Raw genomic sequence first — 57,671 nt, forward strand, 5'->3', positions numbered from 1 at the left:
GGCCAGCTTCTTTCATTAAATCTGCTAAGGTCACTACCCTAACGGACACAGGAGACCTTATTCGGAACAAAATAAGGTAATTTCACAATTTAGCGGACAGGAGAGACGCTATTTTGCCAAACGAGTATGTTTTTTCAGCTCATTCAGGTAAATAAGGCTCTGGTGTCCGTTAGATGTTTGTCTCAACTATTATCTCAAATCGCAACCTGATTTTTTGCCATTAAAAAGGACTGACCACACATTTGTGATCAGTCCTTCATCATCTTTGTTTAGAGTTCTTCGGATTCTTGGAAAGTGTTCAACATTTCTTCGACCATATCCCATTCTTGATCTGTTTCAATTGGGAAAAGTTCGATATCGTCGTCTTTTTCGCCTTTATCTTCGTAACGGAAAGCGAAAACTTCAACGTCTTCTTCATCTTCTCCATTTTCAACAGGAACAAGTACCATGTACGAACGTTCAGTTGCATCTACATCGAACGTAAAGAGTACTTCAAATAAATGTTCCTCACCATTTTCATCAGGGATGATGATCCGTTCTTTTTCTTCCTCAGACATTTTAGCACCTCTTTTTTATTTAGCGGCTGGGCTGTCTAAATAGCTCTGTAAGATGAGCACAGCTGCCATTTTGTCAATGACCCCTTTGCGCTTCTTGCGGCTGACATCAGCTTCTATGAGCATGCGTTCTGCCGCGGCCGTGGTCAAGCGTTCATCCCACAGCACAGTGGATATTTTTAATGTGTCCTCAATATGCTTTGCAAATTCTTGACACATTTCTCCACTAGGGCCTATTGTTCCATTCATATTTTTCGGTAGACCGACCACGATTGTGTCGACTTCATGCTTATCAATCAGTTGCTTCAAATACTGCATTTCCTGGTCGATATCTCCCGTACGCCGGTATGTTTCTATCCCCTGTGCCGTCCATCCTAACGCATCGCTAAGTGCAATGCCAATTGTTTTTGTACCGACGTCTAACCCTAATTTTCGCATATGCAGAAATTATCTCTCACTTTCCTGATGCTGTACTAAATACGATTTTACGAGTTCCTCAATCAATTCATCACGTTCAAGCTTGCGCATCTTGCTTCTAGCATCATTATGACGAGGAATATAAGCTGGATCGCCAGACAGGAGGTAACCTACGATCTGGTTGATCGGGTTGTATCCTTTCTCTTGCAATGACTCGTATACTGACAACAATACACTCTTGACGTTGGCATCCATCGAGTCGTCTTGGAAATTGAACTTTACCGTCTTGTCAAATGAGCTCATCTTGACACCTCTCTTTAGCGTTAGATTGGGAAATCCCCGCTTTTTCTACCTTTATTGTACAATACACATACAGGTTTAGGAAATGGATTTGACGAATTCGTAAACATAATTTAATGCGTCATCCAGTTTTTCAGGTTGTTTTCCGCCAGCTTGAGCCATATCGGGGCGTCCACCTCCGCCGCCTCCACATCGGGTTGCGACTTCCTTTACAATTTTACCTGCATGAAAGCCTTCTTTCGTTAAATTATCCGTAACTCCTGCAACAATATTCACTTTTTCATTTTGTGCAGAACCAAGAACGACTACCCCGCTTCCGATCTTGTTCTTCAAATCATCTACGATTGAGCGTAAATTATTCATATCACTAGCAGAAACTTTTCTAGCTAATACTTTTACGCCATTGATTTCTTCAGCATGATCCACCAAGGAACCTGCTTCAATATTCGCAAGCTTACCTTTCAAGGATTCATTTTCACGTTGAAGCTCTTTGATTTGTGATTGCATAGTACCAACCTTTGCAGGTACATCATTCAGGTTAGACTTCAAAGCGTCTGCTGTATCTTTAAGGATTTGGACTTGTCCAGTGAGATGACGATAGGCTCCCTCACTTGTAACTGCTTCAATCCTGCGTGTTCCAGCCCCAATGCCGGATTCTGCTACGATCTTGAACAACCCGATTTCTGCAGTATTAACTACATGACAGCCTCCGCAAAGCTCAAGACTGTAATCTCCGACTTTTACGACACGAACTTCACTTCCGTATTTTTCACCGAATAATGCCATCGCTCCCATCGCTTTTGCTTCTTCAATCGGCTTGATCATCTTTTCAACAGGAATGGTGCTCCAAATCTTTTCGTTTACAATCGATTCAATCTTCTCCAATTCCTCCGGAGTGATCTGATTGAAGTGGGAGAAGTCGAAACGTAAGCGATCAGAAGTTACAAGAGAACCTGCTTGATTGACATGTTTTCCAAGTACATCTTTAAGTGCTTGATGAAGCAAGTGTGTTGCGGTATGGTTCTTGATTATACCAGCACGACTGATCTCGTTGACGGTTGCCGTAATGGGTTCATCGACTTTCAATGTTCCTTTTTCAACATAGACTGTATGGAGATTTTGACCATTCGGCGCTTTTTGGACGTCCTTTACGACAGCAAAAACATTGTCATTCTCAAGTGTCCCTTTGTCAGCAATCTGTCCGCCGCTTTCTGCATAAAAAGGTGTATGATCAAGGATGACAAGGACTTCTTCACCAGCATTTGCTTCATTGACCGTATCAGCACCCTTTACGATCACGCTAACCTTAGAAGACGTACGCAGTTGGTCATAACCGATGAATTCACTTGAGGTTTTGATATCACTCAGGACTCCAGTCTGAACCTGCATAGAACCTGTGTCCTGGCGTGCTGAACGTGCCCGCTCACGCTGTGCTTCCATTTCCACATCGAATTGTTCCCGATTCACCGTCAAGCCTTCTTCTTCGACATACTCTTCAGTCAATTCAAAAGGAAATCCATACGTATCATACAACTTGAAAGCATCCGAGCCAGAAAGTTCATTTATCCCATTTTCTTTCGCTTCCTTCATCATTTCAGATAAAATCGCAAGACCTTCGTTGATGGTTTCGTGGAATCGTTCTTCCTCATTCTTAACGACTTTTTGGATGAAATCGGTGTTTTCAAGAACATTTGGATAGAAGTCTTTCATGACATCTGCAACCACTGGCACAAGGTCAAACATAAAAGGTTTGCTGATGTTCAATTGTTTAGCAAAACGGATTGCTCTGCGGATAAGGCGGCGTAATACATAGCCTCGACCTTCATTGGATGGCAGCGCCCCGTCTGCAACCGCGAAAGTAACTGTCCGGATGTGATCGGCAATCACCTTGAAAGCAGTATCGATTTCCGGATTCTTCCCATATTCAGTACCAGAGATTTTTTCTGTTGCTTCGATCATTGGCATGAACAGGTCGGTTTCATAGTTTGTCGGAGCATCCTGTAACGCACAAACGACACGTTCAAGCCCCATCCCTGTATCAATATTCTTTTTCGGCAACGGAGTATACGAGCCATCAGGGTTATGATTGTATTGAGAAAACACAAGGTTCCAGATTTCAAGGTGACGCTCGTTTTCTCCCCCTGGGAACAACTCTGGATCGTTCGTGTCTTTTCCATACTTCTCCCCGCGATCAAAAAAGATTTCTGTGTTCGGTCCACTCGGGCCTTCTCCGATATCCCAGAAGTTTTCTTCGAGGCGGATGATCTTATCCTTTGGAAGGCCGATTTCATTATGCCAAATGTCATGCGCTTCATCGTCTTCAGGATGAATCGTGACCGCTAGTTTATCAGGGTCAATTCCCAACCATTTTTCATCAGTCAAGAATTCCCAAGCCCAAATAATCGCTTCTTTTTTAAAGTAGTCCCCGATTGAGAAGTTTCCCAGCATCTCGAAGAACGTATGATGGCGAGCAGTTTTACCGACATTTTCAATATCATTCGTACGGATGGATTTTTGAGCGTTTACGATACGAGGATTCTCTGGAACGACACGCCCATCAAAATACTTTTTCAAGGTTGCAACGCCACTATTGATCCACAGCAAGGACGGATCTTCGTGCGGAACAAGAGAGGCACTAGGTTCAACCTTATGTCCTTTTTCTTTGAAAAAATCCAAATACATCTGTCTTACTTCAGCTGAAGTGAGCGTTTTCATCATTAATTCCCTCCTATTTTTATGAGTTTGTTTTTTTTAGACAATAAAAAAACCCACGTCCTAAAACAGGGACGAGAGTTATCACGCGGTACCACCCTGGTTATGAACACATCTTATGTATTCATCACCTCGACACATTAACGGTGTGCGCCGGCAGGATTTGCCTGCATTCCGGATCAGCGTTCAGTCAAACTTCATCCAGAACCTCTTTCAGCCTGGGAGGTTCTTCTCTACAAGGAAGGGCTTTGACCTACTCATTCCATCATCATTTTACATATTCATGTTCTGCTGTCGTTAATTATAGACTTTACTTTTCCGCATTGTCAACATTTCTGAAATGCTCTTTCGCATGATGGAAAATAACTTTTCCAATTGCAAAGAAAGGTACAGCAAGGAGTAAGCCAACAACGCCACCGATTTCTCCGCCAATCAACAATGCTAATATGATTCCTATCGGATGGATATGCAATGTTTTCCCGACAATAAGCGGTCCGAGAATATTCCCCTCGATGAATTGAAGGATGATGACAATTCCAATTACGATCAACAGTTTATTTATCGATATCGTCGCTGCAATCAACGCAACTGGAACTGCCCCGAGGACCGGTCCGAAATAGGGAATGAAATCAGTAACACCAATGAGGATACCTAAAATCACGGGGTAAGGGACACCAGCTATCCAAAACGCGCCAATTGCTAGTACTGCAAGGGCACAAGCTACTGTCAATTGTCCGCGTATGTAATTACCAAGTGAAACATCGATATCATGGATGATTTTCTTTCCAGGCGCTCTCCACTTTTTCGGGGTCATGTTCCAAATCATCCGCGTGATAACCTTAAAGTCTTTCAGCATATAGAAAACGAGAAAAGGAATGACGATCCATGCAAAAAGATTTCGCCAAAATCCTTTGATTGCAGCAAGAACGCCGCTTATTAATATTGTTAAATATTGCTCAACAGCATTCACCGTTTTTTCAAATTCAGTATGGACCGTTTCCGGCAGATTATCAGTATGTTCATAAAATTCCCGAATCCAGGTCCGATAAGTTTCCGATAATACAGGTAATTGTTCACTCAGGTCTTTGAGCTGTGATATCAGATATGGAACACTTTTAAAAATCAAAAATCCTATGCCACCAAAAAAAGCAAGGTAAATCACAAGGATAGCGAGAGATCGTGGGATGCCCCGCCGATGAATCCATTCTACAATAGGATGTAATAGATAGGTGATGAAGATTGCGACGAAAAATGGCATGAAAACGGCCAATACCATATCAAGAATCGGATCCCAAAACGGTTTCAATTTCATGAAGACAAATGCACATAGTAAAGCTAATAAGACCATGCCGAGCCTTACCAGTGCTTCAATTGTAAACAGTTTTTTCATAAGCGCCACCGGATCTTTTCACATTATTCTTGTATCTTTAACGTGCGCTTAAAAAGTTCGGTTATTCATTTCATTTGAATAACGGTATAGGTTTTGCTTTCTGCGAAATTCATGCTTTTCCCGTAGGAGTGTCGTAAATTCGCTTACAGCAATCCTAAACAAAGTCTTGCAGCAAACTGTATAGTTTTTTAATAAGGCTCTTTTCTAAAAGATTGTTGCTTTTGAGTCTTTTTAAAAAAAACACCTTGTGTAAGTTGATTGGAGAGCAAGGTGCGAGACTCCTGCGGGATCAGCGGGACAGGTGAGACCATTCAATGTCGCAAGGCGACGAGTGGGCTCACCGCACGCCCCGCGGAAAGCGAGCATCCTGGAGCGGAAATAACGACTTTCTAGAGCAACAAAGTTTGCTCAAACAGCCTTAATAAAACCTACAAAAAAAACTGACATTCATCTGAACGTCAGCTCTTTTCAATAAATCGCTTTTGCAATCCTTTTACGGATCCGCTTCATTTTCTTCGTTGATAGCATGCGATTCATCTTCATATTTCTTCCATATAACGATTTGATCAGATACGCACCGGCACAGGTCGTTGCTATAGTCATGATTGTACGGTTCACATTAAACACCATCCCAGTATGAAGTTACATCGAAATTCTTAGATCGTCATCATCGAACAAATCATCCAAAGAAGTCAAACTGCCATCTTCCTCTACTTGATTAAGAATCAGTTTGCCATCAACGGCCGTCAGTTCGATGAAACATCCCCAGCAGTAATACTGGTCCACCCCGATTTTGCCAAGGTCCTTGCATTGGCAGTTGGGACATCTCATTGTTCGTTCCTCCTCTTGATAAATCAAAAAAGTGCTACGAATAGGATGTCCCGTATTTTTGGGATTTATACGCTTTCTCTTTTTGTCCTGCTATCGCTAGAGCTTTCGATTCTTTTTTTCAATTTCATACTCAAATGTGAGTTGCGAGTCCCAGAATCGTTTTGTTGTACCGCTCTTTCCAGTGCATCCATTTCACCACATAAGATCAGATATTCTTTACTGCGGGTGACCGCCGTATAAATCAGATTCCGCCGCAGCATCCGATAATAGCCTTTTACAATCGGTAAGACGACGATCGGAAACTCGCTTCCCTGTGATTTATGAATCGAACAACAATAGGCATGCGTAATTTGGTTCAGATCCGTCTTTTTGAACGTCACCTCAATACCATCAAATGATATGACAATCTGATCCTCTTTATCCGTTGTTTCTTTTGCGAAGATGATCGACACGATTTCTCCGATATCTCCATTAAAGATTTGCTCCTCGGGAACATTGACGAGTTGGAGAACCTTATCACCGACACGATAAATCGATTGGAAATAATCGATTTCCCTTTTTTGCTCAGTCGGCGGATTGAACATTTCTTGCAATTCTTTGTTCATCTCATCAATACCAGCTCGACCTCTATATATTGGTGCCAATACTTGTACATCTCGTGCAGTAAACCCTTTTGTCATTGCACTTTTACAAACCTGGAGTACTGCTGTTGTCACTTGTTCATGTGAACACGGGAAGAACCGCCTGTCATGTTGAGGAGAACCCAGGTCCTCTGGCAATCCCCCTTTTTTCATTTCATGAGCCAATTGTACAATAGTCGAACCCTTCGCTTGTCGATAAATCTCATCAAGCTTTACTGTTGGAATCACTTCAGATGAAATGAAATCCTTCAATACTTGTCCAGGACTTACGGATGGAAGCTGATCTTCATCTCCCACCATGATCACCTGTATTTCTTCAGGTAATGCGTCGAACAGCCTGTAGGCAAGACGGACATCAACCATCGACATTTCATCAATGATGAGTAGTCGGCCAGCAATCGGATTTTCACCGTGATGTTCAAATCCGCTGCCGCCCTTCCAACCAAGAAGACGATGAATCGTTACTGCTGGAATGCCTGTGGACTCACTCATGCGTTTAGCGGCACGGCCAGTCGGTGCTACGAGTAAAAATGGAAAATCCTCATCCTTATAATCTTGGAGATCGAGCGAAAGTCCATGGATTTCAGAGTATGTTTCAATGATTCCTTTAATGACGGTCGTCTTCCCGGTTCCAGGACCACCAGTCAAAATCATCATCGGGGAAGTCAGTGCTTTATAAATGGCTTCTTTCTGAGCTTCCGCATATTCGATTCCTTGTGATTCTTCCAGAGTACCTAGTGCATTGTAAAAGTCTGAAAGCTCGATACGATCATATTCTTCCTGTTTCAATAAGCGTTCAATTTTTTGAAGTAAACCATATTCAGCAAAATAGAGCGATGGAAGATACGCATTTTCATCCTCAATGAACACTTGCCCTTCACCATGTAAAGCAACAATGTCGCTGTAAAAATCCACATCAGAATCAACAGGCTTTGTAAAAAGCAGTTTTTTCGTTTCCTCTATCAATTCATCTACTGCAATGTATGTATGTCCTTGCTGATTGCAAAGCTCTTTCAAATTATAAAGAAGGCCGGCTTGCACACGTTCCGATGACGTTTCTTCGATTCCCAAAGCATTTCCGATTTCATCTGCTCTACGAAAACCGATTCCATCAATGTCATAAATCAACTGATAAGGATTACTCTGAATGACGGAAATCGCCTCATCTTTGTAAGATTGATAGATTTTCATCGCAATAGAGGGACCGATTCCGTAGCGGTGCAATGTACTAAGAAGCTGTTCTAAACCCTGGTGTTCCATTAAGGTTGCATATATGGTCTTTGCCCGTTCTTCGGATAAATCCTTAACCTCATTCAATACTTCCGGATCCTCGATGATTTTGGAAAATGCGGTATCCCCAAGTGTATGGATGACTTTTTCTGCGGTCTTCTTCCCGATTCCACTGAACAAATCACTTGAAAGATACTGGACCATCCCGTCTTCTGTTCTAGGAAGATCTTTTCTGTAAAATTCAACCACAAATTGTTTCCCGTACTTTGGATGGTCTTTCACATCCCCCCAGAAGATGTACGTCTCTTCTTCCAGCAACACAGGGAAAGTACCCACCACGATCATTTCTTTATCCATGTCGGCTAAATTGGATGCTTTCGCAGACACCTTCAGAACGGAATAAAAAGTCTCTTTATTTTGATAGATCACATGAAGGATCGAACCTTTCACATACCGTTTTTCGTCTGATCCTAAATCGAATTGGCTTTGTAACTCCATCGTTTATCCCCACTAATCATTGGTTTCAGTAGACTCTTGAATCTCATTGATTTTCTTGATACCGTTATGTGCCAACAGATGATCGTTCTGATTTTCGATTGCTTTTGTAAACATCTCTTTCGCTTTCTGGATGTTTTCTTTGTACAAATACGCTACGCCAAGGTTATAGTAAGCGTCTGCATGGTCTGGCGCGAGTTCGATCACGTTCTCTAAAGCGGTGATTGCTTGTTCAAACAAATTCAGCTTTCCGAGTGTCATTCCGTATTGGAACCATGCCTCGCCATCCTCGGAATTCTTTTCAGCAGCAGATTGGAAATGCGGAAGAGCCCGTGTGATATCGCCCAATTGTGAAAAACTCATCCCGAGCATGAAGTGTGAATCACCATCTGAGAGGCCGCGTTTGATCGCCTCTTGAAAAAGGTCAAGCGCATCATCATACTGCTCGAGTTTATAAAAGACAACGCCAGCACCATAATAGGCCGGCGCCATTGTTTCATCCATGGAAATGGCTTTATCGAAAAAGCCCATCGCTTTCTCATATTCGCCTACCAGTTCTAACAGGTTTCCAAAGTTCACATAAATGACTGGGTCGTCAGGATTTTCTTCAAGAGCACTATGAAATGCCTTCGCTGCTTCTTCGTATTTTCCTTCTTTCATCAATTCAATCCCACGTTTATTCTTATCAGACATCGTCGGCCTCCTTTTTGATAAAATAGGCTGTTTTTGTTTCTCTCCTCACCCGTACCTCACAACGAACTGTCAAGTTCGTGAGGAAGCTCACGGTTCGCCCGCGGAAAGGGAGTGAATTTCGAAGAAATCAACATCATTCTTTAACAAAGCCGATTTATAAAAAGAAATGGAAGTGGGGACTGTCCTAAAAGAAAAGTGTCAGACACCTCCAACACAACATTTTGAATCAAAACCATGATTTTTCTCAAAATGTTGATAAATTCGGAGAGACTCAGACACTTTTGGGACAGCCCCCACTCTGTTCCATGATCAATTTACAAATAAGATATTGCTTCCTCTTTTTTATAGACTTTATCTATCGTACCCCCGCCAAGACATACATCTCCATCATAAAAGACGACCGCTTGTCCTGGGGTGATCGCACGCTGCGGTTCATCAAAGATAACATCATATGTGCCATCTTCCGTTTTCCGGACCGTCACAGAGCGGTCTGGCTGGCGGTAACGGAACTTCGCCGTGCACTTGAATTCATCCGGCATTCCTTTCCCAGTCATCCAGCTGACTTTCGTGGCGTTAAGCTTATCTGAATAGAGCAGCTCATTATGAAATCCTTGTTCGACAAACAGGACATTCTTTTCTAAATCTTTTCCAACAACGAACCATGGATCCCCGTCGCCACCGATTCCTAGTCCATGACGTTGACCGATTGTATAATACATGAGTCCATCGTGGTGCCCTTTCACCTCACCGGACAAGCTCTGCATTTCACCAGGCTGTGCAGGAAGGTATTGGCTAAGGAATTCTTTGAAGTTCCGCTCCCCGATAAAACAAATACCTGTACTGTCTTTTTTCTTCGCAGTAGCCAGGTTCGCTTTTTCTGCCATTTCTCTGATTTCAGGCTTCTTATATTCCCCGATCGGGAACAACACTTTCGAAATTTGTTCTTGACTTAACTGGTTCAAGAAATAGGTCTGATCCTTGTTTTCATCGACACCGCGGAGCATGACCTTCTCGCCGTTCCGTTCACCGATTCGCGCATAGTGTCCAGTTGCTACATAATCTGCTCCAAGACTCATCGCATGATCAAGGAAAGCCTTGAATTTGATCTCTTTGTTACACATTACATCAGGGTTTGGCGTTCTTCCCGCTTTATATTCCTCTAGGAAATAGGAAAACACTTTGTCCCAGTATTGTTTTTCGAAATTCACTGCATAGTAGGGAATACCAAGTTGGTTGCAAACACGAATGACGTCTTCGTAGTCTTCTGTTGCTGTACAAACGCCGTTTTCGTCCGTGTCATCCCAGTTTTTCATAAAAATCCCGATCACATCATACCCTTGTTCTTTTAAAAGCAATGCAGCTACTGAAGAGTCGACCCCTCCAGACATTCCAACGACGACTCTTGTATCTTCAGGTCGTTTTTCCATATTCCTCACCTCCATTCACATTGATGTTAATCTATTGACGATACGGACGGTTTCGTTCGCTGCCCGTTCAATCTCCTCAACGGTGTTTCCAAAACCAAAGCTGAAACGGATTGCAGAAGTCATCCGTTCATGATCATCGAACATAGCAGCAAGCACATGGGACGGCTCAATCGATCCAGCCGTACAAGCTGATCCGCTGGATGCCGCGATGCCAGACAAATCTAGATTGACAAGCATTGATTCTACATTTGTTCCAGGAAAGCTGACATTCAAAACATGTGGCAGCGAATTGGTGATTGATCCATTCAACACATACTCAATACCGGCACCATCAAAAATTTCAAGCATTCTTTTTTTCATTTGAAGAAGCTCGCCATAGCGATTGATCTTTTCATCTTGAATCAATTCCACCGCTTTTTTCATGCCCATGATTCCAGGAACGTTCTCTGTCCCGGCTCTTCTTTTACGCTCTTGTTCACCGCCGAAGGCACGTGGTTCCAGCCAAATTCCTTCACGGACATACAAGAACCCATTCCCTTTCGGACCATTGATCTTATGTGCAGAGACAGACAATAAGTCGATACCCATATGCTTCACATCAATGATCACACTCCCGTATGCTTGAACCGCATCGGTATGGAAAAGGACTTCCTTTTCACTCGTAATTCTACCGATCTCTTGAATCGGTTGAAGCGTACCGACCTCATTATTCCCGTACATGATTGTCACAAGGATCGTATCTTCACGAATCGCATCTTCTACTTGCTGTGAATCGATGAGCCCTTCTTCATCAACAGGAAGGTATGTCACTTCAAATCCATTCTCTTCTAGATATTCAACAGCATGTAATACTGCATGATGCTCAACCTTCGTCGTGATGATATGCTTTCCTTTCTCCTGAAGCGCGAAAACAGTTCCGATAATTGCCATGTTATCCGATTCGGTACCGCCGCTAGTAAAAATGATCTCGTTGAAATTTGCATTGATGCTACCGGCGATCACTCTTCTGGCTTCATCGAGGGCTTGCCTCGTATTCCTTCCGAACTGATGGATGCTCGAAGGATTCCCGTATAGAGATGTAAAATAAGGAACCATCACCTCGACCACTTCCTCACGGGTAGGAGAAGTCGCAGCATGGTCCAAGTAAATCGCATTCATAAAATATCACCTATATTGAATTGTTCAACCCGAGTTGAACAAACTTTTATTTTGTTGGTTTTACGAAACATCACTTTAATTTAGGCTCATTTAGTTTTTGAAGAGCGTGGAAATACTCGCTTTCCGCGGGCCAACCCCGTCACTTCCTGTGCGTCGGAAATTTGCAGTTTATCATTTGGACTTATTAAATCTATCCTTAAATGTAGAACATGTAAGACTCTTGATCCTCATCCCCACCAGTATAAGAAGCCAACTCCTCGAGAGTGGTGCTGTCGAGCACTTCCTTTACCGCATCGCGGATTTTGATCCAAAGGTCTCTTTTTGCAGGTTCTTCGTCATCCATGATTTCAACTGGGGTTATCGGTCCTTCAAGTACGCGGATGATATCTCCTGCTGTTATGGTTTCCGGATCACGGGTCAAAGTATACCCGCCATATGCCCCCCGTACACTTTTGACTAATCCTGCATTACGGAGCGGACCTACTAATTGTTCAAGATAATGTTCTGATAGTTCGTGTTCTTTTGCGATTGATTTTAGTGAGATTGGTCCTTCACCATGTTTCTTCGCCAGTGCCATCATGATGGTCAATCCGTAACGTCCCTTTGTCGAGATTTTCATAGTATCCTCCTCAATTAACAACTCAAATACACCTGTAAAACTAGTTATTTCCCAAATCGTTATTCTTTAGGCTGCTTGTCTATAATTCAAGTTGTGGTGTGATTCTTCATATAGATTGTATCTGAATTTTTTTCCTATGACATTATAGCACGAAAAGGGTTCTTCTTGCATTGAATCGAGCCGTATAGTATCGTTCAGTTGAATTGATTCAAACCTAGTTATAATTGAAGGTTGTCCATGAAAGGACGTGAACATATGGATTTATTCGATATGCAGATGGAAGAGGGTCCGAAGGGTAAACCGCTGGCGGACCGGATGCGGCCTAGGAATTTGGATGAGTTCATCGGTCAGGAACATATTGTAGGTAAAGGAAAGCTTCTCCGTCGCGCGATTGAAGCAGATCAGCTCTCAGCCATGATATTCTTCGGACCTCCAGGAACGGGTAAAACGACTCTTTCAAAAATCATCGCGAATACGACAGCTGCGCATTTTGAACAAATCAACGCAGTCACTTCAGGTGTGGCAGATATTCGTACGATTACGACTCAGGCACGGGAACGTTTGAAGATGGATAATCAGAAGACACTTTTGTTTATTGATGAAATACATCGTTTTAACAAAAGTCAACAGGATGCCCTTTTACCGTATGTAGAAGATGGAACGATCATTTTGATTGGAGCGACTACAGAAAGTCCGATGTTCGAAATCAACAGAGCTCTTTTATCTAGATCAAGGCTGTTCCGATTCGAACCACTGACTGATCAACATACGAAAGAAGTGTTGCAATCAGCCATCAAGGATCCTGAAAGAGGGTTTGGAAATCATAACATCCATGCTGAGGAAAAAGCGCTTGAACATTTGGTGGATGTAGCCGGTGGAGATGCACGTACAGCCTTGAATGCACTCGAACTAGCTGTGCTCACCACTCCGCCTGACTCAGATGGTGTCATCCATATAACTATAGAAATCGCTGAAGAATCGATTCAACAGCGTGTACTGCAATACGATAAGCAAGGTGACAACCATTATGACACGATTTCCGCTTTCATCAAAAGCATCCGTGGTTCTGATCCTGATGCGACCCTTTATTGGCTTGCAAAAATGATCTATGCAGGAGAAGATCCGAAGTTCATCGCACGGAGGCTTTATGTCCATGCTGCTGAAGATGTGGGACTTGCTGATCCGAATGCATTGTTGATCGCTCAAGCTGCAGCTCAGGCTGTCGATTTCATTGGAATGCCAGAAGCACGTATTCCGCTTGCAGAAGCAGCTTTATATATTGCAACAGCCCCAAAGAGCAATGGAGTAATCACTGGTATCGATCGAGCTTTGAACACCGTCAAAAATGAAAAAACCGGTCAAGTTCCGACCCACTTAAGAGATGCCCACTACAGCGGCGCAAAGGAATTAGGTTCTGGAATCGGTTATAAATACCCACACGATTATAAGGATGGATATGTTCCACAACAATATCTTCCTGATCATCTGAAGCATAAATCCTTCTATCAGCCGAGTGAACGAGGTTATGAAAAAACGGTCACACGAAGGCTTGATTATTTTAAAGAGCGTAACGAAAAAGGAGAATAACCTATCAATCAATCTTTTAGTCGAAAAATAATATAGTAATCTTGTATAGTTTCTCTCATTTTTGTCCAAGATAAGGCTAAAAACCTTCTGGGATAAAAAGGAGAGAATTTTTCATGTCAAATCAGAGACAAGATGCATGGTCAGAAGAAGATGATCTATTATTAGCCGAAACAGTGCTAAGACACGTTCGTGAAGGGAGTACACAGCTTCAAGCTTTTGAAGAGGTTGGTGACAAATTGGATCGAACATCTGCAGCCGTCGGATTCAGATGGAATGCCATCGTACGCAAAAAATACGAGCAAGCCTTGAAGATTGCACGCCGACAACGAAAAGAACGCAAACGAGCTGTTGCATCAAACAAACCGAAGCAACCAGAGAAATCCAATGCTTATCAAACTCGCTTTGATGACACTATGGATTTTGAAAACTATCATCCTCTTTCTGAACCGAAGCACAGAACTTATACAGCCGAAGAAAAATCAGAAACAAATCAGGTACAAGTAGAAGAAAAACCTGTTCAAAGACAAGAGGTTGCAACGCAATCAATGGACTTGGATACAGTCATCCATTTTTTAAGTCAGTTAAAAAACGACAACACAGGTTCTCAATCTGTAAAAGAAAGAAACGAACGTCTTGAACAAGAATGCGATATGCTCAAAAAGCAAAATAAAGAGTATGAAGCAGAATTGAAAGAGCTGAAAGATAATTTCGCATCTTTAAAGGATGATTATCAAGCGTTACTTCAAATCATGGATCGGGCAAGACGTATGGTCCTGCTCCAAGACCAAGAAGAGCTTTCAGCTTCAAAGTTCAAAATGGACAAAAACGGTAATTTAGAAAAAGTAGCGAAATAAAGAAAACTTGGCAAAGCCAAGCCTTAGCGAAGGCTGAGCCTTAGTTGCACTTATATTGAAGAAAGTATTTATACTTTCTTTAAATGTAAAGAAAACTTGGGCTTTGTCAAGCCTTGGCGCAGGTTGAACTTTAGTTGCGCTTATATTGAAGAAGTATTTTATACTTTCTTTAAATGTAAATATCTGAACGGGCTGTCCCAAAAGTGTCTGACACTTTTGGGACAGCCCGTTTTTGTATGTGTGATTTTTCTCACAGCTTAAATCTTTCAAAGTCGTTATGATTTAAGTGAATAGAATCATATATATGAATATAAACCATCTATCCTGCGACATTCACTCCGTTTACAGCAAAGGTATCGTAAAATTTATAATGTTCAGTACAAGACCACGGATTTTTATTCCAGCCTTGCAGTTTTGCGCCGAGTAACCGCAGGCGCAGGACGTGGTGGCTTTTAGTCAGATCATTTAAAAGCTTGCGGGTTCTTGCTTAGCTTGCTTTTCCCGCTGGAGTCTCGCATATTTCCACTGTCAAAAGGTTTCAGCACCTTTCTTTAGAACATTCCATAAGCAACAAACTTTTAGGAAACAGCTTTTCTGTATGAATCAACATTAAACTTTAACAGGGTCAAAAAATATTTACGGGATGGGAGGAGAACAACTTGCAATTAGGCGATACAATTAGACGTCACCGTGAGGAAATGAACATATCCATTGAGCAGCTTGCTTTGAATTCCAGATTGTCGATCCATACTTTAAAGAGGATCGAAAACAATGAACTTATTCCTGATCGTGATATGTTGTTCAAACTATCTACTGCTCTCGACATTCCTATTTCTGAATATCGAGCCAATCCGGGAATGAAATAAAGGAAACTTGGCAAAGCCATGCCTTTGAAAAATAGGCTAACTCCTACATCCCGTTATGATAAGATGGAGAGTTAGCCTTTTCTTTTTAGGAGTATTAGTTTTAGTTGATTTAACGAAAATTTACTCCCTTTCCGCGGGCAATCTTTTAACAAAGCTTTTTTAAATAGGTTTATCTGATTCGGTCCACTTTTATGTTGTTGCTTTCCAACAGCTTGTTGATGACATGTCCTGCCATCATAAGCCCGGAAATCGATGGGACGAAGGCGTTTGATGAGGGTGGCATTTTCGCTTTACGAATCTTCGCATTGTCATCCGGTACGATGCTCTTACGAATCTCTTCTCGTATTTGGACAGGTTTTTCATCAGAAAATACGACGTTGACCCCTTTATGGACACCTTCTTTACGCAACCGCGTACGGATGACTTTTGCTATCGGGTCATAGCTAGTTTTCGAGATATCTTCAATACGGAGTCTTGTCGGATCCATTTTGTTGGCCACACCCATGCTTGAGATGATCGGAACATTCCTTCGCAAGCATTCCTTCATCAAATGGATTTTATAAGAAATCGTATCGGACGCATCCACAACAAAATCAAGTGGATAACTGAAGAACTCTTCATATGTTTCTTCTGTATAGAACATCTTCAACGCTTCGACTTTACATTCAGGATTAATGTCAGCGATCCGCTCTTTCATCAAATCCACCTTAGGCTGTCCGACCGTGGACAATAATGCATGCAGCTGTCGATTGACGTTTGTGATATCGACATCGTCTTTATCAACAAGGATAAGCCTGCCGACCCCAGAACGGGCAAGCGCTTCAGCAGAAAACGAACCTACACCTCCGATTCCCAACACTGCTACTGTTGAACCTTCGAGTGCTTCCAATCCTTCTTTTCCTATTGCTAATTCATTTCGTGAAAACTGATGTAACATCTTGTGAATTCCTCCCGTGCTCCAATCAAATGTCCATAATAGCATATATGAAGGAACGCCTTGAATGCAACAACTAACCAGAAGAACAACTAAACTAGAAATACGATAGGAAATAAATTGAAACGATCTCTTAACTTAAACAATCAAACCAAATTTAAAAGCAACCAGGTTAACCTGATTGCTTCGTGGTTGAACATGTAAGAGTCCCATATGTGCCGTCGAAATCCTTCTGTGTTGAACCTGCCTGAAAAGGTGGGTGTCCTGTTACAATTCTTATGCGTCCTTTCACTGAAGGCTTGCACGCAAATCATAAACTTAGACTCCCATTTGTAAAGTGTTGGCTCAAACGTTCGGCAGAAACGTACACCTCAGGACTCTTTGATATTGTATTTAAAGAATAGCATAAACTTTAACCGCTTTCAATGATTTGTCAGTGTTTTCATAAAAATCAGACTTCTTTACTAATCAGTTCTCTAATGTGTTAAAGTACTCTGTTATTCTAGAACGTCGAAACGCAAAACAGGAAGCCTTTTTAATGAGAACTAATGAATTTCTTCATCAAAAATGGCCACCCTCCAAATGGAAGGTGACCAATGGCTCATGATTTGTTATTTGCTGTCTTTTCTTGTACTTTAAGATGAAGTTCATCAAGTTGAGATCCACTAACTTCACTTGGTGCATTCGTCAATAAACAACTTGCACTAGCTGTTTTCGGGAACGCGATTGTATCTCTCAGATTACTGCGACCCGCAATCAACATGACGAGACGATCAAGTCCAAGCGCGATTCCACCATGTGGAGGGGTTCCGTATTCGAAGGCTTCTAACAAAAATCCGAACTCATCATAGGCTTGTTCTAATGAGAAGCCAAGCGCTTTGAACATCCGTTCTTGAACATCTTTTTGATAAATACGCTGTGATCCCCCGCCGATTTCGTAGCCGTTTAATACGAGGTCATACGCCTGGGCACGGACATTCACCGGATCCGTTTCAAGCTTGTCAAGGTCTTCCACTTTCGGCATTGTGAATGGATGATGTGCCGCCACATATCGGTTTGCATCTTCATCAAATTCCAACAGCGGGAAATCTACGACCCATAGGAAGTTGAACTTTTCTTTGTCGATCAAGTCCAATTCTTTCCCGAGCTTCAAACGTAATGCACCTAAGCTTTCTGCCACTACCTTTGGCTTGTCTGCCACAAACAATAGCAAGTCTCCGGCTTTAGCATCGAACGCGTCCGTCAATCCTCTTTGGATTGCTTCATCAAAGAATTTTGCGATCGGCCCATTGAGACCACCTTCTTCAACTTTCAACCATGCAAGTCCTTTTGCGCCATAAACTTTTACAAATTCAGTCAGTTGATCGATATCTTTTCTCGAAAATTGATCTGCTTGACCGCTAACGTTGATCCCTTTTACAGATCCGCCGCTCTGGACAGTTGATGCAAATACCTTGAAATCGGATCCTTCCACAAGAGATGAAACATTCACAAGCTCCATGCCGAAACGAGTATCAGGTTTATCAGAACCGTAACGATCCATCGCTTCCGCATATGTCATTCTTGGAATCGGCGTTTCTAAAGAAATAACCTTTGTTTCTTTCATGACCCTACTCATCATTTCCTCTGTCATCTTGAAGAGGTCTTCTTGATCCATGAACGAAGTCTCGATATCGATCTGTGTAAATTCTGGCTGACGATCTGACCGAAGGTCTTCGTCCCGGAAGCAGCGGACAATTTGATAGTACCGCTCGAAACCAGACACCATCAATAACTGCTTGAAGATCTGTGGCGATTGGGGCAATGCATAAAAGTGACCTGGATGAACACGGCTCGGCACTAGATAGTCACGTGCTCCCTCTGGTGTACTCTTTGTAAGCATCGGCGTTTCCATTTCAAGGAACTCATAACTATCAAGGAAGTTACGGATTTCTTTCGTCACTTTACTTCTCGTCTTGAAAGTCTCTTGCATGATCGGACGCCGGAGATCCAAGTAACGATACTTTAATCGAACGTCTTCTGTAATTTCCTCTTTATCTGAAATAACGAAAGGCGGTGTTTTCGCAGCATTCAAAATTTCAACTTGCTCTGCACGAACTTCGATCTTACCAGTTGCGATATTCTCATTGATTGTCGCTTCATCACGTGCAACCACCGTCCCTTTTACGTCAAGGACGTACTCGTTACGAACACGTTCTGCCAGCTCCGTTGCTTCCCTGGATGTTTCAGGATTGAATACAACCTGCACGATACCAGAACGATCACGTAAATCAATGAATATAAGACCTCCTAAGTCTCTACGTTTCTGGACCCATCCTTTCAATTGAACTGCTGAACCAATTTCTTTTTCTGTTAGTTTTCCGCAATGATGTGTTCTTCCGATCATGACAGTGATCCTCCCTCAAGTTGTTCAACTATATATTTTGTTGCTTCTCCAATCTGTACCTCTACCTGTTCACCTGTACCCATGTCCTTGACATTGATGATTCCTTTCTCTAACTCATCTTCCCCCAGGACAAGAACATATTTGGCATTCAAACGATCAGCTGCTTTAAATTGCGCCTTCATTTTCTTATCTAAGAAATCCCTGTCGGCCGTCAATCCAGCGCTGCGGAGATCGTGTAAAATGGACATACTACGTTTTTTTGGTTCTTCCCCTAACGAGACAAGGTAGCAATCAATTCCCTTTTGCACAGGCAATTCGATTTTTTCTGCCTCTAATGCGACGAGAAAACGTTCCAGGCTCATTGCAAAACCGATTCCAGGTGTTTCCGGACCACCAATTTCTTCGACCAGACCATTGTACCGGCCTCCACCGCTTAACGTGGTGATAGCGCCGAATCCAGGTGCTTCGCTCATGATTTCAAATGCCGTGTGGTTATAATAATCCAATCCTCTAACTAATGTCGGATCCACTTCATAAGAGACACCGAGTTCGTCTAGAAAAGCTTTCACATTTTCAAAATACGTCTTAGAGGAATCATTCAAATAATCAAGAATCGAAGGCGCAGACTGCATTTTCGGATGATTACGATCCTTCTTGCAATCAAGGATCCTTAACGGGTTTGTATTGATCCGGTTTTGGCAATCTTCGCAAAGCTCATTGACAACAGGTTTGAAGTGATCGACTAACGCTTCACGGTGAGCTGTTCGACTGTCGCTATCACCGAGTGAGTTGATGATCAGCTTCAAATGCTTCAGACCAAGTTCTTGATAGAGTTCCATCGATAGAGCCATCACCTCTGCGTCAATCGCTGGATCATTGCTTCCCAACGCCTCGATACCAAACTGAACGAATTGTCTCGTACGTCCCTTTTGCGGACGCTCATAACGGAACATCGGTCCAATGTAATAAAGCTTGGTTGGCTGTTGTGCTTCACCGAACAGTTTATGTTGTACAAATGAACGTACAACCGAAGCGGTGCCTTCTGGGCGAAGCGTCAAACTGCGATCGCCGCGGTCCTTGAACGTGTACATTTCCTTTTGTACAATATCTGTCGTATCACCCACACCACGTTGGAACAACTCGGTGTATTCAAAAATCGGCGTGCGAATTTCGTGATAATTGTATTTGCGGCAAAGTTCTTTCGCTTTTTCTTCTATCAACTGCCATTTCTCAACTTCCCCTGGTAAAATATCCTGGGTTCCTCTAGGAATTTGAAAACTCATCGTGCTTCACTCCTCACCTTTTTTCAAACGACCTTTAATTTTGGCTGTTTTCGCATGGATTGTTGTTTAAGTTAGTTTTTTCCCTATGCAAACAAACCTTCGTGTCGTGAATTTCGCTTAAAAAGAAAAAAATCACCAATGATGGTTAACCAAATAAAAAACTCCCGCCCCTATCAAAAGAAGGGACGAGAGTATTTACCCGTGGTACCACCCTAGTTGAAGCAATAAATGCTTCCACTCAAGCTGCAGTTAACGCCTGCCTACGTTTAATCCCTACTGCAAATAGGTATGGTTCGGGACAAAACCTTCGGAGTGTCTTTCTTCCAGGCTCTCTGTAGGAATGCTTCCAGCCATTGGCATCCCATCTCTGAACATGAGTTTCTGAAGTACTTTTCTCCATCACTGGTTGTTTACGTATCATTTGAATTGATTACTATCATACGGACCTTTACCCCTGATGTCAAGCCTATTTTTCATTCAAAATAATTACAAGACTGTTTTCACACGGATTGTTGTTTTTGGAAATATACTCGCTTTCCGTGGGCAATCTGCAAGCGATTTTATCGCATCAATCGTTGTTTTAATTTCTTCACCGCTTCAAGACTGACACCGAATTCTTCTGCTAATTCATAATTGCTCATCATATGTTCCTTTTCGATGAATTTATGGAAATCCATCCCGAACAAAGCATTGGATCGATGATTCATCGCATCGTGTTTTAGGCTTCTTCTCATTTTCACAACCACCTGGACTTTTCATATTACTACCTATCATTACCTTTTAATCGTATTTTTTTACATCTTTGAAAGGTTTTTTTATTAAATTGCAGAACCACATAAATAGAAAACTTGGCAAAGACAAGCCTTTGGTGCAGGCTGACCTCTAGTTGCGCTTATATTGAAGAAAGTATTTTATCCTTTCTTTAAATGTATAAATAAAACTTCGGGCTTTTCGCACCGATATAAGAGATACAAACAAGTTTTGGAGGTGTATAGGTGAGAAGGTTTTGGTATATCTTTTTCGTCAGCATGTTGGTTTTTGGTGCTATAGTACCCTTCTTAGGAAATACCGTGTCTGCAGCAAATCACGGAAAAGCGAGGATCACAGTGGATACATTGAATGTCCGGTCTGGCCCAGGACTCGGCAACTCGATTGTGACACAAGTACATAAGAATAAAGAATATGCAATCCTATCTGAAAGCGGAGAGTGGCTGCAAATCCAGATAGGAAGTAAAAAAGGCTGGATTGCCGGTTGGTTTGCGAAAAAAACCAACAAATCATCTTCTAGTCAAAGTGATGACGCCAATACACCATCAGGAAAATGGGTTTCTTCAAAAGTTGATGGGTTGAATGTACGCTCTGGTCCTGATACTTCGTTTACTGTACTAGGTCAAATCTATCCCCATGAAAAATTCCAAACCATTGAAACCAGGGGCTCATGGACAAAAATCAATTACAAGAATTCTATCGGTTGGTTGGCCTCTTGGCTGATCGAATCAAGCAGTCACCCAACTCGTACAGAAACCCCGACCACTACCGACCAATCGGTGGTTAATGTAGCAACTCTTAACGTACGTAATGGGCCTGGAACGACATCCAACGTGATTGGTTCAGTCCGCAAAGGCGAAGTTGTTGAAATATTGGATATTCAAAATGGCTGGTATAAGATCAAATTCAATAACAGCAATGGGTGGGTTGCAGGCAAATATGTAACCAAGTCGAAAGACACGGATACTTCTTCCGGTACGCCATCTACCCCAACTCCTTCAACTTCTTCTGCTAAGGCAAAAGTTACTGCTTCGATATTGAACGTAAGAGACAAAGGCTCTTTAAACGGAAAAATCATCGGTCAATTGAAGAAGAATTCAGAAGTTGAAATTTTGAAGGAAATGAACGACTGGGCATACATCGAGCATGGAAATATGAAGGGCTGGGCGGCCTCCTGGTATTTAGAAAAGATTAAAAGGTCGACTACTCCAAAAAAGGATGAAGATTTATCAAATGAACCTTCGATTTCATTGCTTTATAATGGAACAAATCTTAGAAACGGTCCTTCAACAAACCATACAGTCGTTGCAAGAGGAAACAAAGGTGATCAATTTCCGGTTCTATCCAAACAAGGTGACTGGTATAAAATAAAGCTTTCCAATCAACAAGAGGCTTATGTCGCTGGATGGATCGTATCTATAAGTGGGGCTTCACTTCCGGAAATTGCACATCCGACTGTGGGAGACCATTTGAAAGGAAAAACCATCGTTGTAGATTCGGGACATGGGGGGCATGACACCGGCGCGATAGGAACGACATATGGAACACTTGAAAAAGACTTGAATTTAAGTGTCGCCAAAACGGTATCGTCAAAATTAAAGGCTGCAGGGGCAAAAGTAGTCATGACAAGAGATGATAATCAATATATCAGTCTACCCTACAGGGTTTACTTAGCTCATTCGAATCAAGCAGATGCCTTTATCAGTCTGCATTTCAATTCATCAATTTTTCCAAGTGCAAAAGGAATTAATTCTTTTTACTATTCTAAATTGAAAGATGCTGCGCTTGCCAGCTCCTTACAGGATGAACTCGTAAGACAAACTGGATTATCAAATCGCGGCGTCGCATTTGGTAATTTCCAAGTATTACGGACCAACCATCAGCCTGCAGCATTGTTGGAACTAGGCTTTCTCTCAAACTCCCAGGAGGAACATTATATCCGATCAGCATCGTATAAAGATAAAGCCGGGCATGCCATCTACCGCGGGCTTGCAAAGTACTTTTCTACAAACTAAAAAATTTCGCTAAAATCAACAGCCGATCACACATTTTTCACAGACTATTCCACATACGAATCCATAAAGAAAACTTGGCACAGCCAAGCCTTAGCGTAGGACGAGCCTTAGTTGCCTTATATTGAAGAAGTATTTATACTTTCTTTAAATGCAAGAAAAAGAGCTCTGATTCTGAGCTCTTTTTTTACATTTACGGGTAAAGGCCATATTCCATGTTTGCGCCTTTTCTCGTAAGAAGATAGTTTTACTGAACTTCTATACTATTGCCTTTGCTTTAGTCTCTCTGGTGAAACGTTAAGTAATAAGGGGCTTGGTTCGCCTACTGTGTAAATCTGCAGTTCATGCATAGCCCGCGTGCAAGCCGTGTAAAACAATCTGAGTAGACTTACATCTCCGTACACATGTTTTGAGGCGTCATAAATGATGACAGCATCGAATTCGATGCCTTTAGCTAAATAAGCCGGTATGACAACGACACCTTGTTCATATTCAATCGACCCGCTTTTCACCAGTTTGAGACCTTTTATACCGCTTAGAGAATCAAAGGCTGTATTGCATTCTGAAGCTGACTTGCCTATAATCGCAATCGTATTGTAATGTCGCTTCTGCAAGTCGTCTACTTTTGAAACAATACTATGGTGTAACTCAAAGTGATTGGGCAGTCTGGTCAACTGGGGCTTCTCACCATTACGTTCAAAAGCATGAATCTGTTCACCATTCGGGATGAGTTCTCTTGTTAATTCTACGATCTGCTTTGTGGATCGGTAACTGCGATTCAAGTTGATCGATTCCGTTTCTTCTTGACCATATAAACTGGTGAGCGTGTTGAAATCGACTCTTTCACTGGCATGTGCGAATATCGCCTGATTAAAGTCTCCGAGCACTGTCATCCTTGCAAAAGGAAACAAACGTTTCAAAAATTCGAATTGAAACGGGGAATAGTCTTGTGCTTCATCTACCAGTACATGTTTGATCGAACTGTTCGTCTGAAACCCTTGAATCAGTTCTTTCAAAAGCAAAAATGGTGTTGCATCTTCATAAAACAATTTACGTTCATCCAGCATTTTTACAGTCAAAGAACAAATATCCGCCCATTCGTCAGGTATGTTCCCATGAATCCACAGTTTGCTGCTTGTATGCTCGATAAAAAGCTGTTTATATATTTCTATTATGTTGATATAACGCAGACTTCGGATCCGTTTCCGCAGAGGCTTGAATTTCTTTCTGACAATCATCCTGCCTAGTGCTTTCCTCTCCATCTCATAGTCATCAAACTGCCCTTCTTCAAAACCGGTTTTTTTCCGTAACTGATTATAAATCTTTTGGTATTCATCCTTACTGAGCAACTCGATTTCATCTTCCACCCACGGCTTTTTTCGTTCAAGCTTTTCGGCTTGCTCCACTCTCTTCATCAGCCACTCTGTCAACTTTTCGACTCTATTGTGAAACCGGAGCGAGGTATCTACGCTATAAAACCGTTCTGTTATTTCTTTGGCAGAGATCAGTTTTTTCCCTCTAAAATTAATCCCTTTGAAAACCATTCCGGATGATTCAAGAGACTGCCTGTATGCCTTGAGCATATCAAAAAAATGAGTCGATGCCTTAAAGCGGATGCTTTCCATCCTAGTTTGATAAGAAGGAGCACCTGTCTTCGTCAATACATATTCAAGCTGTTCGTAAGGATCCTCGACTTGAAATGTGCGGCTTAACCTGTGATCCAGGTATTCCTGGAAAGTGACCTGCTGCATATTTTCCTCGCCAAGTTCCGGCAAGACTGTGGAGACATAGGCGTTAAACATCGCATTAGGAGAAAACAGGACGATTTGATCAGGTTTCAGCCACTCACGATATTTATAAAGCAAATAGGCGATTCGCTGCAAAGCGGCTGATGTCTTGCCACTCCCCGCTGCGCCTTGAACGATCAGAAGCCTCCCGTGATCATGCCGGATGATTCTGTTTTGTTCCTGTTGAATGGTAGCCACTATGCTATGCATATATTTGTCAGTTCCTTTGCCAAGGACTTGCTGTAAAATCTCATCTCCAATCGTGAGACTGGTATCAAACATAGAATCAATGACTCCACTCTGGATGATATATTGCCATTTCTTCTCCAGTATACCCTTGATTTTACCTTCAGGTGTATCGTATACCGCAGGACCAGGCGGGTAATCATAGTACACACTTGAAATCGGGGCTCTCCAGTCGTAAACCAGGAAGTTTTCACCACTTTTATCCGTAAGGGTGGAGACACCGATGTAAATATGTTCTGTATCGGAAATGCCTTCTTCAGTGAAATCAATCCTGCCGAAGTATGGCGTCTTCTTCATACGGCGCAATGCCGACAATCGCTTTACTGATTGTTTATGAGTGCTTTGCCTAACAGACAGGTTCTGGGCTTGCTGCCTTAAGCTGATGATCGTTTCGAGATAATCATCAAACGTATCAGTATTAACCTTTACGTCTTCCCAAAAGTGCTTCCGAATATCGATCACTTCTTCCTGACGCTGGACTTTTTCATCTTCCAGCTCACCGATCTGTTCCGTAATCGTCTCCAAGACACTGTCCAATCTTTTTTGTTCCTTCTGAAGTCCTTTGTTCATATAAGCACTCCTTTTACATTAGCTTTGTTAAAGAATGATGTTGATTTCTTCGAAATTCACTCCCTTTCCGCCGGCGAAAGAAAAGCGGAAGCGACCCGTTGTCACTGGAAAACTGACGAGGAGGCTCGAACCAAACAATACTTGGTTCTGAGTGGGCTCACTCATAAGGATGTCAATCAATGTGTTGACTGTTGAATTGCGGTCAATTCACTTTAAACCAAAAAATTTAGTAATCGGGGTTGACGGGGGATCTTTTATGGTGTAAAATTATAATAGGGATTTTTCTGCACATATGCAATATATGAATGTGCATCTATATTAAATTACCATACTTTTCCCCTCTTATCAAGTCCTTCAACAATTCTCTTCGTAACTTACCGAAAAAATAGCAAGGAAAATTAGAGCTTCCCTACTGCCTTCTCCTTCAATTAATACGTATTTTACCAAAGAAAAATGTTTACATAACAAAGGAAAAGGGACTGTTCTAAAAGAAAAGAGTCAGACACCTCCACCACAACAATACCACTGTTTTCTCAAAATGTTGTTAAGTTTGGAGAGACTCAGATACTTCTAGGACAGTCCCTTGTCATTTATTAAGTTATGGAGCAAAAAATTTACTTTTTCATGTCATCTGTATCCAGGATCAAGGTAACTGGTCCATCATTGTGGATCCGAACGTCCATCATTGCACCAAATTCTCCTGTTTCAACCCGAATCCCTTTTCCACGTACTTTTGAATTGAATTTTTCGTACAAATCTTCAGCTATGTCCGGTTTAGCGGCATTCATGAAATTCGGACGTCTCCCTTTCCTGCAATCCCCATACAATGTAAATTGCGATACGGAGAGTATCGCACCCTCAATATCCAATAGTGATCGGTTCATCTTGCCATCTCCATCTTCAAAGATCCGAAGATTCGGTATTTTTTCAGCTAGAAATTCGACATCCTCTATCGTATCTTCATGGGTTATACCAACCAACAGGACAAGACCTTGACCAATTTTTCCGACTGTTTGGTCTTTCACAAGCACCTCACCACTGGACACTCGTTGTACGACAACCCTCATTACATTTCCCTCCTACTGCATGACTCTGCGGACGGCATACACGTCTGGAATACGTTTGATCCGCTCGACCACTTTCTGAAGATGACTTACATTATGAATAGAAATCGTCATATTGATGGTCGCCATCTTATTTTTATCGGAACGTCCGGAAACTGCACTGATGTTTGTTTTCGTTTCAGCAACTGCTTGAAGGACTTCGTTCAATAAACCTCTTCTATCGAAGCCATTGATCTCGATATCCACACTATAATTTTTCGATTGGTTCGTGCTTCCTTCCCATTCAACCGGTAAGAATCGGCTCTCATCTTCTTCAATCCGGATGTTCGGACAATCCTTCCGATGGATCGAAACACCGCGGCCTTTTGTGATATAACCGACAATGTCATCACCTGGGACGGGGTTGCAGCACTTGGAAAGCCTGATCAACAGGTTGTCGATTCCTTTTACCTGGACTCCAATTTCTGTTTTTTTCCTAGGTTGCGGACTCTTCGTTTCATTGATTGATTGAAGAAGACTTTCGGTCTCTTGATCTCTCTTCTTCCTGACTTTGTCTGCAAGACGTGTCGCAATCTGTGAAGCAGTGATTCCGCTATATCCGACTGCGGCATACATATCTTCAATATTAGAAAAATTGTATTTCTGCGCTACTCTGTTCAGATTTTCTTGGGTAAGGACATCTTTCAATTCGTAGCCATCGTTTTTGACCTCTTTTTCGACCAATTCTTTTCCTTTAGCTACGTTTTCATCTCTTTTTTCCTTCTTAAACCATTGACGGATCTTGTTTTTCGCATGGGAACTTTGTGTCAACTTCAGCCAGTCCTGACTTGGACCATAAGAATGTTTGGAGGTTAACACTTCAACGATATCACCTGTTTTCAACTTATAATCTAGCGGAACCATCTTTCCATTGATTTTTGCGCCGATACATTTATTTCCAATCTCGGTATGGATTCTAAAAGCGAAATCAAGTGGGACCGATCCAGATGGAAGTTCTATGACATCTCCTTTAGGCGTGAAGACGAATACCATATCAGAAAATAGATCGACTTTCAGAGATTCCATGAATTCTTCTGCATCTGTCGCATCATTCTGCCATTCAAGTATTTCTCGGAACCATGTCAACTTTTCTTCAAAAGTGTTGTTTCTATTGTTCATTCCTTCTTTATAAGCCCAGTGCGCAGCAATCCCGTATTCTGCGACACGGTGCATTTCCTCGGTCCGGATCTGCACTTCCAAAGGATCACCTTTAGGACCGATCACCGTCGTATGCAAAGATTGGTACATATTTGCTTTAGGCATGGCTATATAGTCCTTGAATCGTCCAGGCATCGGTTTCCAGCACGTATGGATGATGCCAAGGACGGCATAACAATCACGGATGCTATCGACAATGACACGCACAGCAAGTAAGTCATAGATTTCGTTGAACTGCTTATTCTGTTTCGTCATTTTACGATAAATGCTGTAAATATGCTTCGGTCTTCCCCATATATCTGCTTCTATATTCACTTCACTCAATTTTGATTGGATATCATCAATGACTTCTTGTACATACTGCTCACGTTCGTTCCGCTTCTGTTTCATCAAGTTTACAATTCGATAATATTGCTGCGGATTCAAATAACGTAAGGCAACATCTTCAAGCTCCCATTTAATTGTAGATATACCAAGCCGGTGAGCCAGCGGTGCGAATATTTCAAGCGTTTCATTCGCCTTTTGAATTTGTTTTTCTTTGGGCATATGTTTAAGCGTGCGCATATTATGAAGACGATCAGCAAGTTTGATGAGGATACAACGGATATCCTGCGCCATCGCCACAAACATCTTGCGGTGATTCTCTGCTTGTTGTTCTTCTTTTGATTTGAATTTGATTTTCTTCAGCTTAGTGACTCCATCGACCAACATGGTGACTTCTTCAGTAAAAGCTTCAGTCAGTTCATCCAATGTGACGTCCGTATCTTCGACGACATCATGAAGAAACCCTGCTGCAATCGTAGGTGCATCCATTTCAAGATTGACGAGGATGTCTGCTACTTCAACAGGATGATCAATATAAGGGTCACCCGATTTGCGAAATTGCCCTTCATGGGCATCTCTGGCAAATTCGTACGCCCTTTGTAGAAAATCTATATCTTCTTTCGGCAAATAAGTTGCCGCTTTGTTCATTACATCTTGTATGGCCATGCAATCACCTATCATATGTTGATTGGTATATAAATTCTATTATCGTTAAAATTTAACTTCCTGTAAAGCGAAAAGAGAAATTTGTCGAATCATTTCTTATGTCAATTTCTTCTATCCGTCTCCATCTGTTTTTATCACACCTCGCCTTTCTCTTGTGTCAGTGTGAAATCCCCTGTCACAAGTTGGCGCTTTCTTCGAGTATGCAAAAAATTAAATGAGGCGATTTTCGCAGTAAAATCGTGCCAAGTGCTCAATCAAGCACAATAGTTGCACGATTTTTAGTTTATTTACAAAGGCTGTTTTCGCAAACTTTGTTGCTCTTGCACTTAAAGAAAGTATAAAATACTTTCTTCAGTATAAGGGCAACTAAGGCTCGACCTACAAAAGGCTTGGTCTCGCCAAGTTTTCTTTAAAAGTCGTTGATTTCCGCTTCAGGTGCTCGCTTTCCGCGGGGCGTACGGTGAGCCCCCTCGTCGCCTTGCGACATTGGATGGTCTCACCTGCCCCGCTAGGACAAGGAAAGCTTCGGCAGCGTTACATCGCACGAAGAAAATGCGATTTTCATTTTCGAGGAGTCTCGCACCTTGCTCTCCAATCAACTTGCACAAGGTGAGTTTTTAAAAATGACCCAAAAGAAACAATCTTTAAGAAAAGAGCTTTTACAAAAAAATGTACAAAAAACGAGCCCGATAACGAGCCCGTTCCATATTCTTCATCTTAATATTGCATCAGTGTAAAAATGTCATACCCGTCCAATTTATCCCGACCGTTCAGATATGTCAGTTCAATCATGAATGCGATTCCAACGACTTTTCCTCCTAGCTTTTCCACCAACTGGATCGTCGCTTCGATCGTTCCGCCAGTTGCAAGGAGATCATCCGTAATCAAAACACGTTGGCCAGGTTGGATCGCATCCTTATGAATGGTCAATACATCTTTTCCATATTCTTTACCGTAGTCTACTTTTACCACTTCACGTGGGAGTTTTCCTTCTTTACGAATCGGTACGAAACCGACTTCCATTGCATAGGCAACGGGACATCCGACAATGAATCCACGTGCCTCAGGTCCTACGACAACATCGATCTGCTTTTCTTTTGCATATGTAACGATATCGTCCATCGCTTTTTTATAGATTTCACCTTCTTGCATCAGGGTCGTGATATCTTTAAAACGGATGCCCTGCTGCGGGAAATCTTCTACAACTTCAATATATTGTTTATAATCCATCTTTCTAGTAAGCCTCCTCAAATCGAACAACATCTTTTTCCTTTTCAAAAAACCATCGCTTTAAATCCCGATAGGAGGAGTAACATAAGTCGTTCTCCAGACTTGCCTGCTCTTGTTTTCTCCTATACGTCATCGAATCTGTAAGCGGTCGTTTCATAGGTTGGTCTGATACTGTAATAACACCATTGTCTATTGTAACAAATTCGAGTTCAAAAAACACCTCTGACATAAAATAGACAGACTCTATCGTCCAGCCTTTATGGGCTGCTAATTCCTTTGCACGCTTTTTATAGTCGAATCTCCCTTGTTTCTTTAAAAAGGCATAATACCATTTGAAAGATTCTCTTGTCGGGATCGGATTGAAATAATGATCCTCCTCATTATGAAAAACGGTATAGATGCGTTCTGCTGAAGAACCAAGGGACATCAATTGATCCAATTGTTCTTTATTTGAAGGCAGATCGAGAATGATGAGATATTTTCCATTCAGTTCAACGTTTTCAAGAGTAATACTCTCGGAAATTCGGACAATATGATCCTTCCAATCATCTAAACGCAATGATTCTATCGTGCTATCTTTAAAAGAAAGAAGCTGGATCTTGGTACGGTCAAGCATTTTCAATCGATTCGTAAGATTCTTTATCCCACGATAATCGAATAGCTGCTTTTCTTTGACCGCAATATCCTGAAGCATCAATTGCGGCTTACGGAAGCCATTCCATTCATTGATTGAAAGTTCACCTACAACTGAAATCGAAGCATTCGGCGTTATTTCCTCGAAAACATTCCCGAAATTAAACCCAATCACATCCAGATTTATATGATTTCCTTTGAGTGCTAGCTTCAAGTGCTTTGAATCACTGCCTATTCTACGAATTTCTTTAAGTTGACATTGATTGATGAGGAACTTCGGTTTAGGATTTTCCACACCAAACGGCTCTAATGCTTCCAGTTCTTCGATAACATCAATGGAAATCTCATCCACTGAACATTGAAGGTCGATCGGTGTTATCGGTGAAAAATCTTCTTCTGTAAGCTGTTCTTTCGCCTGTCGATCCAAGCGTTCCCGCAACTCGTTTAGGTATTCCAGCTGAAGTGTCATCCCTGCTGCCATAGGATGTCCACCAAAGTGTGGTAGAATATCACGGCATTCTGATAGATTTTCAAACATATCAAAGCCGACGATACTTCGTGCCGATCCTTTTGCAACCCCTTTTTCCGGATCAATACTCAATATGATAGTGGGCCGATAAAATTTCTCCACAATACGAGAAGCAACGATGCCAATCACACCAGGGTTCCAACCTTCTTTTGCGATGACCAGAACCGAATTATCTTCAGGTGGATATTGGGTTTCAACGATTTCGACTGCTTCTTTAGTAATACCATTGACAAGACTTTGTCTTTCCTTATTCATTGCATCGATTTCCTTAGCGATCATTTCGGCTTGTTCAATATCGGAAGTCGTGAACAGGTCAACAGCAGGATCAGCAGAGTCCAAGCGGCCAGCTGCATTGACTCGTGGACCAACGCCGAAACCAATGTGTTCGGATGTAAGTTGCTTACCTTCTAATCCACAAACCTTCAATAAAGCCTGCAGCCCTGGCTTGGGAGATGTTTCAAGCTTCTTGATCCCGATTTTGACAAGCAGCCGATTTTCATCCACGAGGGGGACAAGATCGGCTATTGTCCCGATACAAGCAATATCAAGCAAATGTGTTGGCGTTTCACCTAGAAGGGCATGGGAAACTTTGATCGCAACACCGACCCCTGCCAATCCTTTGAATGGATATGGACATCCTGGTTTCTTCGGATTGATCGTCGCAAAGGCATCAGGAAGCTCTGGCTGGGGTTCATGATGATCCGTTATGATGAGATCAAGTCCTATTTCCTTTGCAACCTCAGCTTCATGGATCGCTGAAATACCTGTATCTACTGTCACAATTACCGAATATCCTTGCTCTTTCGCCCATCTGAATGCAGCTTCATTCGGACCATAGCCTTCTGTGAACCGATTGGGGATATAATAGTCGAAATCTGCACCAAGTTCACGTAATGTATAGATCATGACTGAGGTACTGCTGACTCCATCAGCGTCATAATCCCCAAATATCAAGATTTTCTCTTCTCCTTCGATCGCTTTTTTGATTCGACCGACAGCAGAATCCATTCCATCCAGCAGGAAAGGGTCATGGAAATCAACATTTTCAGTATGTAAAAATTTCGTAACTTCATCTATTTCTTTCTTACCTCTATTAACCAGCAAACCCGCTACGAGCGGTGATAGACCTAGGACGTTCACTAATTCATCCCTTTTTGATTGGTCTACTTCCGTGACACTCCATCGTGTCCTCGAATTCAACATAAAACCACCTCTTAACTCACTCATTATACAAGAGTGTTTCAAGAGGTGGCAAATTGTAATTTACATTATGAAGTAGAGCGATCGGCAGCATTTGTTGAATTTGTAGTATTCTTATTTGACACATGATCATTTTCAGCATTTTCGATTGAACTTTTAGGATTGCCTTTCAACTGGCGAGTCTCTTTACGTAATGCCCGTAATTCTTTTTTCATAGAGAAGAACCTGGCTGAACCTGCAACACCAACAGCAAGTGCTCCTAACATTGTTGAGCCTAGTATGACAAGAACAAGTGGCCATTGTGCCGTTCCGAATAAATAATCCACTTCAACTGTCTCTACATTAATGACAGCGAAAACAGCGATAATGATTGCAAACAGCAACCCGATGATGAAGCTCCATTCTCTTCTCAAATTTACTCACCATCCTTCTCTTCGTTGTAAGGATTAATGTGAACAAAAACGTCTCGCACCAACGATTGTTCAATTAACCGCCTCTTCACTTCTTTTCCAATGTCATGGCCGCGTTGGACAGAAATCTCTGGATCCACCGCAATTTTTATATCAATGATGACATAATAGCCATGTTCCCTGGCAAAGAACTCATCAAGGTTTATGACACCTTCAACGCTTTCAACGATTTCTTTCATTTCCACTGTGTCTTCCTCATGAAGAACATGATCCATCGTATTATGGATGGACTCTGCTCCTAGCTTCCATGAAATCCTTAAAACAAGTAGGGAGACAGCTAATCCTGCAATTGGATCCGCATACTTAAGCCAATCAATTCCTAGCTTTCCACCAATGACAGCCGCACCTATACCAATCAGTGCTGCTATTGAGGAATAGACATCGGATCGATGCTCATATGCGTTTGTTATAACCGCATCACTTTTAATTCTTTTACCCAAACGGTACTTATATTGAAACATCAGCTCTTTTGCAATGATGGAGAAAACGACAGCATAAACAGCCCAGATCTTTGGCGCTTCTATCGGATGAAAGAATGACTCTACGGATGAATAACCAATCTCAAGTCCAACAATGAATAAAAGTACTGCCACGATGATCGCAGCAATTGATTCTGCCTTTCCATGACCATAGGGATGATCTCGGTCAGGAGGAAGCTTTGCAGCCCTTAAGCCTAACAATACTGCAAATGAGCCAGCCACATCAGAAGCGGAATGTACAGCATCAGCAATCAAAGCCCGGCTGTTTGAAATGAACCCGACCACGCCTTTAATAATAGCAAGTACGAGATTTCCAATGATGCCTACCCATGCTGCGAATTCCCCTTGTTTGAACCGTTCTTCGTTCTGGTTATCCAACAAAACCACTCCAAACTAACAATCTCCATAATAACTTACGCTACAGTCTTTGTTTTTAATCATTAGACTCTGTTCGTTTTCATTGTTTGTTTCTACGAAATTCACTCCCTTTCCGCGCGGACAAACGAAAAGCGGAAGCGACCCGGTTTTACACACAAGTTGTCGATCAATGTGTCGACCACCGCAGGAAATTGAAGTGATCCCAGTGACTGGTCGCTGAGCTGGACATCACTTCCTGCTATTACTTACTTTCGCACTCTATCCTCGCTGAAACCATGTTGGACGCACCCATTAATGGACACAGGGGACCTTATTTGACCAAAATATTGGAATTCCTCAAATTTAGCGGACACCAGGGACCTTATTTCGCAAATATCATTGGAAATCAGCTGCTCTGTTCACAAATAACGGCTCTGGTGTCCGTTAATTTAAATCATGGCTTCTTGGTCCCGCTTGGCTCGCTTTTCCCGAAGAAGTGTGGCGAATTTCACTTGAAATCAATAACAGAACTTAAGAGTAGACTCTTTTCTAAAAGATTGTTGCTTTTGAGTCCTTTTTAAAAACTCACCTTGTGCAAGTGGATTGGAGAGCAAGGTGCGAGACTCCTCGAAAATGAAAATCGCATTTTCTTCGTGCGATGTAACGCTGCCGAAGCTTTCCTTGTCCTGCGGGATCAGCGTGCCTACTACCTGAATAATCTCCTCGCAAGGCATGCGACGAGGAAGCTCGCTTCGACAGGACTTTCCTGTAGACGCAGGAGCACAAATGCTTCCTTGATAAGGAGACTCCTGAGGTCGTAAGGCGACGATTGAGCTCACCGCACGCCCCGCGGAAAGCGAGCATCCTGGAGCGGAAATCAACGACTTTTAAAGAAAACTTAGCGAGACCAAGCCTTTTGTAGGTCGAGCCTTAGTTGCCCTTATACTGAAGAAAGTATTTTATACTTTCTTTAAGTGCAAGAGCAACAACGTTTACGATAACAGCCTAAAAGTAAGAAAAGGTTGACCGGCGATGGGTCAACCTTTTATCCAATTAATCTGCTGATTGAGCAGGTTTTACACGTTTTTTTTGTAGTTGTTTTCCTTTCAAGACCAACCATATCTGCGCTGCGATGAAGAGAGAAGAATACGTACCTGCCACCAATCCGATCAGCAATGCAAATGAGAAGTTCGTAATTGCAGGGCTACCAAAGATCATCAGTGCTAAAGCTGCAAAGACCGTACTTAGTACTGTATTGATCGAACGTCCGAAGGTTTGGACAAGACTGACATTTACGATCCTTGACAAATCATCGAATGTCTTCACTTTGCCATACTTCATGTTTTCTCTGATCCTATCAAACGTGACGATTGTATCATTGATCGAGTACCCGACAATCGTCAGTACAGCTGCTATGAATGGCAGGTCCACCTCAAGCCGTAACAGACTGAATAAAGCTATGATGAAGAACGCATCATGTAACAAAGCGATAATGGATGACAGGGCCATCAACCACTCGAAACGGATCGTTACATAGATGATGATTCCGATTGATGCGATCGCAATAGCATACAAGGCATTCTTTGCAAGCTCGCGTCCTACAGTAGGATCGACGGTGCTTACATTCGGCTCACTTCCGTATTTTTCATCATAGAAGGATTTCAACTCAGCGATTTCTTTTTGGTCGAGAACCCCTACATAACGAGCAACGGCAATGTTTTGGTTTTCACCAGAAATGATGACTTCTTCTGCTTCCATACCTAAAGATTCAAGTTCATCTTCAACTGTTGCCTGGTCAAGTTTTTCATCAGCGGTGATTTCAACACGGCTCCCACTCTCAAAATCGATACCCAAGTTCAATTGGAATATTACTAGCGACAAGAGTCCGAGGCCGATTAGTACACTAGACAATGTGAAAAACTTCTTGCGATGTTTTACGAAGTCGATGTTTTTGAACTTGTTCTTGGAGATATCAAGGCGATCCGTATCATCCAAATCACTGATTTGATCTTTTTTGACACCGAACAACCCAAACTTCTTGTTCAGGATTCGGCTGTTCACCCATAATCCGAGTAATAACCTTGATCCATACACAGCTGTCAAAAAGCTGGTCAAAATACTTATGATCAATACAAGGGCGAATCCTTTAACTGCACTAGTACCGAATATGAACAAGACCGTTGCAGCAAGTATAGTCGTGATGTTCGCATCAAGAATCGTCGATAAAGAGCGTTTATTTCCTGCTTTAAAAGCAGACATGACCGACTTCCCTGCACGAAGCTCTTCTTTGATCCGTTCATAGGTGATGATGTTGGCATCGACTGCCATACCAACCCCTAGAATTAGAGCTGCAATCCCTGGGAGTGTCAACACACCTTCCATCCACTCGAAAATGAGCAGGATTAGATAAATGTATGTTGTTAAAGTGACAACTGCGATGATTCCAGGAACACGATAATAAAAGATCATGAACAAGAAGATGAACGCAATCCCGATTAATCCAGCGGTAACCGTTTTATCAAGGGAATCCTGTCCAAACTTAGCACCTACTGAAGTCGAATAGACCTCTTTCAATTTCACTGGAAGGGATCCAGCGTTCAAAAGATCCACCAAATTCTGTGCTTCATCAACCGAGTCTATTCCTGTAATGGTTGCTTGTTTTGAATTGATGACGTTCGTTACCTGTGGAGCTGAGATATACTTCGGTTCACCAGGAGCGTTTCCTTCTTTTTTCACTTCTTCCTTGAAGGAATCCTTCCCCTCTTCAAAATCAAGCCAAATTGCAAGGCGATTGTCCGGCGGTCCCTTCTGCATGATTTCCCTAGTAACTTGTCCGAATTTATCCCCGTCTTTTAGTCCTAACGCTACGATTGGCTGATTCGACTGTTGAGCAAACTCTACCTTTGCTCCGCCTTCCTTAAGATCTGAGCCATTCAACATGACTTTATCATCCACGTCTCGGAAGGTTAACTCCGCTTGTGTAGATAATAGTTCACGTGCTTTATTTTGATCATCGACCCCAGCTAGCTGGACCCTGATTCGTTCGCCTTCAATCTGGATATTAGGCTCAGAGACACCGAGTACGTTTACCCTTTCATTGAGGGCACTAACTGTATTATTCAATAATTCCTTATCTACCTTTTGACCTTCATTTGTAGGTTCAACATCATACAGAACCTCGAATCCACCTTGCAGGTCAAGACCGAGTTTAATGTCCTGGACGATGTCCTTTGTCGTCCCCCCGAGTGTTCCAGCTATCAGAATGATAAGCAAGAAAAAGGCGACGATCCGTCCTCTTTTTACCATATGTAAGTTCCTCCCCTTATGCCGTCAATTCTGGATGTCCGTCCTTATGTTATGTAATGACAATACATCCTATTATATCCATCGGATGAATTGTGTGTCAATTTTCCTTCAGCGTGTCTAATTCGTACCAGTTATCATCAGTAACCGCTTGTACAGTTAACCAATTCATGAAATCATTTGTCGATAGGGTTAGTATTTTATTGACGACTTGGTGGATCATCCATTCTTCATCTTTCGTCTTTTTTGCACGTGAGAGGATGCATTTCCAGATTTCTTCTTCTGTCACACTCTCATACCCCATGAAGTGCATTTCTTCCTTTTTACTGACCAATGCAGGCAGTACTTTGGGAAACCAATCTTCAAGCACCATCGTTTCACTACTTGCTTCACACATGGATCATCTTCCTCCTTTTAAAGAAATGGTACGTTCAACAATCTACTTTTTAGAAAATTGAATACATCGCGATTCCCACCCCGAAGCCAGCAATTAAAACGCCTGTTACTATAGCAAGGAAAGCATAATGGAAACGGATGTTGAATAATGCCGCCGCTACACAGGCACTGTAGGCACCCGTTGTAGGAAGTGGTACGGCTGTAAACAAGATCAAGCCGATTGCACCGAACCGCTCAACGTTTTTACTGTTCTTTAAAGTACGTTCATATAACCAGTCATAAAAACGCTTATACCAGCGATACCGCATTAGAAATGTACTCAATGGCCGAAACAGGATCAACAACGGAATAATCGGCAGTAAATTGCCAAGAATCGCAAGGCCTACTGCCGGCCAAAAATCATATCCAAAACCATATGCAAGCGGGATCCCTCCACGTAATTCTAAAATCGGCATTGCAGAAACAATTACAATGATTAATTCATTCGGTAGAAAACTGAGATTTTCTACCAGGAACTGCTTAATATCTTCTTTCAATGTCTACACCTCAAAAATTTATACTTGTCATGCTTGGCCCACTTTTCTGCATATACATGAAAAAGAAAGCACGTATCTCTCCACAAAAACCGTCATGTACAAAGTATGCAATAAAAGAAGGCAGGGGCGAATTCATGTCAAAACAAACGTTCATACAAGGCACAATGATTTTGATTGTTGCTGGATTGATCACAAAAGTGTTAGGGTTCATCAATCGAATCGTCATTGCCCGGATCATGGGTCCTGAAGGTGTAGGATTATATATGATGGCTGTCCCGACCTTATTACTTACGATTGCATTGACGCGTCTAGGTCTTCCTGTAGCGATCTCCAAATTGGTAGCAGAGGCAGACGCCCAAAACAATCCGAGAAAAATCAAACAAATCCTTGTCGTTTCGTTAACAATAACAGGAATTCTAAGTATTATTTTTACAATCGCACTGATTGCACTTGCACCTATTTTATCACGAACATTATTAACTGACCACAGAACTTATTACCCGCTCATTGCGATTGCGCCAGTCGTTCCGATTGTTGCACTGTCTTCAGTTATACGGGGATACTTCCAGGGGAGACAGAACATGAAGCCCTCTGCCTATTCCCAGGTAATCGAGCAAGTTGTACGTATTACACTTGTAGCAGTGTTGACAAGTGCACTTCTTCCTTATGGTGTTGAATATGCGGCTGCAGGAGCGATGATTTCAGTTGTAATCGGTGAACTTGCATCCCTCCTTTATATGTTTTCGGCGTTCAAACTCCAAAAACGTATCAGAATTCGAAGAGGATTTTTCAATTATGTGACAAAAGGAAAAGAAACGTTCAATCAATTGATGCGAATATCATTACCGACCACAGCCAGTCAATTGGTCGGATCGGTTTCATATTTTTTCGAACCGATCGTTGTTGCTAGAAGCCTTTATCTAGCGGGTGTCACGACTGTTATTGCAACTCAACAATATGGGTCCTTAGCAGGTTATGTCATTCCTTTCTTGACGCTTCCAATGTTCATAACCTACTCTTTATCGGTCTCACTCGTACCAGCCATCAGTGAAGCAGCTGCACAAAAAAAGCATCATGTCGTGGAATACAGGCTGAATCAAGCTCTTAGGATTTCCATGCTTTCCGGAGGGGTCTCGGTGGTCATCACCTATGTCCTGGCAGCACCTTTAATGGATTTGATGTATAACACACCGGAAGTTGCGGTTTATGTAAAATTGATGGCGCCATTTTTCTTCTTCCTCTATTTCCAGGGACCTCTTCAAGCTGTGCTGCAGGCTCTTGATCTGGCTAAGGCAGCAATGATCAACAGTATCATCGGGGCTATCGTCAAAATCATCGCCATCTTTTTGCTCGCTTCAAGACCAGATCTCGGGATCATGGGAGTAGCCCTTGCAATCGTCATCAATGTCGTACTCGTCACTATGCTCCATTTTGCCACGATCGTAAAAGCAATCAGTTACACGATCGTCGTCAAAGATTATTTAAAAGGCATCCTGGCAATCGCAATGACTGCAGTAGCAGTTACAGGCTTCCATCATATAGTGGAGCTGCAACTCCTCCCTCGGACATTGTTTTCTATCGGGTTTACGCTGCTATTGTATTTGCTCCTGGTCATTGGTCTAAAATTAATTAAGAAAGAAGACGTCCAGTACATCCCATTCTTGAAAAAGATTGTACGGTGAGATCTTGCGAATACATTCGGAAAGCGCCTATCTATATTTCCAAACTTAATAAAGAAAAACTTGTAAAGCCAAGCCTTAGCGCATGCTAGGCCTTAGTTGCCCCTTATATTGGAGAAAGTATTTATACTTTCTTTATATGAAACAAAGCCAATAAAAAAATCAACCCGCACTTTTTAGTGGGTTGATTTAATCGTCTTCTGTCAGATCGATGAAGAAGATTCCATCTGACTCTAAAGAACAAAAAGATATCTTTTTCAGGTCTCGAAAGCCCAGCTTCTTCAATTCCTGTCGTAACCACAACTCGGTTTTACCCAACCGTTTCAGATGCTGTTCCTGGATTTTTCCGTCCAAAACCAATGGCAAGGGAAAGAGATTACTCCCAGGGTCATCCTCATTTTGCTCCTCTTCCTTTTTAATCACAGAAAGTCTGCCTGTCGGTTCAAGGATCGCAAACTCGACATCCGAGATTTTATTTACTCCATTCTCACGTAATTGAATCAATAAATCGTCGAAGTTATATCGTTGTTTTTTCATTTGGGTTTCATCTATTTGACCTCGATCAATGATGACCGAAGGCTTACCGTCAATAATATGTCTCATTTTTTCGCTCTTTAAAGAGACATAGGCAAAAAACACCTGTAGGATCAGTAGAACACCGATACCGACCAACGATTGCATCATCGGTTTTTCAGGACTTTCAATCGATATGACTGCCATTTCTGCAATCATGATCGACACAACAAAATCTACAATCGATAATTGACCGATTTCCCGCTTCCCCATAAATCTGAACACGATGATGATGATAAAATATATGAAAAGGGTCCGAAACAGTATTATACCGATTTCCATGGAAGTCTTCTCCTTTCATTACATAGTCTCACCGACTAAGGAGAAGATATGAAAAGATCTGGATGGTAAAATTTTAGTAGTACGCTAATAAATAGCGTAAAACCAGATAAATTGTTGAAATGATCAATGAAACGATGACAACCGGGAATCCGATTAATAAGTATTGTATAAAACTGAAGGTTTGTTTTGATTTTGACGCTAATCCAGCCACGATGACATTTGCTGAAGCACCAATCAATGTTGCATTTCCTCCTAAACAAGAACCTAAAGCAAGAGCCCACCAGAGCGGATCGAGGTTTTGAATCCCGTATTCCTCGAACTCCATGATGACCGGAATCATGGCGGCTACAAACGGGATATTATCTACAAACCCAGACAATAACCCTGATCCCCATAAGATGATAACCGTAGTCTTAGGAATATCCCCTTCTGTCCATGACAATATCCCTCTAGCCATTTCGTCAATGATTCCCACTTCAATCAATCCACCGACCAAAATGAACAAACCAACGAAGAAAAATAGCGTCACCCATTCGATTGAGCGAAAAACTTCTTCAATCTCCTGTTCCTTCGTCGTCAACAATAATAACAACAAAGCCCCACTCATTGCGACAGTGGTCAAATCCAAATGAAGGATTGGATGAAGCAGGAACCCACAAATCGTCATGAGAAGAACTGTAACGGACTTATAAAGCATCGGACCTTTTTTCAAATATTCTTTTGGATCAAGCTGCATCAACTGCAACCTTTTTTCACTTGAAATGAATAAACTGCGCCGGTAAAAGAGAGATAAGCCTCCAATGACTACAAGATAGATGATCAAAACAACTGGTCCAAGATTTAGGATGAAATCATTGAAATCCAGGTGATCAACGGCCTGACCGATCATGATGTTTGGAGGATCACCAATCAACGTTGCAGTCCCCCCGATATTTGCAAAAATAATCGCACTTATTAAGAATGGTGTGCTAGTTACCCTCAACATATTCGTCAGGGTGATGATGATCGGAACCAATAACAGAACTGTTGTGACATTATCCAATAAAGCTGATCCGATCGCTGTAATCGTGGACATGACGACCAATAACGGTATTGGTTTTCCTTTGACTTGTTGAGCCAAAAAAATCGCTATGTATTCAAATACCCCATTTTGACTCGTAATCGAAACGAGCACCATCATTGAAAATAACAAAGCAATCGTATTCCAATCGACATGCTCGAAGAAAGCTTGTTCGACCTCCAATATGCCAAAAATGAGCATTATTACTCCACCGCAACATGCAACAAGGGCACGATTGATTTTTTCAGTCATGATTCCGATGTAACTGGCTAAAAAAATGATAAACGCTAAGGTTACGTTCACATTTCCCATCCTCTACTTGTCCGTAATAGTACATCGTATGTTAGAGAATAGGCAAACATGTTCGACTTCTAATTTATCTTTGTCCTGAATAAGTTGTACTAAAGAATATACATGCCTATAAGGGGTGAGAGAATATGTCTAGACGTATGATGTCAGCAATGGGGTTCGGACTAGTTGTCGTAGTGGCGATCATCATGACCAGCAGTTTCTTACTATCGCTTATCCTTCGATTCTCAAATCTGACTGAGCAATCTTTAACATGGGTCATCCTTGGTTTGTCAGTCATAGCGCTCTTCATTGGAGGAATCGTATCAGGGAGAAAAGGAAAGGAAAAAGGATGGTTGCTTGGGGCGGGTACGGGATTGTTGTTCACACTGGTGGTCTTTCTTGTTCAATACCTTGGTTATCAAGTAAAATTCGATCCGCAGCAGTATATCTATCACCTTGGTTATTTGCTTGCCTCAGCATTAGGAGGGATGATGGGGGTCAACTTCTCTTCACATAAACACTAGGAATGACATGCCCTCAACATATACAAACCAGAACGCTTAATAACGAGGCTCCTGTTAAAGTACTTTGTGGATTTTAGACTTGAAGAAAGTATAAGTGCATAAGCTGGCGGTTTCAGAAGCAATACTCTTGGCTTTACCGAGTTACTTTAACTGAAATTTGAGGCACTCCTGCCGGAAAAGCGAGCCAGGCGAGACCAAGAAGCCATGATATAAATTAACGGACATCAGAGCCGTTATTTGTGACAAAACCGCTGTTTCTGAAACTTTAACGGACACCACAGCCGTTATTTGTGAACAAAGCCGCTGATTTCTTATGATATTTACGAAATAAGGTCCCTGGTGTCCGTTAAGTTTGAAAAATTCCATTATTTTGGTCAAATAAGGTCTCCTGTGTCCGTTAACGGGTTCGTACAACTTGGTTTCAGAGAGTATACAGTGCGAAAGTAGATTATAGTAGGAAGTGATGTCCAGCTCAACGACCATTCACTTGGATCTCTTCAAACTTCCAGCGGCTGCCCACCCTCCTCGTCAGTTTCCCAGTGATCTACGTGACAAGGCAGATCGCTTCTGCTTTTCTAACAAAGCCTAACGAAAAAGAGACTGATCCACCGTGTAATCTGCATGCAGATGCACGAACTGTTTCAGCCTCTTTTTTTGCGGTTATTATTGATTGTAATCGACCACTTCACGAATTGCAGAGCGATCGTATGTAAGTTTCGATCCATCTCCTGCACGAAGGACGACTGAGTTGTTTTCCTCATCGATCGCTTCAATCGTTGCGTGAAAACCGCCAATCGTAATTACGCGATTTCCTTTTTCTAGACTAGCCTGCATTTGAGACGTCTTTTTCTGACGCTTCTGTTGAGGTCTGATCAAGATGAAGTAGAAAATCACGAACATAAGGATAATTGGTATTAATCCACCTAAACCTTCCATTTGTTGTTCACCCCTTTCAAGTCATAATGTATGTTAAAAGTTTTTTGCATTCGGTTTATTGAAACCGTACTGTTCAAAAAACTCTTCCCGGAAATCAAGCAATCGATCCTCTCGTATCGCCTGTCTGACCCGCTCCATCAATTTTAACAGAAAATAAAGATTATGATAAGTCGTTAACCGAAAGCCGAATGTTTCACTGCTTTTAACGAGATGTCGGATATATGCTCTTGAGTAATTGCGGCACGTGTAACAATCACAATTTTCGTCAAGAGGTCGGAAATCCTTGCTGAACTTCGCATTTCGGACGACTAATCTTCCTTCGCTCGTCATACACGTCCCATTGCGGGCAATCCTCGTAGGAAGAACACAATCAAACATGTCGATGCCCCGGATCGCCCCATCGATAAGTGAATCAGGTGACCCAACACCCATAAGGTATCTTGGTTTATCATCAGGGAGCCAAGGTGTCGTAAATTCGAGAACACGGTTCATGACGTCCTTCGGTTCGCCGACAGACAAGCCGCCAACCGCATACCCAGGAAAGTCGAGTGATACAAGATCCTTAGCACTTTGTTTTCGAAGTTCTTCATACTCTCCACCCTGGACGATTCCAAAAAGCCCTTGATCTACTGGTCTTTGATGAGCTTCCAAACATCGTTCCGCCCACCGGCTTGTCCGTTCTACTGATTGCCTCATATAAGAATACTCTGCTGGATATGGCGGGCATTCATCAAACGCCATCATGATGTCAGATCCTAAAGCGTTCTGAATCTCCATTGCACCTTCTGGCGTTAAGAACAATTTTTCGCCACTAAGATGGTTTCTGAAGTGGACACCTTCTTCGGTAATTTTCCGCAGATCACTTAAGCTAAAAACCTGGAATCCCCCTGAGTCCGTCAGAATTGCACCGTCCCAATTCATGAACTTATGGAGCCCTCCCGCTTCTTTTACAATATCATGACCCGGTCGAAGCCATAAATGATACGTATTGCTGAGGATGATACCTGCCCCCATTTGTTCAAGTTCCTCAGGACTCATCGTCTTGACCGTTGCCAGAGTTCCTACGGGCATGAAGACTGGTGTTTCAAATGTACCATGCGGCGTATGGACTTTTCCTAGCCGAGCCCCTGACTGCTTACAGGTTTTGATATGTTCATATCGTATTGCACTCATGGATGACTGATACTCCCTTCTAATATAAGCATCGAATCTCCGAAGCTGAAGAATCGATACTCTGCATTCACAGCCTCTTCATAAGACTTCATGATCAAATCTTTTCCTGCGAATGCACTTACTAACATGATCAAGGTAGATTGTGGAAGGTGAAAGTTAGTAATCAGTCCATCGATCCCTTTGAATGCATAGCCGGGATAAATGAAAATATCCGTCCAACCTGATTGTTCATCAAATTCTTTCGGGCTGTTTTGTGCAACTGTTTCAAGCGTACGTGCAGATGTCGTACCGACCGCAATGATCCGCCTTCCATCTTTCCGTACTTTGTTCAACAAGTTCGCTGTACCCTTAGAAATTTGATAATATTCCCCATGCATCTCATGTTCTTCAACATTCTCCACCGATACCGGCCTGAATGTTCCCAGCCCTACATGTAAAGTAATATATGCTACATGGACTCCTTTGTTTTGAAGCTTTTCAATCAATTCTTCTGTAAAATGAAGACCAGCTGTCGGAGCTGCAACTGAACCGATGTGCTTTGAAAAGACAGTCTGATACCGTTCCTTATCGTTCAATTGCTCCCGTATATATGGAGGAAGAGGCATCTCTCCAAGTTGATCGAGAATTTCGAGGAACGTGCCTCCCTCATAGGCAAAGCTCAATAAACGCTCTCCCTGGTCTCCTTCTTCTATACAGGTCGCTGTCAGCCTGCCTTCCCCAAAGGAAAGTGTTGTCCCTTTTTTTACACGCTTTGCTGGTTTGACAAGGGTCTTCCAGGTATTATCCGCTTCTTCTTTCAAAAGTAAGACGTCAATTTTCGCTCCGGTCTCCGATTTTATACCGTATAAACGTGCAGGTAACACACGAGTATCATTCAATACCAGGCAATCTCCTGGTTTTAAGTATTTCGGGATATCGCTGAATGCATTATGTTCAATACCGCCTGATTCTGGATCGACCACCAGCATACGCGATTTTGTACGATCCTTCAGCGGTGTTTGCGCAATCAAATGTTCTGGCAAATTAAAATCAAATTCATTTACTTTCATTATCATTTCACCTATTTATCAGCTATTTTGTGTATTCATTGTTGTTAAGAGATGGCTCTATCTGAAGCGTCCGATCAAATAAAAAATTAACGAAAGGACGATACTCACGGCAATAGATGTGACAATCGGAAAATAAAAGGTCGTATTTCCTTTTTTAAAAACGATATCGCCTGGTAATTTTCCGATGAAACTGCCAATGATTCCAAATAGTATAAATACGATACCGATTACAATGAAAATTTTACTCATGGCCTTTTCGGTTCCTCCAAGTCAAAATGCTTGTAGGCAAGTCCAGTTGTCATACGACCCCTTGGTGTCCGTTGGATGAATCCAATCTGGAGCAAATAAGGTTCGTAGACGTCTTCTATCGTTTGAGGTTCTTCACCAATTGTTGCTGCGATGGTATTCAAACCTACCGGACCGCCTTTGTAATTTTCAATAATCCCTCTTAACAATTTATAGTCAATATTGTCCAATCCTAAACGGTCCACCTGAAGCCTTTCAAGTGCTTGGACCGCAATATCCTTTGTTATGATCCCATCTCCTTGTACCTGGGCGAAATCACGAACCCTTTTCAGTAATCTGTTTACGATACGAGGAGTACCGCGAGCTCTTCGCCCTAATTCTTCAGCAGCATCCGGCTGAACTTTTATCTCAAAAAAATCTCCTGTGCGGATGACGATTTCCGTCAAATCATCTAATTCATAGTAATCAAGCCTGCTATGGACACCAAAACGGTCACGCAACGGAGCAGATAACAAACCTGCTCGAGTTGTCGCTCCTACTAAGGTAAAAGGTGGTAGATCCAAACGTACAGATCTGGCTGTTTCCCCTTTTCCAATAACGATATCAAGGCAAAAGTCTTCCATCGCAGGATATAAGACCTCTTCAACTGATCGATGCAGTCTATGGATTTCATCGATGAAGAGGACATCCCCAGGTTCAAGTGCAGTTAAAATCGCAGCTAGGTCACCAGGCCGCTCGATTGCTGGACCACTCGTAGTCCGAATGTTTACACCCATTTCATTAGCGATGATACAGGAAAGAGTCGTCTTCCCTAATCCCGGAGGTCCATATAAGAGTACGTGATCAAGTGGTTCGCTTCGCATTTTTGCAGCTTCAATGAAGACTTGAAGATTTTCTTTTACCTTCCGTTGTCCGATATATTGTTGGAGGTATTGTGGCCGCAGACTAAATTCAAGCGTTTCATCTTCCTGATTGAGTTCATTCGAAATTATCCGTTCTTCCATCTCACACCCACCTCAGGTCAATTCAATAATAATTGTAAAGCTTTCTTTATGTATTGATCCGTTGACAATCCACTTTCACCTTCTAGTTGAGGTGCAACTTTCTTGATTTCTTTCTGACCATATCCAAGAGCTTCAAGCGCTTCAAATGCATCTTGAAGACCATCTTCTGACATTTCAACTTTTGGTTTCTCTTCGATTTTCACTTCAGTCCAGTTCGTCAATTTCCCTTTAAGATCCAAAATCATTTGTCTAGCAGTCTTCTTGCCGACCCCAGGAAAACGGGTCAGAAACTTCTCATCTTCATTTTCAATAGCAGTAACGACCTGATCCGGCTTCCCTGAAGCTAGAATAGCCAGTGCTCCCTTTGGGCCAATTCCAGAAACTTGGATCAATTTCATGAACAAATCACGTTCATCCAGGTTTTCAAACCCATACAACGCCAAAATATCTTCACGTACATGCTGATACGTAAAAATGGTCGTTGTGTTACCGATTTGTTTTTGATATATGAAAGGATTCGGGCAGTTAATTTTATATCCAATGTGGCCGCATTCGAGTACGACATGATCTGAATGTATGTATTTCACTATTCCTGTAATATAATCAATCAATGTTTGTAACCTTCTCCCCTATTTGTAGTGCATCTGATCTCTTTATAAGAAAAGTTCTGTTAAAGAGTGTAGCGGTTTTGCTATTTTAGTTTCCTTTTACACTTTTGGCCGGAATAACCGTGAAATCGGCCGGATTATTTATGAAACTGGCCGGATTATGAGCAAAAACCGCCGGATTATGTAAATCTAGAAAAAATACGAACGTTTCTTCTTATTTTTTCATTGTAGCACATCTGTTGAAGAAAAGTCGAAAGAATATAAGAGCTGACGAAGGTTTCAATCGCTAGGATCACTCTTGGTAAAATACTTGTCATTCATTGAATTCTGCGACATCAAAGCTTAGGATAAAGTAAAAACGACCTGCTGGAAAAAGTTTCAGCAGGCCGTGTAATGATGTTCATTTTTTGATCGCATATGGTTCATATTGATTGAGTACTTCCTGGTAGTCAGATTTGGTTTCGATCCGTATTCCTTCTTTTAATTTTTCAAGAAGATTACTCTCGAGTTTCTTTACATCGATTTGATAGAAGGACTGTATGACTTGGTCTTCATGAGGTCTACCATTGAAAATCGTTAGGATGCCATCCTCCGTCAGACCGAAAAAACCATTCACTTTTGAGAGGGGTGAAATATCATCGATTTCTTGTTCGAATATGACTCGTTTCAAATCTTGGTCGATCATTTGCCAATCAGCATAAGCCGCCCAAAAGTCTTCCATCGACCAGATTGTTTCATAAATGACTTCTTGACTGCTTTCCCCGTCTAAATAAGTTCGCTGTAGAAGAACTTCGACAGTGAGTGGACCAGAAACAGTCTGTGCTTCCTGCTCTTGTGGATGACTATGAGAAGGTAGGTTTGCTTTCACCTCATCTTCAAATGAATGAAACACCAGCACATAAACTGCTCCTAATACGGATACAACTATAGGAAAAATCCAAGCTGCTTTCACAGGGAAGGTTTTCACCTGACTATCACCTCACGTTTGTCTTCTTCAGACAAATATACATTCAGTAATAGTTTTACCGAATCAGGGTAATTTATCCATCTTAAATGAATCGCTATTGTTCATCGGCAATTTCAAGGTTATGATACACTTCCTGAACATCATCAAGCTCTTCCAATGCATCGATCAGATTGAACATTCTTTGTTCATCCTCCCCTTCAAGCTTTGTCAGCGTCTGAGGGATCATCGTGATTTCTGCAGTTGAAGGCGTATATCGTTTTGATAATAAATCATTCTTAACACTAGAAAATTGTTCGGCATCGGTGTAGATCTCATACGCTCCTTCATTCACTTCATACTCTTCCGCACCCGATTCGATGATTTCTAACATGAATTCATCTTCAGAAAGTGAAACTTCGTCTTGATCAATGATAATCACACCTTTACGGTCAAACATGAAGGCGACACATCCAGATTCACCTAAGTTCCCTCCATTTTTCGAAAACGCATGTCTCACTTCAGCAGCAGTACGATTTTTATTATCCGTCAATATTTCCACCATTACAGCTGTACCGCCGGCTCCATATCCTTCATAGACGATTTCTTCATAGTTGACGCCTTCTAAATTTCCACTCGCCTTCTTAATAGCACGATCAATATTTTCATTCGGCATGTTCGAAGATTTGGCTTTATCAACAGCTAAACGGAGTGATGGATTTGTCTCGGGATCACCGCCACCTTCTTTTGCAGCTATGAAAATTTCTTTAGCAAGCTTCATGAACACTTTTCCGCGCTTTGCATCCTGCGCATTTTTCCTGCGTTGTATATTTTTCCATTTAGAATGTCCTGCCATATTGTTTCTCCCCTTTTCTTACACTTCTTTTTTCAATATAGCACATATCTACACCCTTAAAAAAGAAAATGGAGCTGACACAAAAGGCGTCAACTCCAGCTTGAAACTACTTTAACGATTGTTTTGGAAAGGTCGTTGCATGGCATCCCCTATGTCGTTCATTATTGCATTTACATCTGAACGAACTTCTGCGAAACCATTCCCATTTCTCAAATCGTCATCGACATTTCTGATTCTTGTAAACATTTCTTCGTCCGTTGTTACCCGAACGTTTTTATCAGTCATTTGCTGCACAGCTTCCTTTACGTTCTTTCGAACATCCTGGTCGTTTCGATCATTCGTATCGACGCCAACCAAAACTGTGTCACCGTTGACCACGACACGCACATCGTCAACGTTTTTCATATCTTTTACTCGCTTGGAGATTCGAGCAGCAAGGTCTCCACCATTGTAGTCATCTGCATAATTGATTTCTGCCCTGTCGAGGTCTCTGCGATCACGATCTGCAATCTGAGTTAAAGGTCCCTCATTGGCATCATCATTCGTATAGTACCCAATAGGACGAGTGTCATTATCATAACGTGTTTCCATCGCACCGTTACCATCTGCATTACATGCCGTTAATGCACCTGTCAGCATCAAAGCTGAAGTCAATACCATTAATTTTTTCATTAATAAACCTCCTTTCACCATTTAGAATGGCAATCAGAGGTTTAAATTAATCCTATTTGAGACGGAAATAGTTCCCTATTCTTTTTTGGTGTCTTTTTTCTTTTGTTTCCTTGGCTGCATCTGAATGTCAATGTCCCAATATGGGTCCCTACCTGGAGTCTGGCCCATCATTCCGCCTTGATCCTGTTGCATCCATGGCATTTGACCACCGCCTTGCTGGCCTTGCATCATCGGAAGCTGACCCATCATTCCACCTTGATCTTGTTGCATCCATGGCATTTGTTGTCCGCTGCCTTGCTGACCTTGCATCATTGGAAGCTGACCCATCATTCCGCCTTGATCTTGTTGCATCCATGGCATTTGACCGCCGCCCTGCTGACCTTGCATCATCGGAAGCTGACCCATCATCCCGGCTTGGTCTTGTTGCATCCATGGCATCTGTCCGCCGCCCTGCTGCCCTTGCATCATCGGAAGCTGACCCATCATTCCGTCTTGATCTTGTTGCATCCCCGGCATCTGTCCGCCGCCCTGCTGCCCTTGCATCATCGGAAGTTGACCCATCATTCCGCCTTGGTCCTGTTGCATCCACGGCATTTGTTGACCGCCGCCTTGCTGGCCTTGCATCATTGGAAGCTGACCCATCATTCCGCCTTGATCTTGTTGCATCCACGGCATTTGTTGACCGCCACCTTGCTGACCTTGCATCATCGGAAGCTGACCCATCATTCCGCCCTGATCCTGGCTTGCCCATGGATTTAGAGATTCATTATTCTGACCTTGCTGCATCATCTGCCCGCCACTTTGGTCTTGCCCCATCCATGGCAGCTGTCCTCCGCCTTGGTCTTGCCCCATCCATGGCATCTGTCCTCCGCTTTGATCTTGACCCATCCATGGCATCTGCCCGCCGCCTTGATCTTGGCCCATCCATGGCATCATTTGTCCGCCGCCATGTTCTTGCCCCATCCATGGCATCATTTGTCCGCCGCCATGTTCTTGCCCCATCCATGGCATCATTTGTCCGCCGCCATGTTCTTGCCCCATCCATGGCATCATTTCTCCGCCGCCATGTTCTTGCCCCATCCATGGCATCATTTGTCCGCCGCCATGTTCTTGCCCCATCCACTGATAGTCATCATAATCCATCTCTTCCATTCCATACATTTCGAGTGGCGACGCATAACCATTTGGGATATCTCCGTATTGTTCCATATGACCATACATCGGATAGCCTCCCATTTGATGGTGATAACCATACGGTTGCATCATCGGACCACAGCAAGGATCCATCATTTGATATGACCCGTAATGTCCCCATGGTCCTGCACAAGGATCGGGCATACAGCAATCATCATATGGAATACATTCGACTGGTGGACAAGGCTTGACAGGTTTTGGCTTAGGCATTTCATATGTGGTTGTCTTTTCTTCTTTTTGTAAGCCTAATGTAATTTGAAATTCTTCCTCTGTGATCGGAGCCTTAGGTTTTTTAACAACCGGTTTTTCTTTTACGATCGGTTTTTCCTTTATCGGCTTCTCTTTTATCGGCAGCTCTTTTTTAATTGGCATTTCCTTTTTGATTGGCATCTCTTTTTTCGTAGGTGCTTTGATCGGCATTTCTTTTTTCGGTTTAGGCATTGGCTTTTCCTTTGTTATCGGTTTCTCCTTCATTTTCATATTCATATGTGGCATTATTTTGTTTTTCATATTACCTGAATTATTTGGTTTTCCGTTCGGATTGCTGGTCGGTACTTTTACTTTGGCACCTGGATAGATGGTATCCGGATTCTTTATTTGGGGATTAGCTTTGATGACCTCTTGCAAATCTACACCGTACATTTTAGATATTTTCCAAAGTGTATCCCCTTTTTTGACAATGTGTATTTTCAAAACGATCTCCTCCCTGCCTAATTCATTACACAGTATATGAGAGATTGGGCATCTTGCTACACTTTTAAAAAACAGTCTGTTCGCCATAATCATTATATGAGTCCGTTAAAACACATATTCTTTATGATTGTGAAGGGCTCGTTATTCGGAATGGAAATGTGGTATTCTTAAATGAACGAAACTGTTGTTTTAGGAGGAAAAGCGTAATGAAAGATAAAGGAGATAAGGTCTTAGGGGAAGAACGGAGGGACTTACTGCTTCAATGGCTGAAACAGAGTGAGACTCCACTGACGGGAAGTCATCTTGCAAAACAGACAAATGTAAGCCGGCAGGTGATTGTTCAGGATATTTCGTTGTTGAAAGCTCGAAATGAACCCATTATGGCTACTTCCAACGGATATTTATATTTCCAAACCGTTTCTTCAAAACAGAAATACACAAGAATCATTGCATGCCAGCATTCTTCTGATGAAACAGTAGATGAACTCAATACAATTGTCGATTATGGCGTTACGGTAAAAGATGTTACGATTGAACATCCTGTCTATGGAGACTTGACTGGGGTGATCATGATTCAAAATCGTCATGATGTTGAACAATTCATCAATAAAGTCCGGGAAACCAATGCGGCTTACCTACTTGAATTGACGGACGGTGTCCACCTGCACACATTAGAAGCAGATTCAGAAGATCAGTTGGACCAAGCATGCAGAGCATTAGAAGGGAAAGGGTACTTGTTGTCACGTTCATAGTTTTTCAATTAGCTCGTCAGAAGTTGCTGATTTCCTATATTGGGGGAAATTTTTATCGGTGCATCTCTGTTTTTATCGGTGCAAATCCGAAATAATTCGGTGCCGTTTTGTCATTTATCGTCATCTTTAAATTCTCGCTATGCGCCGGACCCGATTATGCTTACTTGTCTGACATGTTCCAACTTTTCAAGCGCTTTAAGAATACCATTGATGTCTTCTTTGGAAGATGCCGTCTCGATCGACAGTGTAACATTTGCTTTTCCTTGCAGGGGAATCGTTTGGTGTATCGTCAAGATATTACATCCTAATTCGGCAAGAATCCTAAGTAAGGACGACAATGATCCTGAACGGTCTTCCAAATGGATAGAAATAGATACGATTTGCTTTTGGACCATCGTTTCAAACGGGAAAATCCGATCACGGTATTTATAAAATGCACTTCTGCTTAAATCTACGGCTTTAACTGCTTCATTGATTGTACTCACTTTTCCTGATTCTAAAAGCGCTTTCGCTTCAAGCGTTTTTGTCATCGCTTCGGAAAGGACATCCTCTTGTACCAGATAAAAACGTTCACCTTTACGATCCATCTTGCAGCCTCCTGTTAAGGAATTGTTACCTCAGTATATAAGGATTAGCTTTTGTTAGCAACTTTATCGTATTATCGATGCTTTTTATTGATACAGTTTGATTTTGGATTTTTATATAGAAGGTTTTTCAAGGTTTCTGCCTGTAAGATTAAACAGAGCCAAATAAAAAATAGACCGTCACTACGACAGTCTATTCAATAAATTCAAATTCATAATCCATGATGCGGACGATGTCACCATCTTCAGCACCGCGTTCTCTAAGAGCGTCATCAATTCCCATCCTTCTCATCTGTTGAGCAAACCGTCTGACCGATTCATCTCTGGAGAAGTCCGTCATTTTGAATAGACGCTCAATTTTGCCACCGGAAATGACAAATGTGCCATCATCTTCTCGTGAAAGTTCAAAAGGCTGTTCTTCCTTTTGATGCTTATAAAGCACTCTTTCATCCTCTTCTTCCTCATCTTCTACGAGTGGAAATTCAGGCGTTGTTTCTAATTTATTCGCAATTTCAAATAACAAATCCCGTACTCCGTCTTTGGTAATCGCTGAAATCGGGAAGATCGGGTATTCATCTCCAACCTGTTCTTTGAATAGCTCGAGATTATCTTCTGCATCTGGCATGTCCATCTTATTTGCAACAACAAGCTGTGGACGTTCTGTCAAACGCAGATTATATTGCTTAAGCTCTTCATTGATTTTCAAAAAGTCTTCGTATGGATCTCTTCCTTCCATACCTGACATATCAAGGACATGGACAATCACTCGTGTCCTTTCAATATGTCTTAAGAACTGATGACCCAAACCGACTCCTTCATGTGCACCTTCGATCAATCCTGGCAGGTCCGCCATGACGAAACTCCGGTTGTCCTCTGTTTCAACAACGCCAAGGTTCGGACTTAACGTTGTGAAATGGTACTCGGCAATTTTAGGCTTAGCTGCTGATACAATGGACAATAGCGTTGATTTCCCGACACTAGGAAAACCAACAAGTCCAACATCAGCAAGTAATTTCAATTCTAATGTGACTTCTCTCTCTTCACCTGGTTCACCATTCTCGGAAAGTTCAGGTGCCGGATTTTTCGGCGTTGCAAAACGTGTATTCCCACGTCCCCCTCGTCCGCCTTTCGCAATGACTGCTTGCTGCCCATGTTGAATGAGATCAGCAATGACCTTTCCAGTCTTGACATCAGTCACGACTGTTCCTGGAGGGACTTTGATAATCCTATTTTCTGCATTCCGTCCATGCATGTTTTTAGACATTCCATTTTCCCCGCGTGGAGCTTTGAAGTGACGGTTGTAACGGAAGTCCATCAATGTCCGTAATCCTTCTTCAACCTGGAAAATGACGTCTCCGCCCTTTCCACCGTCTCCACCAGCTGGTCCCCCATCTGGTACATATTTCTCTCTGCGGAAGGCAACCATTCCGTTTCCGCCATCACCTGATTTTATAAATACAGTAACCTGATCGACAAACATGATATTTCTCACCTCACCTTATGATCCTAGTTCAAGGATATATAACAGTTCATTTTCCTGACAGTAGCTTTCGACGATCGTGATTGAATTATGTAAAGGATTCAGTGAATCTAATGCCTTACAGGAGTCCAGATCAATTTTCCCTGCAAAATCATAAGTGATTCTTGATCTTCCCTGAATCAATTGGATGGTAATCATCAGATGCGGTTCTCCATCTGGTTCCACCAATTTATCAAGATGACTGATGAATTCTTTGGTCCAGTCATAAATCGCATCGTCAAACGACGAAAGGTCTTGTTCATCACCGATCACTTCATAATCGAGTCGATACTTGTTCTGCTGCCAATTGTATGTTAATAAAAATTCAGCCATTTTCGGCATCCGAAGATTTGAGACCTTCGCCTCGTTCTTCGCTTCATGCACTACCTTTTCAATTATTTCTTTAGCCCGGTCAGTACGGTCTAGTGCTAAATTTCCTTTTATTAGTTGAAGTTGGTTCAGCCAATCATGCCGGGCATGACGTAATAGACTAACGGGATCCCATTTTTCCTTCATATCAGCACTCCCAAACGTTAAAATTAACCGTCTTTTAAAAAGGTATAAGAAGAAAAAAACTCTAACCAGTCCGGTTAGAGTTTAAGTGTTACGCTTCTTTGGCTACTGGGTAAACACTTACTTGCTTACGGTTACGACCTAGACGCTCGAATCGAACGACTCCGTCCACCTTAGCGAATAAAGTGTCATCTCCACCGCGGCCAACGTTCTTACCAGGGTAGATCTTTGTTCCGCGTTGACGGAAAAGAATAGAACCACCAGAAACAGTTTGTCCGTCAGCTCTCTTAGCTCCTAGACGCTTAGAGATTGAGTCACGACCGTTCTTTGTACTACCAACACCCTTTTTGGATGCGAAGTATTGCAGGTTTAACTTAAGCATGAGATGCACCTCCTAAAACCTAATTGATTTTGATATATTGACCATAGTCACGTTCGATAGACTTCAATGCAACCAGCATACCTTCTAGTAAAAGCTGTATCTTCTCTGATGTTTGTTCACTTACAGAGGAAGGTGTCTTGAATGTAAAATACCCGCCGTCTTCACGAGTCTCCACTTCAGGCTCAACCTGGCAGAGTTCTTCAATTGCATTTACAGTCCCAAAGGAAACAGCTGTCACTGCTGCACACACAAGATCATGTCCATATGGACCTGATTCGGCGTGCCCCGTAATGCTGAACGACACGATTTTACGCTGATCACGAATTATATTGACCCTTAACATGATTATACGTTAATTTTGTCAATAACAACTTTTGTGTATGGTTGACGATGTCCTTGTTTACGACGATAGTTCTTTTTAGGCTTGAACTTGTAAACAACGACTTTTTTTGCACGACCTTGCTTGTCGACCTTAGCAGTTACAGTCGCTCCGTCTACGAGCGGGCTTCCGACTTTTACGTCATTTCCACCTACCATCAATACACGATCGAAAGTAATTGTGTCGCCTGCTTCACCATTCACTTTTTCAATATAAAGCTCTTGTCCTTCTTCTACACGGAATTGTTTTCCGCCTGCTTCAATAATTGCGTACATCATATGCACCTCCTGTTAAACTCAGACTCGCCATTACAGGTGCTTCTGAATCAATATAGTCGTCGTATTTCTTTGTTGCGTCGTTACTGCGGTCCTCAAATAGGATTTCTATTATCTGGTCCTCGTAAACTTCCGCGCCTCGAACTACTCGACTCTATTGTTTCAACTTCACATAAATTGAGCTGCGAATTTCTGCATTGCATCGTGACTCCGGTCCTCATGTAGGTCAATCTACACTCCGGTCCTCGTCCACTTCTGCGCCTTGAACTTTTTGCTCTCTTCATCTGAATGAATACTGGTTCCAGTATAAATTGAGCGGCGAATTTCGCCTCAATTTTATCATTAAGCTTGAAAACCTGCTTTGAGCGGTTGGAGCGTGAGGCTCCAAAAACTAACGAAAAAATCATACCATAAAACAAAAGGCATTGTCAATGTTATTCCTTCTCTATTCGTGTTTCGATCACATCGCATGACCCGATTTGCCTCACGTGAAAATAAGGATGATCAACCTCGGATTTTTCCGTTATATACAGTTTAGCAGAAATCAGGCTTGAAAGGTCATCTTCCAAGTCACTTTCTGGAGCTTTGAGATATTCCCGTAATGGTTTAGAAACTTCCACCCAGATCCCTTCCCCTTCTGTATGACGATGTTCAAACAAAGCCCGTTCTAGAGCATAATAGATGGTTTCAACGGATAATTGCCTATGGTTTGCATTACAAACCGCACAGGGTTCAGTCATCTGTGCAGAGAGGCTGTCTTTCACCTTTTGACGAGTAAGTTCTAATAAACCAAGTGCAGTGAAACCATGAATTCTTGTTCGAATCGGGTCTTGGTTGAACGTGTTTTCAAGTCGCCTTATAACTTTTTCTTGATGATCTTTACTATTCATTCGGATGAAGTCGATGACGATCATACCACTTATATTACGTAGCCTCAATTGTCTTGCAGCCTCTTCTGCTGCGTGTAGATTCGTCTCTAAAATTGATTCGTCACGATCTTGTTTACCAGTGAATTTCCCGGTATTCACATCAATAACTGTCAACGCTTCTGTGGGGTCAATATTGATATACCCCCCATTTTTTAACCAAACAACAGGCTGAAGTGCTTTATGTATTGCCTGCTCAATATTATGATGACTGAAAAGATTTTCAGTTCCCTTGTATAAATAGGTCTTCTCAGAGAAGTTCGGATATTTATTCTTAAAGGATCGGTAAACATCGAAGTCATCAAAGATGTACGTCATTTCCTCATTAGAGGTATGAACTAAAGCGCGCTCAATCAACGTATTCCCTTCAAACAATAAAGAAGTGCGCTTTAAGGTCTCAGCTCTATCTGAAAG

At 42.1% G+C, this 57,671-nt stretch carries 55 protein-coding genes, 1 other RNA gene and 1 other annotated feature (1 of these 57 only partly in view); of the genes, 8 read left to right on the forward strand and 48 right to left on the reverse strand.

Translation table 11 applies throughout. The features are described from left to right. Positions 1–269: 269 nt before the first annotated feature. From ACTWQL_RS11330 to cymR, 13 genes are all read right to left on the reverse strand, one after another. The gene (locus ACTWQL_RS11330) at positions 270–557 is read right to left on the reverse strand and encodes a DUF1292 domain-containing protein (RefSeq protein ID WP_443142551.1); all 288 of its coding nucleotides are present in this window, start codon (positions 555–557) and stop codon (positions 270–272) included. Positions 558–572: 15 nt separating this feature from the next. Then, positions 573–992, reverse strand: a complete 420-nt coding sequence (gene ruvX / locus ACTWQL_RS11335) for a Holliday junction resolvase RuvX (protein WP_443142552.1) — start codon at positions 990–992, stop codon at positions 573–575. Positions 993–1,001: 9 nt separating this feature from the next. After that, complete coding sequence (locus ACTWQL_RS11340; protein ID WP_443142553.1) at positions 1,002–1,274, reverse strand: IreB family regulatory phosphoprotein; 273 nt, start codon at positions 1,272–1,274, stop codon at positions 1,002–1,004. A gap of 75 nt (positions 1,275–1,349) precedes the next feature. Further along, positions 1,350–3,986, reverse strand: coding sequence for an alanine--tRNA ligase (gene alaS, locus ACTWQL_RS11345; protein WP_443142674.1), 2,637 nt, complete (start codon positions 3,984–3,986; stop codon positions 1,350–1,352). A 307-nt stretch (positions 3,987–4,293) separates the two neighbouring features. After that, complete coding sequence (locus ACTWQL_RS11350; RefSeq protein ID WP_443142554.1) at positions 4,294–5,373, reverse strand: AI-2E family transporter; 1,080 nt, start codon at positions 5,371–5,373, stop codon at positions 4,294–4,296. Between the two features lie 188 nt (positions 5,374–5,561). Further along, on the reverse strand, positions 5,562–5,684 hold the full coding sequence (locus tag ACTWQL_RS11355; RefSeq protein WP_443142555.1) for a hypothetical protein: 123 nt from the start codon (positions 5,682–5,684) through the stop codon (positions 5,562–5,564). 157 nt (positions 5,685–5,841) lie between these two features. Further along, positions 5,842–5,991, reverse strand: coding sequence for a hypothetical protein (locus tag ACTWQL_RS11360; RefSeq protein WP_443142556.1), 150 nt, complete (start codon positions 5,989–5,991; stop codon positions 5,842–5,844). 24 nt (positions 5,992–6,015) lie between these two features. Next, positions 6,016–6,204 carry a hypothetical protein gene (locus tag ACTWQL_RS11365; protein ID WP_443142557.1) on the reverse strand — a complete coding sequence of 63 codons (189 nt, stop codon included), beginning with the start codon at positions 6,202–6,204 and terminating at the stop codon, positions 6,016–6,018. Positions 6,205–6,269: 65 nt separating this feature from the next. Next, positions 6,270–8,573, reverse strand: a complete 2,304-nt coding sequence (gene recD2, locus ACTWQL_RS11370) for an SF1B family DNA helicase RecD2 (protein WP_443142558.1) — start codon at positions 8,571–8,573, stop codon at positions 6,270–6,272. Positions 8,574–8,585: 12 nt separating this feature from the next. Continuing rightward, positions 8,586–9,263: a tetratricopeptide repeat protein gene (locus ACTWQL_RS11375; RefSeq protein ID WP_443142559.1), complete on the reverse strand. Its 678-nt coding sequence runs from the start codon at positions 9,261–9,263 to the stop codon at positions 8,586–8,588. A 314-nt stretch (positions 9,264–9,577) separates the two neighbouring features. Then, positions 9,578–10,690, reverse strand: coding sequence for a tRNA 2-thiouridine(34) synthase MnmA (mnmA, locus tag ACTWQL_RS11380; protein WP_443142560.1), 1,113 nt, complete (start codon positions 10,688–10,690; stop codon positions 9,578–9,580). A 15-nt stretch (positions 10,691–10,705) separates the two neighbouring features. Then, positions 10,706–11,848 carry a cysteine desulfurase family protein gene (locus tag ACTWQL_RS11385; protein WP_443142561.1) on the reverse strand — a complete coding sequence of 381 codons (1,143 nt, stop codon included), beginning with the start codon at positions 11,846–11,848 and terminating at the stop codon, positions 10,706–10,708. 196 nt (positions 11,849–12,044) lie between these two features. Then, positions 12,045–12,467 (reverse strand): cysteine metabolism transcriptional regulator CymR, encoded by a 423-nt coding sequence (cymR, locus tag ACTWQL_RS11390; RefSeq protein ID WP_443142562.1) that lies wholly within the window; start codon positions 12,465–12,467, stop codon positions 12,045–12,047. A 255-nt stretch (positions 12,468–12,722) separates the two neighbouring features. Here cymR and ACTWQL_RS11395 point away from each other — a divergent pair, with 255 nt between their 5' ends. The 3 genes from ACTWQL_RS11395 (at position 12,723) to ACTWQL_RS11405 (ending at position 15,774) form a co-directional block, all read left to right on the forward strand. Continuing rightward, positions 12,723–14,054, forward strand: a complete 1,332-nt coding sequence (locus ACTWQL_RS11395) for an AAA family ATPase (protein ID WP_443142563.1) — start codon at positions 12,723–12,725, stop codon at positions 14,052–14,054. Positions 14,055–14,167: 113 nt separating this feature from the next. Further along, entirely contained in the window at positions 14,168–14,908 is a 741-nt protein-coding gene (locus tag ACTWQL_RS11400; protein ID WP_443142564.1) for an RsfA family transcriptional regulator, read from the forward strand. A 659-nt stretch (positions 14,909–15,567) separates the two neighbouring features. Next, positions 15,568–15,774 (forward strand): helix-turn-helix domain-containing protein, encoded by a 207-nt coding sequence (locus ACTWQL_RS11405; protein ID WP_443142565.1) that lies wholly within the window; start codon positions 15,568–15,570, stop codon positions 15,772–15,774. Positions 15,775–15,943: 169 nt separating this feature from the next. Here the strand turns inward: ACTWQL_RS11405 and ACTWQL_RS11410 are convergent, their stop codons facing one another. From ACTWQL_RS11410 to ACTWQL_RS11430, 5 genes are all read right to left on the reverse strand, one after another. Further along, positions 15,944–16,711 carry a tRNA threonylcarbamoyladenosine dehydratase gene (locus ACTWQL_RS11410; protein ID WP_443142566.1) on the reverse strand — a complete coding sequence of 256 codons (768 nt, stop codon included), beginning with the start codon at positions 16,709–16,711 and terminating at the stop codon, positions 15,944–15,946. A gap of 199 nt (positions 16,712–16,910) precedes the next feature. Then, positions 16,911–17,089, reverse strand: a non-coding RNA gene (gene ssrS / locus ACTWQL_RS11415) — 6S RNA. Positions 17,090–17,309: 220 nt separating this feature from the next. Next, positions 17,310–19,094, reverse strand: a complete 1,785-nt coding sequence (gene aspS / locus ACTWQL_RS11420; protein ID WP_443142567.1) for an aspartate--tRNA ligase — start codon at positions 19,092–19,094, stop codon at positions 17,310–17,312. After that, entirely contained in the window at positions 19,091–20,377 is a 1,287-nt protein-coding gene (gene hisS / locus ACTWQL_RS11425) for a histidine--tRNA ligase (protein ID WP_443142568.1), read from the reverse strand. Before hisS ends, aspS begins: the two co-directional genes overlap by 4 nt. A 178-nt stretch (positions 20,378–20,555) precedes the next feature. Beyond that, positions 20,556–20,789 (reverse strand) — a binding site (T-box leader). A 148-nt stretch (positions 20,790–20,937) separates the two neighbouring features. Then, a complete protein-coding gene (locus ACTWQL_RS11430) occupies positions 20,938–21,111 on the reverse strand; it encodes an RNA polymerase subunit sigma-70 (RefSeq protein ID WP_443142569.1) in 174 nt (57 codons plus the stop codon). Positions 21,112–21,372: 261 nt separating this feature from the next. On the opposite strand from ACTWQL_RS11430, the gene ACTWQL_RS11435 reads away from it, so the two are divergent. Then, positions 21,373–23,160 (forward strand): SH3 domain-containing protein, encoded by a 1,788-nt coding sequence (locus ACTWQL_RS11435; RefSeq protein ID WP_443142570.1) that lies wholly within the window; start codon positions 21,373–21,375, stop codon positions 23,158–23,160. A gap of 260 nt (positions 23,161–23,420) precedes the next feature. On the opposite strand, the gene helD is transcribed toward ACTWQL_RS11435, so the two are convergent. From helD to ACTWQL_RS11450, 3 genes are all read right to left on the reverse strand, one after another. Next, positions 23,421–25,760 carry an RNA polymerase recycling motor HelD gene (gene helD, locus ACTWQL_RS11440; protein WP_443142571.1) on the reverse strand — a complete coding sequence of 780 codons (2,340 nt, stop codon included), beginning with the start codon at positions 25,758–25,760 and terminating at the stop codon, positions 23,421–23,423. A gap of 614 nt (positions 25,761–26,374) precedes the next feature. Next, entirely contained in the window at positions 26,375–26,827 is a 453-nt protein-coding gene (gene dtd, locus ACTWQL_RS11445) for a D-aminoacyl-tRNA deacylase (RefSeq protein ID WP_443142572.1), read from the reverse strand. A gap of 12 nt (positions 26,828–26,839) precedes the next feature. Continuing rightward, positions 26,840–29,011, reverse strand: a complete 2,172-nt coding sequence (locus tag ACTWQL_RS11450; RefSeq protein ID WP_443142573.1) for a RelA/SpoT family protein — start codon at positions 29,009–29,011, stop codon at positions 26,840–26,842. A 490-nt stretch (positions 29,012–29,501) separates the two neighbouring features. Between ACTWQL_RS11450 and ACTWQL_RS11455 the strand changes: the two genes are divergently transcribed. Further along, positions 29,502–29,624, forward strand: a complete 123-nt coding sequence (locus ACTWQL_RS11455; RefSeq protein ID WP_443142574.1) for a hypothetical protein — start codon at positions 29,502–29,504, stop codon at positions 29,622–29,624. A 104-nt stretch (positions 29,625–29,728) separates the two neighbouring features. Here ACTWQL_RS11455 and ACTWQL_RS11460 read toward each other — a convergent pair whose 3' ends face one another. The 8 genes from ACTWQL_RS11460 to ACTWQL_RS11495 all read right to left on the reverse strand — a co-directional run bounded on the left by ACTWQL_RS11460 (position 29,729) and on the right by ACTWQL_RS11495 (position 38,144). After that, complete coding sequence (locus ACTWQL_RS11460; protein ID WP_443142575.1) at positions 29,729–30,241, reverse strand: adenine phosphoribosyltransferase; 513 nt, start codon at positions 30,239–30,241, stop codon at positions 29,729–29,731. A gap of 4 nt (positions 30,242–30,245) precedes the next feature. After that, on the reverse strand, positions 30,246–32,630 hold the full coding sequence (gene recJ, locus ACTWQL_RS11465; RefSeq protein WP_443142576.1) for a single-stranded-DNA-specific exonuclease RecJ: 2,385 nt from the start codon (positions 32,628–32,630) through the stop codon (positions 30,246–30,248). Positions 32,631–32,671: 41 nt separating this feature from the next. Further along, positions 32,672–33,016, reverse strand: coding sequence for a LapA family protein (locus ACTWQL_RS11470; protein WP_443142577.1), 345 nt, complete (start codon positions 33,014–33,016; stop codon positions 32,672–32,674). A gap of 2 nt (positions 33,017–33,018) precedes the next feature. Continuing rightward, positions 33,019–33,930: a cation diffusion facilitator family transporter gene (locus ACTWQL_RS11475; RefSeq protein WP_443142578.1), complete on the reverse strand. Its 912-nt coding sequence runs from the start codon at positions 33,928–33,930 to the stop codon at positions 33,019–33,021. 497 nt (positions 33,931–34,427) lie between these two features. Beyond that, a complete protein-coding gene (locus ACTWQL_RS11480; protein WP_443142579.1) occupies positions 34,428–34,643 on the reverse strand; it encodes a hypothetical protein in 216 nt (71 codons plus the stop codon). Between the two features lie 319 nt (positions 34,644–34,962). Then, the gene (gene secDF / locus ACTWQL_RS11485) at positions 34,963–37,215 is read right to left on the reverse strand and encodes a protein translocase subunit SecDF (RefSeq protein WP_443142580.1); all 2,253 of its coding nucleotides are present in this window, start codon (positions 37,213–37,215) and stop codon (positions 34,963–34,965) included. A 97-nt stretch (positions 37,216–37,312) separates the two neighbouring features. Then, positions 37,313–37,609 carry a post-transcriptional regulator gene (locus ACTWQL_RS11490; protein WP_443142581.1) on the reverse strand — a complete coding sequence of 99 codons (297 nt, stop codon included), beginning with the start codon at positions 37,607–37,609 and terminating at the stop codon, positions 37,313–37,315. Between the two features lie 49 nt (positions 37,610–37,658). Beyond that, on the reverse strand, positions 37,659–38,144 hold the full coding sequence (locus tag ACTWQL_RS11495) for a COG2426 family protein (protein ID WP_443142582.1): 486 nt from the start codon (positions 38,142–38,144) through the stop codon (positions 37,659–37,661). A 134-nt stretch (positions 38,145–38,278) separates the two neighbouring features. On the opposite strand from ACTWQL_RS11495, the gene spoVB reads away from it, so the two are divergent. Further along, positions 38,279–39,826: a stage V sporulation protein B gene (gene spoVB / locus ACTWQL_RS11500; protein ID WP_443142583.1), complete on the forward strand. Its 1,548-nt coding sequence runs from the start codon at positions 38,279–38,281 to the stop codon at positions 39,824–39,826. Positions 39,827–40,012: 186 nt separating this feature from the next. On the opposite strand, the gene ACTWQL_RS11505 is transcribed toward spoVB, so the two are convergent. Both ACTWQL_RS11505 and ACTWQL_RS11510 read right to left on the reverse strand, forming a co-directional pair. Further along, the gene (locus tag ACTWQL_RS11505) at positions 40,013–40,678 is read right to left on the reverse strand and encodes a DUF421 domain-containing protein (protein ID WP_443142584.1); all 666 of its coding nucleotides are present in this window, start codon (positions 40,676–40,678) and stop codon (positions 40,013–40,015) included. A 73-nt stretch (positions 40,679–40,751) separates the two neighbouring features. After that, positions 40,752–42,041: an ArsB/NhaD family transporter gene (locus ACTWQL_RS11510; protein ID WP_443142585.1), complete on the reverse strand. Its 1,290-nt coding sequence runs from the start codon at positions 42,039–42,041 to the stop codon at positions 40,752–40,754. A 134-nt stretch (positions 42,042–42,175) separates the two neighbouring features. Between ACTWQL_RS11510 and ACTWQL_RS11515 the strand changes: the two genes are divergently transcribed. Continuing rightward, the gene (locus ACTWQL_RS11515; RefSeq protein WP_443142586.1) at positions 42,176–42,553 is read left to right on the forward strand and encodes a TIGR04086 family membrane protein; all 378 of its coding nucleotides are present in this window, start codon (positions 42,176–42,178) and stop codon (positions 42,551–42,553) included. A 663-nt stretch (positions 42,554–43,216) separates the two neighbouring features. Here the strand turns inward: ACTWQL_RS11515 and yajC are convergent. From yajC to safA, 10 genes are all read right to left on the reverse strand, one after another. Beyond that, complete coding sequence (gene yajC / locus ACTWQL_RS11520) at positions 43,217–43,489, reverse strand: preprotein translocase subunit YajC (RefSeq protein WP_443142587.1); 273 nt, start codon at positions 43,487–43,489, stop codon at positions 43,217–43,219. Positions 43,490–43,522: 33 nt separating this feature from the next. Beyond that, the gene (gene tgt, locus ACTWQL_RS11525; protein ID WP_443142588.1) at positions 43,523–44,662 is read right to left on the reverse strand and encodes a tRNA guanosine(34) transglycosylase Tgt; all 1,140 of its coding nucleotides are present in this window, start codon (positions 44,660–44,662) and stop codon (positions 43,523–43,525) included. Continuing rightward, a complete protein-coding gene (queA, locus tag ACTWQL_RS11530) occupies positions 44,659–45,711 on the reverse strand; it encodes a tRNA preQ1(34) S-adenosylmethionine ribosyltransferase-isomerase QueA (protein ID WP_443142589.1) in 1,053 nt (350 codons plus the stop codon). Before queA ends, tgt begins: the two co-directional genes overlap by 4 nt. Before the next feature lie 57 nt (positions 45,712–45,768). Beyond that, on the reverse strand, positions 45,769–45,960 hold the full coding sequence (locus ACTWQL_RS11535) for a DUF2905 domain-containing protein (protein WP_443142590.1): 192 nt from the start codon (positions 45,958–45,960) through the stop codon (positions 45,769–45,771). After that, positions 45,957–46,961 (reverse strand): Holliday junction branch migration DNA helicase RuvB, encoded by a 1,005-nt coding sequence (ruvB, locus tag ACTWQL_RS11540; RefSeq protein ID WP_221566211.1) that lies wholly within the window; start codon positions 46,959–46,961, stop codon positions 45,957–45,959. The genes ACTWQL_RS11535 and ruvB overlap by 4 nt, the downstream gene beginning before the upstream one ends. Before the next feature lie 17 nt (positions 46,962–46,978). Beyond that, on the reverse strand, positions 46,979–47,572 hold the full coding sequence (gene ruvA / locus ACTWQL_RS11545) for a Holliday junction branch migration protein RuvA (RefSeq protein WP_443142591.1): 594 nt from the start codon (positions 47,570–47,572) through the stop codon (positions 46,979–46,981). Positions 47,573–47,969: 397 nt separating this feature from the next. Further along, a complete protein-coding gene (locus ACTWQL_RS11550) occupies positions 47,970–48,536 on the reverse strand; it encodes a BofC C-terminal domain-containing protein (protein WP_443142592.1) in 567 nt (188 codons plus the stop codon). Between the two features lie 94 nt (positions 48,537–48,630). Next, the gene (locus ACTWQL_RS11555; RefSeq protein ID WP_443142593.1) at positions 48,631–49,368 is read right to left on the reverse strand and encodes a YebC/PmpR family DNA-binding transcriptional regulator; all 738 of its coding nucleotides are present in this window, start codon (positions 49,366–49,368) and stop codon (positions 48,631–48,633) included. Between the two features lie 111 nt (positions 49,369–49,479). Next, positions 49,480–50,040, reverse strand: coding sequence for a YhcN/YlaJ family sporulation lipoprotein (locus ACTWQL_RS11560; protein ID WP_443142594.1), 561 nt, complete (start codon positions 50,038–50,040; stop codon positions 49,480–49,482). A 75-nt stretch (positions 50,041–50,115) separates the two neighbouring features. Next, a complete protein-coding gene (safA, locus tag ACTWQL_RS11565; protein WP_443142595.1) occupies positions 50,116–51,927 on the reverse strand; it encodes a SafA/ExsA family spore coat assembly protein in 1,812 nt (603 codons plus the stop codon). A 206-nt stretch (positions 51,928–52,133) separates the two neighbouring features. Here safA and ACTWQL_RS11570 point away from each other — a divergent pair, with 206 nt between their 5' ends. Further along, entirely contained in the window at positions 52,134–52,679 is a 546-nt protein-coding gene (locus ACTWQL_RS11570; protein WP_443142596.1) for a transcription repressor NadR, read from the forward strand. A gap of 137 nt (positions 52,680–52,816) precedes the next feature. On the opposite strand, the gene ACTWQL_RS11575 is transcribed toward ACTWQL_RS11570, so the two are convergent. From ACTWQL_RS11575 to ACTWQL_RS11605, 7 genes are all read right to left on the reverse strand, one after another. Continuing rightward, positions 52,817–53,266: an ACT domain-containing protein gene (locus tag ACTWQL_RS11575; RefSeq protein WP_443142597.1), complete on the reverse strand. Its 450-nt coding sequence runs from the start codon at positions 53,264–53,266 to the stop codon at positions 52,817–52,819. Positions 53,267–53,456: 190 nt separating this feature from the next. After that, positions 53,457–54,743, reverse strand: coding sequence for a GTPase ObgE (obgE, locus tag ACTWQL_RS11580; protein ID WP_443142598.1), 1,287 nt, complete (start codon positions 54,741–54,743; stop codon positions 53,457–53,459). Positions 54,744–54,761: 18 nt separating this feature from the next. Further along, positions 54,762–55,298 (reverse strand): Spo0B C-terminal domain-containing protein, encoded by a 537-nt coding sequence (locus tag ACTWQL_RS11585; protein WP_443142599.1) that lies wholly within the window; start codon positions 55,296–55,298, stop codon positions 54,762–54,764. A gap of 88 nt (positions 55,299–55,386) precedes the next feature. Then, positions 55,387–55,677: a 50S ribosomal protein L27 gene (rpmA, locus tag ACTWQL_RS11590; protein ID WP_236334226.1), complete on the reverse strand. Its 291-nt coding sequence runs from the start codon at positions 55,675–55,677 to the stop codon at positions 55,387–55,389. A gap of 19 nt (positions 55,678–55,696) precedes the next feature. Further along, on the reverse strand, positions 55,697–56,020 hold the full coding sequence (locus ACTWQL_RS11595; protein WP_443142600.1) for a ribosomal-processing cysteine protease Prp: 324 nt from the start codon (positions 56,018–56,020) through the stop codon (positions 55,697–55,699). 2 nt (positions 56,021–56,022) lie between these two features. Further along, complete coding sequence (gene rplU, locus ACTWQL_RS11600) at positions 56,023–56,331, reverse strand: 50S ribosomal protein L21 (RefSeq protein WP_261133308.1); 309 nt, start codon at positions 56,329–56,331, stop codon at positions 56,023–56,025. Positions 56,332–56,765: 434 nt separating this feature from the next. Further along, positions 56,766–57,671: the 3' portion of an Rne/Rng family ribonuclease gene (locus tag ACTWQL_RS11605; RefSeq protein ID WP_443142601.1), read on the reverse strand. 552 nt of this gene lie beyond the right edge of the window; only the last 906 of its 1,458 coding nucleotides appear in the window; its start codon lies off the right edge, out of view; it ends in the stop codon at positions 56,766–56,768.

The organism is Pseudalkalibacillus sp. R45, from assembly GCF_052246725.1.
Lineage (GTDB): Bacteria > Bacillota > Bacilli > Bacillales > Fictibacillaceae > Pseudalkalibacillus.

Bases quoted from the DNA above. Each gene is read 5' to 3' on its own strand.
- rpmA (WP_236334226.1), bottom strand. From the start codon at position 55,677: ATGCTTAAGTTAAACCTGCAATACTTCGCATCCAAAAAGGGTGTTGGT.
- ACTWQL_RS11355 (WP_443142555.1), bottom strand. From the start codon at position 5,684: ATGGTCTCACCTGTCCCGCTGATCCCGCAGGAGTCTCGCACCTTGCTC.
- helD (WP_443142571.1), bottom strand. From the start codon at position 25,760: ATGAACAAAGGACTTCAGAAGGAACAAAAAAGATTGGACAGTGTCTTG.
- ACTWQL_RS11410 (WP_443142566.1), bottom strand. From the start codon at position 16,711: ATGTTACATCAGTTTTCACGAAATGAATTAGCAATAGGAAAAGAAGGA.
- recD2 (WP_443142558.1), bottom strand. From the start codon at position 8,573: ATGGAGTTACAAAGCCAATTCGATTTAGGATCAGACGAAAAACGGTAT.
- ACTWQL_RS11460 (WP_443142575.1), bottom strand. From the start codon at position 30,241: ATGGATTATAAACAATATATTGAAGTTGTAGAAGATTTCCCGCAGCAG.
- obgE (WP_443142598.1), bottom strand. From the start codon at position 54,743: ATGTTTGTCGATCAGGTTACTGTATTTATAAAATCAGGTGATGGCGGA.
- ACTWQL_RS11375 (WP_443142559.1), bottom strand. From the start codon at position 9,263: ATGTCTGATAAGAATAAACGTGGGATTGAATTGATGAAAGAAGGAAAA.
- ACTWQL_RS11490 (WP_443142581.1), bottom strand. From the start codon at position 37,609: ATGTGTGAAGCAAGTAGTGAAACGATGGTGCTTGAAGATTGGTTTCCC.
- ACTWQL_RS11350 (WP_443142554.1), bottom strand. From the start codon at position 5,373: ATGAAAAAACTGTTTACAATTGAAGCACTGGTAAGGCTCGGCATGGTC.
- spoVB (WP_443142583.1), top strand. From the start codon at position 38,279: ATGTCAAAACAAACGTTCATACAAGGCACAATGATTTTGATTGTTGCT.
- ACTWQL_RS11585 (WP_443142599.1), bottom strand. From the start codon at position 55,298: ATGAAGGAAAAATGGGATCCCGTTAGTCTATTACGTCATGCCCGGCAT.
- ACTWQL_RS11395 (WP_443142563.1), top strand. From the start codon at position 12,723: ATGGATTTATTCGATATGCAGATGGAAGAGGGTCCGAAGGGTAAACCG.
- ruvB (WP_221566211.1), bottom strand. From the start codon at position 46,961: ATGGAAGAACGGATAATTTCGAATGAACTCAATCAGGAAGATGAAACG.
- ACTWQL_RS11570 (WP_443142596.1), top strand. From the start codon at position 52,134: ATGAAAGATAAAGGAGATAAGGTCTTAGGGGAAGAACGGAGGGACTTA.
- ACTWQL_RS11560 (WP_443142594.1), bottom strand. From the start codon at position 50,040: ATGAAAAAATTAATGGTATTGACTTCAGCTTTGATGCTGACAGGTGCA.
- ACTWQL_RS11365 (WP_443142557.1), bottom strand. From the start codon at position 6,204: ATGAGATGTCCCAACTGCCAATGCAAGGACCTTGGCAAAATCGGGGTG.
- ACTWQL_RS11575 (WP_443142597.1), bottom strand. From the start codon at position 53,266: ATGGATCGTAAAGGTGAACGTTTTTATCTGGTACAAGAGGATGTCCTT.
- ACTWQL_RS11455 (WP_443142574.1), top strand. From the start codon at position 29,502: ATGGTCTCACCTGCCCCGCTAGGACAAGGAAAGCTTCGGCAGCGTTAC.
- ACTWQL_RS11400 (WP_443142564.1), top strand. From the start codon at position 14,168: ATGTCAAATCAGAGACAAGATGCATGGTCAGAAGAAGATGATCTATTA.
- ACTWQL_RS11505 (WP_443142584.1), bottom strand. From the start codon at position 40,678: ATGGAAATCGGTATAATACTGTTTCGGACCCTTTTCATATATTTTATC.
- ACTWQL_RS11515 (WP_443142586.1), top strand. From the start codon at position 42,176: ATGTCTAGACGTATGATGTCAGCAATGGGGTTCGGACTAGTTGTCGTA.
- ACTWQL_RS11385 (WP_443142561.1), bottom strand. From the start codon at position 11,848: ATGAATGCGATTTACTTGGACCATGCTGCGACTTCTCCTACCCGTGAG.
- recJ (WP_443142576.1), bottom strand. From the start codon at position 32,630: ATGAGTGAGTTAAGAGGTGGTTTTATGTTGAATTCGAGGACACGATGG.
- tgt (WP_443142588.1), bottom strand. From the start codon at position 44,662: ATGAGTGCAATACGATATGAACATATCAAAACCTGTAAGCAGTCAGGG.
- ACTWQL_RS11480 (WP_443142579.1), bottom strand. From the start codon at position 34,643: ATGCCTTGCGAGGAGATTATTCAGGTAGTAGGCACGCTGATCCCGCAG.
- ruvX (WP_443142552.1), bottom strand. From the start codon at position 992: ATGCGAAAATTAGGGTTAGACGTCGGTACAAAAACAATTGGCATTGCA.
- secDF (WP_443142580.1), bottom strand. From the start codon at position 37,215: ATGGTAAAAAGAGGACGGATCGTCGCCTTTTTCTTGCTTATCATTCTG.
- dtd (WP_443142572.1), bottom strand. From the start codon at position 26,827: ATGAGGGTTGTCGTACAACGAGTGTCCAGTGGTGAGGTGCTTGTGAAA.
- alaS (WP_443142674.1), bottom strand. From the start codon at position 3,986: ATGAAAACGCTCACTTCAGCTGAAGTAAGACAGATGTATTTGGATTTT.
- rplU (WP_261133308.1), bottom strand. From the start codon at position 56,331: ATGTACGCAATTATTGAAGCAGGCGGAAAACAATTCCGTGTAGAAGAA.
- ACTWQL_RS11430 (WP_443142569.1), bottom strand. From the start codon at position 21,111: ATGAGAAGAAGCCTAAAACACGATGCGATGAATCATCGATCCAATGCT.
- aspS (WP_443142567.1), bottom strand. From the start codon at position 19,094: ATGATCGGAAGAACACATCATTGCGGAAAACTAACAGAAAAAGAAATT.
- ACTWQL_RS11555 (WP_443142593.1), bottom strand. From the start codon at position 49,368: ATGGCAGGACATTCTAAATGGAAAAATATACAACGCAGGAAAAATGCG.
- mnmA (WP_443142560.1), bottom strand. From the start codon at position 10,690: ATGGAAAAACGACCTGAAGATACAAGAGTCGTCGTTGGAATGTCTGGA.
- yajC (WP_443142587.1), bottom strand. From the start codon at position 43,489: ATGGAAGGTTTAGGTGGATTAATACCAATTATCCTTATGTTCGTGATT.
- queA (WP_443142589.1), bottom strand. From the start codon at position 45,711: ATGAAAGTAAATGAATTTGATTTTAATTTGCCAGAACATTTGATTGCG.
- ACTWQL_RS11330 (WP_443142551.1), bottom strand. From the start codon at position 557: ATGTCTGAGGAAGAAAAAGAACGGATCATCATCCCTGATGAAAATGGT.
- ACTWQL_RS11340 (WP_443142553.1), bottom strand. From the start codon at position 1,274: ATGAGCTCATTTGACAAGACGGTAAAGTTCAATTTCCAAGACGACTCG.
- ACTWQL_RS11450 (WP_443142573.1), bottom strand. From the start codon at position 29,011: ATGGCCATACAAGATGTAATGAACAAAGCGGCAACTTATTTGCCGAAA.
- ACTWQL_RS11595 (WP_443142600.1), bottom strand. From the start codon at position 56,020: ATGTTAAGGGTCAATATAATTCGTGATCAGCGTAAAATCGTGTCGTTC.
- cymR (WP_443142562.1), bottom strand. From the start codon at position 12,467: ATGAAAATCTCGACAAAGGGACGTTACGGATTGACCATCATGATGGCA.
- hisS (WP_443142568.1), bottom strand. From the start codon at position 20,377: ATGAGTTTTCAAATTCCTAGAGGAACCCAGGATATTTTACCAGGGGAA.
- ACTWQL_RS11535 (WP_443142590.1), bottom strand. From the start codon at position 45,960: ATGAGTAAAATTTTCATTGTAATCGGTATCGTATTTATACTATTTGGA.